The organism is Methylomonas sp. BG-2 (genome assembly GCF_057766305.1).
In genome coordinates, this window is record NZ_JBYMAP010000005.1 from 1 (window position 1) to 42,752 (window position 42,752).

Consider the following 42,752-nt stretch of genomic DNA (forward strand, 5'->3'; position numbering starts at 1 on the left):
ACTCTTTGTGTTGCTCTGGTGTGAACTTCATATCAGCATCGCGGCAATGTGACTCGACAACTTCCAGCAAACCACTAAACATTCAGTGAACTCCTATGTCGTGCCCAACTATCCGTTAACCGAGTCGGCCCGGCGCCCGATGGCGTTTTTCAAGACGGACCGTTCAGGAAGGTACGCTGTATCTCGACGCCCAGCGCGTTATTGCGGGCGATGAAATCTTGCAGAAACACGTGCAGACCGGTGCTAACGATATCGTTCATCCGGCCGTAATGCAGGCGGGCGTGGTTTTCGCCGGCCAGACGCAGGCATTCGCGGCCGCGCCGGCCGCACAACTGCTCCAGTATCGGGGCCAATTCGTCGTAACAGGCGTGCAACGAACGCGGCATGTCGTCGCGCAGCACCAACAATTTGGCGACTTTCCAAGGTTCCAACGTGTCGCGGAACACTTTCTGATAGGCCTCGAACGCCGAAACCGAACGCAGCAAGGAACTCCACTCGTAGTAATCGACCTCGGCGGTTTGGTCGGCGTCGGGTAGCAACAGTTGAAATTTGGCATCCAACAAGCGCGCGGTGTTGTCGGCCCGCTCGACGAAACTGCCGATCCGAACAAATTTATAGCCGTCGTCGCGCAACATCGTACCGAAGGTGACGCCGCGGAATAAATGCGAGCGGGATTTGACCCAGTCGCAAAACTCGCTGATCTCGGCTTCGGGCAGCCCGCCGGCAATGCGTTGGCGCAGCTCTATCCACAAGGCGTTGACGGTCTCCCACATTTCCGAAGACATGGCCACCCGCACCGCGCGGGCGTTTTCGCGCGCCGCGCCCAAGGCGCTGACGATGCTGGACGGGTTGCGTTCGTCCAGCGCCATGTAGCGAATCACGTTGGCGGCGGTGTAGGCGCCGTAATCGCGTTCGAATACCTCGATGTCGTCGGCGATCAGCACCGGCGGCTTCCAGCGCGCCGCTTCGTCGTAAGGGCTGTTGGCGACCAGCGACATCCGGTAGGTAACATCCAGGACCCTGGCCATGTTTTCGGCGCGCTCGATGTAGCGCGCCATCCAGTACAAATGGTCGGCGGTACGGCTCAGCATGGTTTGTCCTCGTTCAACACCCAGGTATCCTTGGTCCCGCCGCCTTGCGACGAGTTGACCACCAACGAACCTTCGCGCATCGCCACCCGGCACAGACCGCCGGGCACCAACGTTACGGTCTTGCCGGACAGCACGAAGGGCCGCAAATCGACGTGGCGCGGCGCCACGCCGGCTTCGACCAGGGTCGGACAGGTCGATAGCGCCAAAGTGGGCTGGGCGATGTAATTATCCGGATCGGCCAGGATGCGGTCGCGGAATTCCAGGATTTGTTGCTTGGACGCGGTGGGGCCGACCAACATGCCGTAACCGCCGGAACCCTGTACTTCCTTGACCACCAATTCGTCCAGATGCTCCAATACGTATTTGCGGTCGTCGGCTTCGGCCAATTTGTAGGTCGGCACGTTGGACAGAATCGGTTCCTCGCCCAGATAAAACCGAACCATGTCGGGGACATAGGTATAAGTGGCCTTGTCGTCGGCCACGCCGGTACCGATCGCGTTGGCCAGCGTCACGCCGCCATTGCGGTAGGCTTCGACGATGCCCGGCACGCCGAGCAGCGAATCGGGGCGGAAGGCTTTCGGATCGATGAAATCGTCGTCGATGCGCCGGTAAATCACGTCGACCTGCTTGGGACCGTCGGTGGTGCGCATAAAGACTTGGTCGTCCTCGACGAACAAATCCTGGCCCTCGACCAGTTCGATACCCATCTGCTGCGCCAGGAACGCGTGTTCGAAATAGGCGCTGTTATAGGCTCCCGGCGTCAGCAACACCACGGTCGGGTCCTGCACGCCGGGCTGGGCCACCGCGCGCAGATTGTTCAACAACACTTGCGGATAGTGCTCGACCGGCGCCACCGCGTAGCGGCGGAACAGTTCGGGGAACAAGCGCATCATCATTTTGCGGTTTTCCAACATATAGGACACGCCGGACGGCGTCCGCAAATTGTCCTCCAGCACGTAGAACTGATTCTCACCGGTACGGACAATATCGATACCGGCGATGTGTGCGTAGATACCACCCGGCGCCGCGACGCCCTGCATCTCCGGACGGTACATTTCGTTTTCCAGAATGCCGGCGGGCACGATGCCGGCCTTGACGATTTCCCGGTCGTGGTAGAGGTCGTTCAGAAAGGCGTTCAAGGCCCGGACCCGCTGAATCGCGCCGTCGGCCAATTGCCGCCATTCGCCGGCCGCCAGAATTCTCGGCACGACATCGAACGGAATCAGCCGTTCGGCGCCGGCTTCGTCGCCATAGACGTTGAAGGTGATGCCGACCCGACGAAACAACATCTCCGCCTCTCGGGACTTTTGCATCAGTTGCGCCTGATCGATGCCGTCCAACCAGTCCGCAAAGGGTTGATAGAGCGCCCGCACACTGCCGTCGGGTGTCCGCATTTCGTCGAAATAATTCAGTGGCTTCATAAGCTCCTTACAGCAATCCACATGCCAACCCAATCAAACGATCGCGGCCCGGCCCCGGCGGCCCATTGCCGCCGCCTAACGCACCAAGTTGGCGCAAACTCCGCGCGCCATCGCCCCAAAACGACCATAAGGCGCAAATACGTTGGCAATTTCGCCGGCTTTGACTATCGTAAGTAACTTGTACCACCATCCACGATTCAACCGATGAACAAAGCCCACATTACGTTATTCGGCGAAGTGTTGTTCGACTGTTTCCCCGACGGCAGCCGGGTTCTGGGCGGCGCGCCGTTCAACGTCGCTTGGCATCTGCAAGCCTTCGGCGATCAGCCCCGCTTTATCAGCAGGATCGGCGGCGACGCGGCGGGCAACGACATCCTGGCCGCGATGGCGCGCTGGGACATAGACCCGTCAAATCTGCAAATCGACCCGACCAGACCAACCGGCACCGTTGCGGTCAGCATAACCGACGGCCAACCCGATTACCAGATTCTCGACCGCCAGGCTTACGACTTTATCCAGCCGGTCCAACCAGCGAATAGCGATGGCCTGATCTATCACGGCAGTCTGGCGTTGCGCGGCGAGGTGTCCGGCCAGACTTGGGCCGATCTGGCGAACACCTGGCGCGGGCCGGTGTTTTTAGACGTGAATTTGCGGGCGCCTTGGTGGCAACCGGGCCGCATATTCGATTTGATCGCCGGTGCCGACTGGCTGAAATTGAACGACGCCGAGCTGACCCAACTCTTCCCCGGCAGCCAGGACATCGCCGACAAAATGCGTCTGATCGTCCGGGAGTTCGACTTGCAAGGCATTTTTGTCACCTGCGGCGAAGAGGGCGCTCTGGCGCTGACACCCGACGGCGAGCTGCTCGGCGTTACCCCGAACGCCCGGTTGGAAGTCGCGGACACGGTCGGCGCCGGCGACGCCTTTGCCGCCGTACTGTTGCACGGCATCGCCTCCGCCTGGCCATTACCACTCACTTTGCGCCGTGCCCAGGATTTCGCGTCCGCGTTGGTGGGCCGGCACGGCGCCACCGTTGAAGACCCCGCTTTCTATCAGCGCACGCTGGCCGGTTGGCAGTAAGCCCGCCGGCCGCGCCGGCCGCCGCCGCGCGGCACAAAATATCGGCCCGAACCCGTATTACATTTCACGCAATCTTCCGCAAACCGTCACGCATCCGTAACCCAGCGCAGGCGTTTTAACGCCAGAATGAGCGCCGGCTCACCCACCCGCGCGGCCCGACTCGGCCGGGCTTCCGGCCGGATTGAGCCGGGCCGGGCCTCGCGCCTGTTCGTGTCTTTACTTTCCCGAGATCCTCCGACCATGTTCAGGATTCAGACCACTTTCAAGCCGGCGTTGACAACACTGGCCGCGCTGAGCTTGCTCGGCGGCGCCCAAGCCGCCACGCCGGTATTCATCAACGAAATTCACTACGACAACACCGGCACCGACAGCGGCGAAGCCGTTGAAATCGCCGGCCCGGCCGGCACGGACCTGAGCGGCTGGTCGCTGGTGCTATACAACGGCAACGGCGGCGCCAGTTACCGCACCGCGACGCTTAGCGGCGTCATCGCCGACCAATCCGGCACCGGCCATGGAACCTTGAGCTTCGGGTTTCCGAGCGACGGCATCCAAAACGGCGCGCCGGACGGCATTGCGCTGGTGGATGCCCATCAAGTCGCCGTGCAATTTTTAAGCTACGAAGGCACGTTCACGGCAAACGGCGGACCGGCCGCCGGCCTCGCCGGCACCGACATCGGCGTATCCGAATCCAGCGCCACCCCGGCGGGTTTTTCGTTACAACTGCGGGGCAGCGGTCAGGTTTACGAAGACTTCGCCTGGGCCGGCGCGTCGGACGATAACTTCGGCACCACCAACACCGGCCAGAGTTTCGCCGCCGCGCCGCCGGAACCCACCGGCGAATGCGGCGATCCCGCCACCGCGATTAGCGCGATTCAAGGCAACGGCGCCGGCAGCCCCTTGACCGGCACGATCCAGACCATCGAGGCCATCGTCACCGCAGATTTCAGCGGCGGCGCAAAACTGAACGGCTTCTTCGTCCAGCAAGCCGACCCGGAAGCCGACGCCGATCCCGCCAGCTCCGAAGGCCTGTTCATCGCCGCCTCTGCGCAAATCGCGGTCGGCGACCGGGTCCGCATCACCGGCGGCGTCGCCGAAACCTACGGCATGACCCGTCTGGAAAACGTCTCGTCGCTGCAGGTTTGCGCCGGCGGGCAAACCTTGCCGGCCGCCGTGGCTATCGAACTTCCATTCAGCGTCGAAAATTCGCAGGAAAGCCGCGAAGGCATGTTGGTAACGCTACCACAAACTTTAACCGTCACGGAAAACTACAATCTGGCCCGCTACGGCGAATTCCTGGTGTCGTCGGGCGGCCGCCTGCTGACGCCGACCCAAGTGGCCGAGCCCGGCGCGCCGGCCCAGGCCGTCGCCGCGCAAAACCTGGCCAACCAGCTACTGATCGACGATGGCGCCAACCTGCAAAATCCCGATCCGCTCATTTACCCGCAACCGGCCGGCCTAAGCGCCGCCAATACCTTACGGGTCGGAGACAGCCTGAACGGCGCTACCGGCGTGTTGGCCTATGACTTTGGCGCCTACCGTTTGCAACCTACCCAAGCGCTGGCGCTGGTCGCAGCCAATCCCCGCGAAGCGGCGCCAACGGCGGACCCGCGCGCATCGCTGAAGGTTGCCAGCTTCAACGTCTTGAACTATTTCAACGGCGATGGCAACGGCGGCGGCTTCCCGACCGCGCGCGGCGCCGATACCCCGGCCGAATTCACCAAACAACGCGCCAAAATCGTCGCGGCTTTGACTCGCCTGAACGCCGACGTGATCGGCCTGATGGAAATCGAGAACGACGGCTACGCCGCCAACAGCGCGATCGCCGATCTTGTGGCCGGCCTAAACCAGGCCGCAGGCGCCGGGACCTATGCCTTTATCGACCCCGGCGTCGCGCCGGTGGGCAGTGACGAAATCGCCGTGGGTCTGATTTACAAACCGGCCAGAGCCACGCCGGTCGGCGGCGCGGCCATTCTGACCGCGGCCTTCGATCCGGCGTTCGTCGATACCAAGAACCGGCCGACCATCGCCCAGACCTTCCGCGACAAACGCGCCAACAAATTGCTGACCGTCGCGGTCAATCATTTGAAATCCAAGGGTTCGGCTTGCGACGACATTAACGACCCGGATAGCGGCGACGGCCAAGGCAATTGCAACCTGACCCGAACCGCCGCCGCCCGAGTGCTGACTGACTGGCTGGCCAGCGACCCCACCCACGCCGGTGCCGGCAACGCGCTGATCGTCGGCGACTTGAACAGCTATGCGCGGGAAGACCCGATCAGTACCTTAAAAACCGCCGGCTATCACAATCTGCTGGAAAATCTGGTCGGCGAACACGCCGCTTACAGCTACGTGTTCGACGGGGCTTCCGGCTATCTCGACCACGCCTTGGCCAACGCCAGCCTGACGCCGCAAGTCAAGGCCGTGTCCGAATGGCACATCAACGCCGACGAGCCGAGAGCGCTGGATTACAACGAGGAGTTCAAATCGGCTGGACAGATCGCCGACTTTTACGCCGCCGACGCTTATCGCTCGTCCGACCACGACCCGTTGTTAGTGCAATTATTCGTGGCCGGCGATTTGGACAACGACGGCGATGTGGACAGCACCGACGCCGCCGCGGCCAAAGCGCAAATCGGCCAATGCGCGAACCGGCCCGGTTTCAACCGCGAAGCGGACTACGACCAAAACGGTTGTGTGTCCTACGCCGATTACCGCACCTGGTATGGCCACTACCAGCGGTATCAAACCGCCGCGACCGGCCTCTAAGCCGGCGCCGCCGGCCGGCGGCTTTTCACTTTCACTTACCGAGACTTGCCATGAAAACATTGAGCTGTATTTTAATTTTGACCGCCATCGGCTGGTGGCCGGCGGCGGAGGCCGCCACGTTGAGCCTTAGCCTGATTCCGCGGAGCGCGACCGTCACGGTCGGCGAAACCTTCGCGGCCGACGTGGTCGTTCGCGACCTGTTCGGCGATGCGGACCCGGACGAATTGCTGCTGGCCTTCGGTCTAAACTTCGGCGACCTGGACGGCGAACGCCTGGAATGGACCGGCGCCAGCGTGAATCCGGTGTTCAACGACGATTCGGCGGCCGTGGGCCTAACCGCCGCCGGTTCGGCCTTCCCCGGATTGAGCGTAAACGATACGCCGGCAACGATGACACTCGCGACGCTGTATTTTCGTGCGCTGGCGGCCGGTACTGCCGTCGTCGGCATACATGGCGATTTGGCCGATCCGAATCAAGGCCTGATTTTTTTGAACCGGGGACCGGTCGCGATTGCCGCCGATTTCAACCTGAGTGTCGTCGCGGTACCGTTACCAAGCGGTGCGCTGCTGTTCGCATCCGGAATGGCGGCGATGCTCGGCAGACGCGGACGCCGCGCCTAAAAGTTAGGCGGCGGGGAAAAAGCCGGGCCGGGGCCCGGCCAGATTCAGGATTGCTGCTTGGCGAAGCGCCCCGACCAATCGTCCGGCCGCGCCGCGAACAGTTTTTTGAATTGAGGCATGAAGCTGGCGGTGATCGGAATCGAATAAAAGCAATACATCGCCGCAGCCTCGCCGGTACTGACACCGAACAGCCATTGCGGCATGAACAGCGTCATCATCGCCATCCCGAAATGATACGAGGCGATCCGCCAGTTGTGCTTCCAGACGAAACCGCTCAGCGCCAACGCGAACAATGAGCCATGGGTCACCAAGGTGCCGAAGGCGCTGGAGATGGCATAACCGATATGATAAATGCCCATGAACAGGCAGGAGTTCATCCGGCCAATGAAATTGGGCTCCAGACCGAACAATTGCCAGTCATTCGGCAGCCGGCCGAACACCAGAAACAAGCCGCTCAAACTCGCGCCGGCGATGAAGGCTTTCTTCAACGCTGTCGGGTCGCTCGAATACGTCGCCAGGGCCGGCATGATGGCGAAGGCCTGCAGGCTGATGTGTACCGAGGACAATTCACTGAGCAGCAGATTGGTACCGTAGCCGCATTGGTCGGCGACCGGATAGGCGAAAAACTGAATGAATTCCATCAGCGAGAAATGAAAAATCGCGTAAGCGCGGGCCAACCTGACCCAAAACGCTTCGTCCTTATCGAGCACAGTCACGGTTGCCGCGGCCAAACCCGCGACGCCCAAGCCCAACGACATATCGGCGCTAAAACACATAGTGAATCCGTATCAAAAAATCAGACAAAACGGCCACGCCGGTGGCCTCCTCTCGCCGCGCGGCCCGGTAATTCCGAACTCCGGCCTGGAAACGATACACGGCCCCGGCATTTATTGCAGCTTTTTTATGGTTTTAACCGGACTATTTCCTAACGGGCTAAATCTTTCGTCAATCGGTTTTCCGCAACTCCGAGCTGTGGTATTCTTGATCAAAAATTGCGAAGCCCGTCACATTCGAGGTTCCCGGCGGATGAAAATAAAACCGAACTTATACTATTCCCTGCTGGCTATCTGGCTTGGTGCTACCAGCGCTCAGGCCGACGGCGCACGCGCGCTTCTCGCGGAACCGCCGCATCCGATTTATCACGTGGTTCGCGATCAAACCCTGGCCCAGGCCGCGGCATTGATCGCCAATCGCGGTGGCTTCGGCTTTCAGATCGCCGCCGGCCTGGAGTCCGACCGTTTGAATCGCAAGCTGGCCGCCGCCGATTGGCCGGCGGCACTGGCGCAACTGTTGGCGGATTACAACTACACGCTGGTCGGCGCGCCCGGCGCGATTCGCTCGGTGCTGGTCAGCGGCCGCCGTCAAAACGGCCTTGTGGACCCGTCATCCGCCGTCACCGCTATCGAACCGCGTAAGACCGACGATCTGCCCGAGCGTTACCGCCGTTTGAAACCCGGCTCGGCCATGCCGCTGGAGTTGCCGTTAAACCAATTGCGCCGACTGACAGCCGGCGACCGCGCGCTTCTCGATCTGCCGATCGGTCAATACCAAATCGAACACGACCGCCGCATCGACCATGCCGACGGCTCATCGACCTGGATCGGTCATCTCGCCGACGAAGGTTTGGGCTACCGGCTGAATCTGTCGCTCGGCGGGGCCGGCCTGATGGGCAATCTCTACACGCCGGACGGTGAATATTTGATCGAAAGCGCGGGCGCCGCCACCGTATTGGTGGACTTGCGCAACTCCGGCCTCCGGGCCGGCGGTTTCGACGGCGACCATATCGAACCGGCCGGCCTCGCGGCGCCGACGGAGATGGCCAAGGCCAGCGTATCGACCGAAACCCTCAGGACCAAGGCCGAATCGCTACGGGCCAGCGCCAACACGCTGAATCAAGAGGCCACCAATCTTTACGGCAACTACACCGATAACCAGCAACTGGTCGCCAATGCGCAAGCCGCGTTAACCGAGGCCAAGGCAAACACCGCCTCGGCCAAAGCCGAACTGGCCAGCCGAAAACAAACGCTGAAATCGGCGCCCAAGGACGCAACGTTGCAAGCGGAGGTCGCCGACGCCAAGGCCGCGCTGAATGCCGCCAAAGCCGCCGAAAAACAGGCCAACACCAACTTGAAGGCGGTCAAGAAATCCGAAAAATCGGCGCTGTCCGCCTACAACAAAAAGATTGCCGCCTATAAAAAAGCCAATACCAAGGCCGAAAAAGCCGAGGCGGATTACACCGCCCGGCTCAACGAGACCGGCGGGGGCAATACCGAAAATAACGGTAACAACGGCAATGGCAACAACGGCGGAGGTAACGCCGATAACAGCGTCATCGACGTGATGGTGCTCTACACCACGGTCGGCCAAAGCGCGACCTACGCCAAGCAGCGCATTCAGTATTTGGTCGATATTAGCAATCAAGCCTACCGGGACTCTGGCATCCATGCCACTCTGCGCTTGGTGCATACCGAGGCAAGCACCTACACCGAAACCAACCGCAACGACACGGCCCTGGACGATCTGGGCGCCGGTAACGGCGCGTTTGCCAACGTCGAGGCGCTACGCAACCGCTACGGCGCCGATTTAGTGGTTTTTTTCCGCCCTTTTTACCATCTGGCTTCCGGCCAGATGTGCGGCATCGCCTACCAGGGATTCTACAACGGCGGCGATGCCTTCCCGTTTTGGGCCTACGCGGTGGTCGGCGACGGCTACTCCTTGGAATCGGATAACTACTACTGCCAGACCGGCAGTTTCGCCCACGAAATCGGCCACAATCTCGGCAATGTCCACGACCGGGAATTTAGCAACTTGCAAGGCAAGTTCGACTATTCCTACGCCTGGGGCATAGACAACCTGTTCGGCACCATCATGAGTTATTACAGCCCGCAAATCCTGCTGTTCTCGTCGCCGTCCCTCAGCACGCAATGCGCGGGCGGCCCCTGCGGCTATCCGGCCGGATCGATACACTCGTCCGACCAGACCGCCACGACCAACTATACCGCGCCCTTCGTCGGCAATTACCGCCAGACTCAGGTCAGCGTACCGACGATAGAATGACATTGACGCCGCCGCACATAAACTTCATAAGTTTTTCAACAATTTATGATATAAACCGTCCCGATTGGCCGGCCCGCCGCCGACCGATCGCCGCGACCCGAAAGCGCTACCACCTCGCTAGCGCCGGCACCAGGACGAACGGAACGCGGTAACGCAGCGATGCTTCCAACCGGAACCGCGCCGCCGGGCCTGTTTCAGCCGGAAACCACGGTAGGCCCGACATCCATTCCGGATCGATAACAACAATAACCAGGGGAAAGCTCATGATCCAAATTATCGTCGTCGCAACTATCTTTTCGCTATTGCTGCTGGGTCTGTTGATTTGGGCGATCAAACGCAAGATCGCCAAACGTCGGCAGCTGGAAACCAAGCACATGGCAACGCTGGGTTCGGCAATACCACCCGGCGCGAACGCCCAAGACCCAAGCACGCCGCCCGCGGCGGAACCGACGCGGGCCGAGCCCGCGAAACCGAGCGCCGCGCCCGTCAACCTCGGCACGGTCTCCGCGGTATCCGCGCCGCGCGCCGCGAACAACCCGGCGATCCCGGAAGATTCGGTACTGCGCCGCCATTATCTGGCGATGCGTCTAGCCGAGCGCGAGCAACGGGAGAGACCTTATCCGACCGATTCGGTGCTGCGCCGACACTACGATGCCCTGCAAAAAGCGGCGCTCGGAACGCCGTCCGCGGCGGACCCGGCACCGACAGCTATCGGCAACGAGCCGGCCCGCCCCTTGCCCAAATCAGCGCAACTGCCCGAGGACTCGGTGTTGAAGCGCCATTACGCGGCACTGCTGCAAACCGAACTGGACAAACGCCTGGACGGCGGCTTTCCGGCCTGAACACCAAAGCCCCGAACCGGCTTCGGCCGGTCCGGGCCCGCCATATTCATCGACCAACGCAACATGGATACTATTTATCGGTTTTCCGCCAACACCTTGAGAGGCGCGCCATTGTCGCTCGACGCCTTCCGCGGCCAAGTGCTGTTGATCGTCAATACCGCCAGCCGTTGCGGCTTCACCCCGCAATACCAAGGCTTGCAAGCGCTTTACCGCGAATATCGCGACCGGGGCTTCGCGGTGTTGGGCTTTCCCTGCAACCAATTCGGCGCCCAAGAGCCCGGTGACAGCCGCGCGATCGGCGAATTTTGCGACACGAACTATCAAATCGACTTTCCGATGTTCGAAAAGATCGAGGTCAACGGCGAGGGTGCTCACCCCTTATACGTTTTTATCAAAGCAGGGGCGCCGGGCGTGCTCGGTTCGGAAGCGATCAAATGGAATTTCACCAAATTTCTAATCGGTCGGGATGGTTGCGTCAAACAACGCTATGCGCCACTGGCCGCTCCGGAGACGTTGCGCGGCGACATCGAAGCCTTGCTGGCGGAGCCGGTTTAACGCGACTGAAAACTCTTGACCCAATCGCCGGGCCGGACCATCGCGGCGCCGGCGTCCATTTGACCGGCGGCGGTCGCGGCACTGACATCGACAACGGTCAAAATGCCGCTGGGATCGCCCAAGCCGGTGTCGGCCCGATTCTGGGCCAGCGGATACACCATCAATTTGTCGCCGACCTTGACCTTATCCTGCGCCCCGGCGGCGATGACGACGCGACCGGCTTCGACCCGCGCCACTCGCGTCGCGAACGGATAGCAGCCGAACATTTTATGTATGTCTTCCGCTGCCTCGGTAATGATCTCGTCGATCTTATGGCCGGCCGGCGTCGCGTTGAAGCGGTCGCTACCGACCGTGTAGCCGGTCGGCAGGCTGACATCGCCGACAATGGAGTCGGTATAGCGCTGCTGAAACAATAGCGCCCCGGTAAAACCGTCGTGGATGAACACGTCGATGCCGATACTGCGCCGACCGACAAAATCGCGGACCAGCGATTTCAAATCGGCCAACACGCCGGTACCGCGCACGAACTCGGTGGATTCGAGCCGAAAGTCGCGTATCACGCCGGACAGTACAAACTGAGCGTTATTCTGACGGGCGACGTTCAAAACCATGGATTCGCCGCTGCCTTCGGCGGGCGCCAACTCCGGCGCGATGTCCGGGCGGGCGTACAGCGCGGCATTGGTCAGGTTGCGGCCGATAAAATCGCCGGTTTCCATCAAGCGATTGTTGATTTCCCGAGGAATGCCGCTGTACAAGTCCTGGCTCTCGGTACCGCTGAGCTGATCGGCGTTCATAATCGGAAATCCGGTCGCGACAATCTTTTTGCGATAGGGCGACGCGCAACGTTCGTTGTCGGACAGCATCGCCAGCACTTGCACGTGGTAGGCGCCGCCGTCCTGCCATTCGTCGACCACCTTGATGTCGCTGATGAGCATGTCGCCGCGATTGCCGCGCCGCAACCGCGCCGAAGCCGCATCGACCGCATTGTCGATCGCGGCCCGCCGAGCCGCCTCGCGATTGCCGCCGGCGATCGCGGCGCTACCCTCGGCGCTGACCTGGCGCGCGGCGTCCAAGCCCCCAGCGTGATCGCCGCGCGTCCCGGCGCCGCCGCAGCCGGCCAACAGTAATATCGACAAAACGAGGCTAAAGCCGTTACAGCGCATTCAGAAATCCGGTCGTCAGGAAATAATTCAACAGCGTACGCGCGCCGGTGTTGATTGTCCATTCACTGTCGTACATGCCGGCATCGAGCAAGACATCGTCAACGACATTGGGTTGCTTGGCAAAACCGCCGACATGATATTGGTCGCTACAGTCCCGGTTACCGCAAGCCAGATTCGCGGAAACCACGGTTGCCTCCCGGTAGCCCAGCCGGGTGAACGCCAGCTTTTGGTCCTGTTGCTGGCATAGCCCGACCTGCTCCGCGCCGCCGGCCATGCAGCGATAAAAGCGCGGCGTCAAGGTCAGGTCCAACGAGGCTTTCAGATGATCGCGGACGGTACGGTAGTCTGCCGGACGGGCTTCGCGCAAATAGCTATCGACGTAAATCCGATAGGCTTCGTCGCGCATCACTTGGGCGCCGACCGTCGAGCCGTTGGGCAACGGCTCCCGATAAAGTTGAGCCGCCAAATCACGGTAGGCGTCGAGTTTGGCATTCTGCTGGGCTTGCTGCCAGCGTTGCTTGACGTTCAGCGCGCCGCTGTCGTCGAAGCGGCTGATACCGCTGGCGCTTAGCGTTTTGGACTCGGACAGAGTGGCGGATTTGCCGGCCGGCCCGGCGCAGCCCGCCAGCCATAGCAACGGGATGATTTGCAGCAGTTTTAGGGTGTTCATAATTCCTCCTCGGGCTAGCCTAGTCATCGACTGACCGGCCGAATTCTTGAGGAGGCGGCCAATTTAAATCGGCCGCGCCGGCTCCGGGCTTAGGCGGATTTGGCCGGTACCGACCAGAGTTTTTCCAATTGATAGAACTCGCGGGCCTGGCCGGTCATCACATGCACGATCACGTCGCCAAGATCCAGCAAGACCCAATCCGAGCCTTGCTCGCCCTCGGTGCCGATCGGTTGAAGGCCGTTTTCCTTGACTTTTACGACGACGTAATCGCATAGCGACTTGGCGTGGCGCGCCGAGGTTGCCGTCGCGACGATCATGAAATCGGTGATGCTGGTCTTGTCGCGCACGTCCAACGTCGCGATATGCAGGGCCTTGCGCAGGTCCAGTTCGGTTTCGACCAATTGGGCTAATTCGGTGCTTTGCATTCAGGTTTCCGTAGGTGTCGAGCTTGCTCGATAAAGTTGATGTTGTTGAATATAGGCCAGAACGGCGTCCGGCAATAAAAATCGCGGACTCATCCCGTCGGCGACGATCCGGCGGATTTGGGTCGCGGCAATGTCCAGCAAGGTCACCGTTTGAAAAAACAGCTTGCCGGCCCCGGCTTCGCGCAACGCGTCCCGCCGCGCCGCGACACGGGCTCGCAAAAAATCGCCGCGTAGCGCGGGTTGAAAGCCCGGCCGGGTCATCACCACAATGTGAGCGTAATCGAACAGGTCCCGCCAACGGTGCCAGCCTTCCAAGCCGGCGAAGGCGTCGGCACCGACGAACAGTACCAAGCAGGACGCCGGCATCTCCGCCGCCAGCGATTGCAGGGTATCCACCATATACGACGGGCCGGACCGATCCAGTTCGCGTCTATCCACGCTCAAGCCCGGCGTGCCGGCCACCGCCAGTTCCAGCATCCGCGAGCGATGTTCCGCCGAAACCTCCGGCTCGCCGCGATGCGCCGGCACCCGGCACGGAATCATTTTCAGGTCGTCCAATTCGAACAACTCGCTCACTTCCAACGCGGTTCGCAAATGCCCGTAGTGAACCGGATTGAAGGTACCGCCGTAAACGCCGATCATTATTGGCGGATATGCCCGTCGCCCAATACGATGTATTTCAGCGAAGTCAGGCCGTGTAAGCCGACCGGTCCGCGCGCGTGCAATTTATCGGTGCTGATGCCGATTTCGGCGCCAAGGCCGTATTCGAAGCCGTCGGCGAAACGGGTCGAGGCGTTAACCATGACCGAGCTGGAATCGACTTCGCGCAAGAAACGCCGGGCCAGCGTGAAATCCTCGGTGACGATGGCTTCGGTGTGCGCCGAGCTGTAGGTGTTGATGTGGTCTATCGCCTCGTCGATGCCGGCGACGATTTTGATAGCCAGAATCGGCGCCAGGTATTCGGTGCGCCAGTCGGCTTCGCCGGCCCGAAGCGCGCCCGGAATCAATGAGCAGGTTTTCAGGCAGCCGCGCAATTCCACGCCCTTTTCGGCGTACTTTTCGGCCAGAATCGGCAATACCGCGGCGGCAACGGATTCGGCGACCAGCAGCGTTTCCATCGCATTGCAGACGCCGTAACGATGGGTTTTGGCGTTCAACGCGATCGCCACCGCCTTTTCGAGGTCGGCCTTGGCGTCGATGTAAACGTGGCAAATTCCGTCCAGATGCTTGATGACCGGAATGGTCGCCTCGGCGCTGATGCGCTCGATCAGGCTCTTACCGCCGCGCGGCACGATCACGTCGACAAATTCCTGCATCGTCACCAGCGCGCCGACCGCCGCGCGGTCGGTGGTTTCAACGACTTGCACCGCCAGCTGCGGCAAGCCGGCCTCGGCCAAGCCCTGCGCAATGCAGGCGGCGATGGCGCGATTGGAATGAATGGCTTCGGAACCGCCGCGCAAAATGCAGGCATTACCGGCTTTCAGGCACAGCGCGGCGGCATCGACGGTGACATTCGGTCTGGACTCGTAAATGATGCCGATCACGCCCAGCGGCACCCGCATTTGTCCGACCTGGATACCGGTCGGACGGTAACTGAGATTCGTGATTTCGCCGACCGGGTCGGGCAGCGCGGCGATTTGGGTCAAGCCCTCAACCATGTTTTCGATGCGCGCCGGCGTCAGATCCAACCTGTCCAACGAAGCGGCGTCCAGACCGTTGGCCCGGGCGGCTTGCAAGTCCTTGGCGTTTTCGTCGATCAGGCGCGAAGCGTTGGCTTGCAACGCTTCGGCGATTTTCAACAAGGCCAGATTCTTGCGGCCGGTATCGGCCTTGCTGATTTCGCGACCGGCCTGTCTGGCCTGCTTGCCCAATTGCTGCATGTAACGGCTTACGTCCACGATGTTACGACTCGCTGATTTTAAAAAAGCTGGCATTATAACCCAGACCCGTGCCGGGGCCGAAGCGCGGCTTGGCCCGCGCCAAACCGGACAAATTCCAACGCGACCGCCGGCCCACGTGTTACCCTTGACCCGGCGAGCCCTGTTGACACAGCCGCTCCGCCGCCGCAAGCGCCTTTTCGGCCTGCATCGCTCTTCTCGCGAAGCGTTGTGCCCGTTCGATCAGAACCTTTCCGAAGCACAACCTTACCGCATAGTGAGCTAGCCATGTCCAACCGAGTCCCACACATTCCAACGGCCATCAAAACCCGTGACACGTTATCGTCCGCCGCCAGTGGCCGCGACAATCCGCTGTGGCTGCAATTTTGGCGCGACCAACGCGACGATTTTCACCAAGTCGCGGTGAATCCATTGTTGCGCCGCTTTTGGAACGGCCAGGACTTGGCCGAGGGTAGTCGCGTATTCGTACCGTTGTGCGGCAAGAGTCTGGATTTGATCTGGTTATTGGAACAGGGCCACGAAGTGGTCGGCATCGAACTCAGCCCGGTCGCGGTCGCGGCGTTTTTCCGCGAGAACCGTCTGAAACCCAGCCGGCGAAAAATCGGCAAATTCGTGGCTTGGCGGCATGGTCGCCTGACGATACTGTGCGGCGATTTTTTTTCGCTGACCGCAACCGACCTCGGCGCCGTCGCCGCGGTTTACGACCGCGCCGCATTGACCGCGTTGCCGGAAGATGTGCGTAAACTCTATGTCGCGCATCTGGAACGCATTCTGCCCGATACCGACAAGATTTTTCTGTTGACCGCCGAGGAAGCCGAAACCGAGGAAGCGGTCGCCCCGCCACCCGAGATCGCCGCCGAAGTACGGCACCTTTTCGCCGAACATTTCGACATCGAACTGACTCACGCCGAAACCCTGACCGAAGCCGGCGAATTCGTCGATTACAAGCTGTATCGCCTCAACGCCCACCCGCATTGAACCGGTCGGCGCGCGGGCGCCACCCTGGCGTTTTGCGTCCGGGCGCGATCAGGGTATGATCCCCCCAGCAATAACCAGGGAATAGTCATCGCCAAGAATGACGGGCCGCGAGTCGGCGCTTATTGCTCAATTCCTAAAAAAATATTAAACAGGAAGGATGGGTATGACTCGATTAAGCGAAGAAGAACGTAAAAAAATCCTGGAAAGCTCGCCGGTCGGCACCTGGGCGCTGATGCTGATCGTCAGCGGCGGCATGCTGGTCGCCTGGCTACTGATGTATTACGGCGTGTTCCTGCCGCGCGGCCATATCGGTTGAGGGGGCGCCATGCATATCGATAAATTGGAACGAAATTGGGCCGGCGTGGCGCTGGGCATTGCCGGTGTATTTGTCTCGGCGATTCTCGGTTCGGCGCTGATGCACGGCATACACGCGCCGAGCAATGTCGAAACCATAGACTCAGCCAAACTGCACCTATCCAAGGAATTCGCCGAGGACCAACTCGGCGCCAGCCGCAATCCGGACGGCAGCGTTACCGTGCGCATGGTCGCCGGCCGCTACGGCTTTTTCCCGAAAACCCTCACCGTGCCGGCCGAAACGCCGATCACCTTCCGCTGGGTCAGCCTGGACGTGATCCACGGCGTCCACATGCCGATGACCAATATGAGCACGATGATCGTGCCGGGCTATGTGGCCCAGGTCAAGACCGAACTGCACCACACCGGCGACTATCCCTTGCTGTGCAACGAGTATTGCGGCATGGGCCACGCCCATATGTGGAGCAACATCAAAGTGGTAGGCAAGGCCGAGTGGGACGCGCTGGCCAAGCAAAGGGGAGCACAACGTGGATAACCTAAACGAGAAAAAACTGGCGTTGACCCATCTGTGGGTCGCGTTCGCCGCCTTCGGCTTGGCGGCGTTGATGGGGCTGTACCAAGTCGTTGAACGCAGCGGCTTCTTCGGCTTTTTGGAGTCGCGGGAAGTGTATTACGCCTCGGTCAGTACCCACGGCGTGCTGATGGGCTTTGTACTGACGACGTTTTTCATCATGGGCTTTGGTTACTACGTGGCCACCAGCACGCTGAAATTGCCAGTCTGGAACCTGAGCTTTGCTTGGAGCGGGTTCGGCGTGGCTCTGACCGGCGTGGTGCTGGCCGCGTTGCCGCTGCTGCTGGGCAAGGCCTCGGTGTTGTTTACCTTTTATCCGCCATTGATGGCCCACCCGTTGTTTTACATTGGCGCGACCTTGCTGGTGGTCGGCTCGTGGTTTTGGTGCGTGTCGATGATCGTCATGTATTCGCAATGGAAAAGAGCCAATCCCGGCCAAGCGGTACCGCTGGCGATGTTCGCCACAACAGCCAACGCGATTCTGTGGCTGTGGACCAGCGTCGGCGTCGCGGTGGAAGTGCTGTTTCAGTTGATTCCGTGGGCCCTGGGCTGGATCGACACGATAGACGCCGGGCTGGCCCGGACGCTGTTCGCCTGGACTTTGCATCCCATCGTGTATTTCTGGCTGATTCCCACCTATACCGCGTTTTACACGCTGGTTCCCAAACAGGCCGGCGGCTATTTGTTCAGCGACGAAATGGCCCGAGCCGCGTTCATTTTATTGGTGGTCTTCAGCCTGCCGATCGGCTTTCACCATTTGTACATGGACCCGGAGCAGGGCCACGGTTGGAAAATCCTGCACGCGATCGGCACCTTCGTCGTCACGTTGCCGACCTTCATCACCGGTTTCACCGTCATCGCCTCATTGGAAATCGCCGGGCGACTGAACGGCGGCAAGGGCTTGTTCGGCTGGATCGCCGCGCTGCCCTGGACCAATCCATTGGTGCTGGCGCTGATCTTGGGCTTGTTGATGCTGATCTTCGGCGGCTTCGGCGGCCTGGTCAACGCCAGCTATGCGATGAACGCGATGGTGCATAACACGGCCTGGGTCTCCGGCCATTTTCATCTGATTTTCGGCGGCACGACCATCATCATGTATTTCGGCATCGCCTATTACTTCTGGCCGGTGTTGACCGGCAAACCGCTGCATTCCCCGTCACTGGCGGTCACCCAATTGTGGACTTGGTTCGTCGGCATGATCATCATGACCACGCCGTGGCACATCCTGGGTCTGCTGGGCCAGCCGCGCCGGATCGACAGCGTCAATTACAACAACTTGCTGACGCTGTCCTGGGAGCCCTACGAAGTCACGATGATCTTCGGCGGCACCATCCTGTTGGTATCGTCCGGCATGCTGCTGTATAACCTGTATAAAACCCAGTGCGGCACCAACGCCTACCGCGGCGAAGTCGAATACGCCGAACCGATTCATCCGGTCCGGGATTTACCGGCCTATTTGAACAGTTTCGGATTATGGAACGCGGTAATCGCGGTATTCATGTTGATTGCGTTCGGTTACCCGATTTTGCAATTTTTCCTGATGGAAACCTTCGGTTCCGGCAGATGGGGGGTCTGATCATGAAAAACTTAATCCGCTTAATCGCGATATTGACACCGGCGCTGGTTTGCGCCGATCCCTCGTCGAAAGTGGCGTGGACCGCCGAGCAATTAAACTTCGTAAAATCCGGTAATTCGCAAAAAGGCCGCGAACTGGCAAAGACTTGCGCGGCCTGCCATGGCGAACAAGGTATCAGCGCGGTGCCCACCTATCCGTCGCTGGCCGGCCAGTTGCCGACTTATTTGTTCAAGCAACTGCAAGACTACCGCGACGGCAGTCGGCAAAATCCGCTGATGAACGGCATCGCCCAAGGTTTGACACCGCAAGACGCGGCCGATCTGGCAGCCTGGTTTTCAAGTCAACCGGCGGCGATTTTGTCGGCGAACGCGAAAGGCGCCTATCCGACCGCCGAAAACCTGGTCAAGCGCGGCGACAAGCAGCGCTTATTGCCGCCTTGCGAGGTTTGCCACGGCACCGACGGCAAGGGGCAAGCCCAGGATGTGCCGGCGCTGTCCGGCCAAAGCGGCGATTATCTGGCCGCCAGCTTGCGCGCCTTCAAATCCGGTGAACGCCACAACGACATCTACGCCAGAATGCGGGTGCTGGCCGAAACCTTGAGCGATCCGGAGATCGAGGCACTTGGCTTGTACTACCAGAATAGTCAACAATAGCGAGCGCAAAAACGCCCTCGCCCGCCCGACGCCCAGCGCGTCGGGCGGCATTTTCGTCTAGCTTCGGAATTCCGCCATGAACTGCGATCCCCCCACACTCGACCGCTCCGGCAAGGGCATCAATCTAGTCAGCTTCGGCACTTCGATCAAACTGTTGTTCAGTGGTTATCTGACCACGGTTGGCGCCGGTTATCTGATGGCGCTAATCCAAATCCTGTTCACCCACGGCATGGCCGACGGCAAATTCGGCCTATCGTTGGACGACATCGTCTACAGCTATTACGGCGACCGGTCCGGTTCGGTGTTGGAATCGAAGCTGAACGGGTCGATGAAGTACAACGCTCCCGACCAGGAGCGCTTCAAAATCATCCAATGGGTGCGGGACGGCGCCGAGGACGCGGAGTACAACAGCCACATCAAATCCATCGTCGAAACGCGTTGCCTGATGTGCCACAACGCCGGCAACAGCTCGCTGCCCGACTTCGCCAAGCTCGAAAATCTGAAAAAACTCGCCGCCTCTAATGAAGGCGCCACGTTTCAATCGTTGATTCGCATCTCCCACATCCATTTGTTTGGGATCAGTTTTATTTTTATGTTTGTCGGCATTATTTTCAGCTTTAGCACCGGAGTGCCTTGTAAGTACAAATATCCGGCTGTTGTGATGCCCTATTTGTTTCTGCTGATCGACATCGCGTCCTGGTGGTTGACCAAGCTGAACCCGCATTTCGCGCTGCTGGTGATTCTCGCAGGTGCCGGCCTCGGCGTGGCGTTCGCGTTCATGTGGACGGTATCGATGTACCAGATGTGGATATTGGGCGGCGTGTTAAAACGCAAGGACCGCCGCAATGCGGTCATGCGCGACTAACCCGGCGCGAGTTTATTCGGTGAGTTGTTCGGCGGTGGCAACGACTTTGGCCAGATCGTCATTCAGATTGTCCAGTACTTCCCGGCACACGGCGGGCGTCAAGCCCAATTGCTCGACCGCCTGCTCGGAACAGCTCTGATTGGCGGCATCGCCTATCCCGAGTTCGCCGAGCAAGCTGTCGTTTGCGAAAGTCAGCAAATTCAACAGGTAATTGTCGCCCCGGTAACAAGGGTTGTGGTGATGGTAGACGATGTCGGTCACCAATCGCGGCATCGACCAATCGTTCATCAGCCAGGCTCCGATTTCGGCATGATTAACGCCGAACGCGAAGTTTTCCAGGTGAAACACCACCAAGCTCGGGTTGGCGGCGATCAGACCGCTCAAATAGCCGAATTCGTCCGGGAAGCGATGTCCCAGCAAAGGGAAGCCGATGTTGTGCATCAGCGCCGCCAAAAACAAGGCTTGCGTCGACGGCCGACTCGGCTCCGGCATCGCCGCCGCCAATTTGGCCATCAACTGAGTGCTGGCCAGCGCATGCGTCCAAAACATCCGGGTGCCGATCGGCCCGTCCTTGGGCGCTTTTAACGGCGCCAATACCGCCAAACCCAAAGCCAAATCCATAACGAAATCGAAACCCAATACTCGGGTGATCGCATCGTGCACCGAGGTGATCTTGCCCCGGTAACCATACAGCGCCGAACTGGCCCAACGAATGATCTGGGCGGTCAACAAGGGATCGAGCTCGATGATTTCCGCCAACTTGGCGGCATCGGCATGCGGGTCCGAAGTCAGCTTTAAGATACGCATAGCGCTGCCGGGCAACGGCGGCAAAGCCTTGATTTGCGCCACGGTCTCCCGCATGTCGCGCGGCGGCGTGAATCCGTTGCGTTGCGGGCTGATGCTGGTTAAGGTCCAGTTGATAAGATTGGCTTCCATAACGATGTGCTCCGCGGCCTAATTCAAATTCAGACGGTTTAGTTTGCGATAAAGCGTGCGCTCGCTAATATTCATTTCGGCGGCGATCAACTTGCGGTTACCCTGATACTTGACGATCAGGCTGTTGATGAAATCGGCCTCCAATTCAGCCAAACTGCTCAAACTGGGCCGACGCTCCGGCGTGGGCGCGACGAGTTCGTCGGCCGGCGCGGCTTGGCTTAGCGGCTGCATGAAATGCACGCAAGCCTCCGAAACGACGCCGTTTTGCGACAAGCCGGCGGCGAGTTGCAGGCAATTGCGCAATTCGCGGATATTGCCCGGCCAGCCGTATTGCAGCAATTTGATTAAAGCCGGCTGGTTCAGCCGATAGGCACGGCCGTCGCGACCGCTAAGCTGCTCCAGAAAAAAATCGATCAACACCGGCAGATCCTGTTTGCGGTCGCGCAAGCGCGGCACGTCAACCGGAAACACCGATAAGCGATAGAACAAGTCCTCGCGAAATCGGCCGGCCTTAACCATTTCGGCCAGATTCCGGTGCGTGGCGCAGACGATGCGCACGTCCGACTTTAACATGGTCGTGCCGCCCACCCGGCGAAACTGCCCGCTTTCCAGGGCTCGGAGCAGCTTAGGTTGCTGCGACAGCGGTAGGTCGCCGATTTCATCGAGAAACAACGTACCGCCGTTGGCCAATTCGAACAGACCTTTTTTCGCGACGGCGGCGCCGGTAAACGCACCTTTCTCGTGGCCGAATAATTCGCTTTCGAACAAATCCTCGCCGAGTATCGTGCAGTCGACAATGACGAAATCGGCGTCGGCGCGCGGCGATTGGCGATGCACGAATTCGGCGGCCAATTCCTTGCCGGTACCGGTTTCGCCCAACAGCATCACCGGCGCCTGACTGACGGCGGCTTGCAGCAACGTGGATTTGAACCGGGTAAATGCCGCCGACTGGCCTATCATCGTCGGCCCGTTATATGCCCCGGTCGGTTTGCTGATTGGGGCCAGGGTTTCACCTAAATACAGCGTGCCGTCGGCATCCAGCAGCGGAAATCCCCGCACGTTGAACGACAGATCGGCGGGCACCGTGCCGACACCGCCGTGAACACCCGCGTAACCTTCCAAGGATTGGAACAATTGCCGATGCCGACAGCGACCGCTATCGGCGCAACAGGGCCGGCCGATCTGCTGTTGCCTATCGACGCCAAAACTCAATTCCCAAGCGCGATTCACCGCGACGATCCTTAAATCGGCATTGATGATCACGAACGGCAGATCGTGAGTCTCCAACAATGATTCGAGCGTAAAGGCGTTTTGCAGCATAAATCCCTTCAGTAGACACCGAACTGGCGGTCGTTGGCCTTGGTCGTCGGACAGTCGATGCGCTGTCGCTAGTTCGTCCGGCCGTTAGAGAATCAAGCTGTCATTTTAGCGAGAAACCGGCGATTCTGCTGGACGTGGGGAAAAATCGAATTGGCGCGGCCCACGGTCCGCAATGAATTCGAAAAAAACAGGCCGAGACACCGGCACCGCGGGCAACCGGTTCAGCGCGAACGGGGATCAAGAGAAAAATAGCTGAAAAGAATGAAGCGCCGTCTCGGCCTGCCGCGTGAAAGCGGCTGGCCGAGAGGACGCGGGGATTACATCTGCGATTGCAGGTAATTTTGAATGCCAAGTTTTTCGATCAGATCCAGCTGAGTTTCCAGCCAATCGATGTGTTCTTCCTCGCTTTCCAGAATATGCTCGAGCAATTCGCGCGAAATATAGTCGGCGACCGACTCGCAGTAGGCGATGGCTTCCTTCAACAACGGCAGTGCCAGTTGTTCCAGCTTCAGATCGCATTCCAGCATTTCCTTGGGGTTCTCGCCGATCATCAACCGCCCCAAACTTTGCAGATTGGGCAAACCTTCCAGAAACAACACTCGTTCGATCAAGCGGTCGGCGTGTTTCATTTCGTCGATCGATTCGTGATATTCCTTTTCGTTGAGTTTATGCAAACCCCAATTCTTGAACATCCGCGCGTGTAAAAAATATTGGTTGATCGCGGTCAGTTCGTTTTCCAACACTTTATTCAAATATTCGATGACTTTTTTGTCGCCTTGCATGTCGATTCTCCCGGTGATTCGTTTTAATGATTGGTCGCGGCATGAATGCCGGATGAACAGCCAGACGATGCTTTACCGAGCAATCGTTGCGAAAGTTCGCGGTTGCATTTACCGCATTCGCCGCCGACCCCGAAACAATTGGTTAATTGTTTACGCGAGGATACTCCACTGGCGATTGCCGCATCAAGCTGTCGTTCGGTAAATGCCTTGCAAACGCAGACGTACATGGCTAAGCCACCCGGCGCCGCTGTACTTGGTTGGGATCGGCGGTAATCTTGCGATAGATTTCCACCCGGTCGCCTTCCTTGACCACGGTATCGAGCTTGGCCAGTTTGCCGAAGATCCCCACCTTTTGGGTTTCCAGATCAATTTCCGGATACTGGCTCAACACGCCGGACAATTCTATCGCCTCGGCAATGGTACTGCCTTCCGGCACTTCCAGCCGCATCCAGATTTGCCGATCCGCTTGCGCGTAACAAACCCCTACGTTCATCGTTGACCTCGCTTATTCGACGACGGCGGCTTCGAGCGGCGCGGCCGGCTGGACCGGTTTTTCAACCGCCTTGCGATCAAACAACCGCTTTAAGGCGACCATGAACCCCAGCATGATAAATCCGCCCGGCGGCAATGCCATCAATAGAAAACCTTTGTATTCCGGAATCAACACGGTTTCCAGAAATTGAAAACTTTCGCCCAGCAGCACCGACGCATTCGCGAACAAGGTACCCGCCGAACTGATCTCCCGCATCGCGCCGAGCACCACCATCGCGGCGGTGAAGCCGACGCCCATCATCAGGCCGTCCCACATCGACGGCAATACCGCCTGCTTGGACGCAAAGGCCTCGGCCCTACCCAGAATGACGCAGTTGGTGACGATCAACGGAATAAACAAGCCCAGCACCTTATGCAGTTCGTGCATCCAGGCATTCAGAAACAAATCGACCAAGGTCACCAGCGCCGCGATCAACAACACGAAGATCGGAATACGAATTTCAGCCGGAATCAGATGCCGGCTGGCCGACACGGCGGCGTTGGAGGCCAGCATCACCACCATCGTCGCCAAGCCCATGCCCAGCCCGTTGGTCGCGGTACCGGTCACCGCCAGCAGCGGGCACAGCGCCAAATTCTGGGTCAATACCACGTTGTTGTCCCACAAACCGTCCTTGGCGATTTTGCGATAGGGTTCAGAAAACAATATCGAAAGATTCATGGGCACACTCCGAAACGAAAACGTTGTTTACCAGGACAAGGCTATTCAGCGGCCAGCAGTTCCGCTTGATGGGCGCGATAGAATTCCAGACCGCGCCGAATGGCTTGCACCACTTTGCGCGGCGTGATGGTCGCACCGCTAAATTGATCGAACACCCCGCCGTCCTTCTTGACCGCCCATTGTTCGACGGTCAGGTTGTCCAGCGACTTACCGTCGAACGACAAGGCCCACTTGGATTTGGTAATTTCGATTTTATCGCCGAGACCCGGCGTTTCAACGTGGGCGATGACCCGTACCCCGAGAATTTCGCCATTACGATCCACGCCCATCACCAAACTGATAGGCCCGGCGTAACCGTCCGGCGCGATCAGCTTGAAGCACACCGCGTTGACCGCGCCGGCTTTCTTGGCCAAATAAACCTGGGTTTGCGCGGCGCCTAAATTCGCATCGGCGGAGTCCAGCAACACGCTATCTTCCAACAAATTATTGTCGTGCAAATCGGCCGGCACCACCTGGGCCAAATTGGCCTGCAAGTCTTCCTGCAGGCGCAGCGCGATCACGCCTCGGGTGGCCAGATCGGCCAAGCCCAACAGTAGCGCGGCCAATAGTGCAAAACCCGCCAAGACACCGGCCTGAAACTGCAATTGCGGCCGCAAGCCTTCCAAATGCTCGGGTTCCAGCCAAACCGCCAACTTGCGTTTCAGCGTTTTGCCGGCGGAAATGGCCGCCGCCAGCGCTTCGCCGCCAGCCGCTGGTTTTTGCACGGGATTGGAACTCATCGGGAATCTCAGGAGTTGGAAATATCAAGCGGTTTGCCACTCCGGTATCGCCCGTAAATTCGGGGCCGGATATAGTGGTCGATCAACGGCGTCACGGCGTTCATTAACAAAATAGCGAAGCCGGTACCCTCGGGGTAACCGCCCCAGGAGCGAATCACAAAGATCAACAAGCCACAACCCGCGCCGAAGATGACCTGTCCTTGCGGCGTGTTCGGCGAGGTCACGTAGTCGGTGGCGATAAAGAAAGCCACCAGCATGACCGCGCCGGAATTCAAATGCACCCACGGGCTCAGGTAATGCTTGGCGTCCCACAAATGAAAGCCGGAGGACAGCAGGAAAATCGTCGCCAACAACGAAACCGGGATGTGCCACTGAATCACGCCTTGCCGCATCAGCCACAAGCCACCACCAAGTACCAACAAGGTCGAGGTTTCGCCAAGACTGCCGCGCTCCCAACCCAGCATCGCCAAAAAACCGGAGTATTCGTTCAAGATACCGGGCAATACGTGGCCTTGAGAGAATTCGGTCTTGACCATACCCAGCGTGGTCGCCCCGGTCACCGCGTCGGCATTGTTCAAGCCCGAAAAGGTGATCGCAAAACTGTCGAACACACCGGGTCCGGTGAACAATGGCGAGACGTTGGCCCAGGTTGTCATTTCAATCGGGAATGAAATCAGTAGTGCAACCCTGGCCAGCATTGCCGGATTAAACAGGTTTTGCCCCAATCCGCCGTACACGTGCTTACCCAGAACGATAGCGATACCGGCGCCGACCACGCCTATCCACCAGGGCGCCCACGGCGGCAAGGTCATCGCCACCAGCATGCCGGAAACGATCGCCGAGCCGTCCCGCAAGAAAGGTCCGGCCGCGACGCCTTTCAGCTTCAGGCAGAATGCCTCGAAGGCCAGCGCGGACAGCACCGTGACGACAAACAAATACAACGCCGGCCAACCGAATAACAACACGCCGAAACCGGCGGCCGGCGCCATCGCCAGTATCACCAGACGCATGATCTGATCGGAACGGCGGGTAGCGAGTACGTGGGGACCACTGACCGGTTTTACGCTCATACGGTTTCCTCGGCTTTCGCCTGGGCTTGTTGCGCCTGTTGGGCTTGTTGGGCGGCCAAACGGGCGGCGCGAGCTTCCTGGGCGCGTTGCGCCTCGGCTTCGGCTTCCAGCCGAATGCGCTCCATCCGCTGATTGCGTTCGTCGATCAGGCGTTTGGTTTGCTCGGATTTATGATCGGCCTGTTGGCGCTTGACCAACTCGCCGGACGCGAACTTGAAGTAATGCACCAACGGAATATTCGAAGGGCAAACATAGGAGCAACTACCGCAACTGATGCAATCCTTCAAACCCAGATCGACCGCGGCGTCGAGCTGGTTGACCTTGATGCGGCTGGCCATTTCCAGCGGCAGTAAACCCACCGGACAAGCGGTCACGCAACTCGAACAGCGTATGCAGGGTTGCACCTCGGGTTCTTCGATTTCGGCGGCCGTCAGAGCCAGAACACCGTTACAAGCCTTGACCACCGGCACTTCGGCGATCGGCAGCGCATCGCCCATCATCGGTCCGCCCATCACCAAGCGGGCCATTTTGGTTTTATCCCATCCGCAGAATGCCAACACTTCAGACATCAGGGTGCCGATCGGCACTTCGACGTTGCGCGGTTGAGCGACGGCGGCGCCAGACACGGTAACGACCCTGGAAATTAAAGGCTGCCCCAGACACACCGCCTTATATACCGCGTGAGCAGTGGCGACGTTATGAACCAAAACACCAATGTCGGCGGCACGGCCATCGGCCGGAATTTCTTGACCGGTCAGATAACGCAACATCTGCCGATCCCAGCCCATCGGGTAGCGGGTCGGGACTTGGGAGACCACGATATTCGGGTGGTCGCGACAAGCGTCGCGCATGGCTTGATACGCGGCCGGCTTGTTGTCCTCGATTCCGACCATGGCCTTGGGTGCGTCCAGGCCGCGCAACATCAAGCGAATGCCGGCGACGATTTCTTCCGCCTTCTCCTGCATCAAGCGATCGTCGCAGGTCAGGTAGGGCTCGCATTCGCCGGCGTTAATCAACAATGTGTGAATTTTGCTTTTTCGACCCAAGCTCAGTTTCACGGCCGATGGAAACACCGCGCCACCCAAGCCGACCACGCCGGCGGCGCCGACGATCGAGCAAATCGTTTCCGAATCGAGTCCGAACGGATCGTCGGGCACTTCCAGCGCCGCCCATTCATCCTTACCATCGCTTTCGATCACAACCGTTCGAATCGGCAACGCGGACGGATGCGGTGCGGGAAAATCCTTCACGTCGGCGACAATGCCCGATGTTGGTGCATGAACCGGCGCCGAAATGGTGCCTTGACTATAGGCCAGCAACTGACCCTTAAGAATTTTTTCACCGACCTTGACCACCGGTTCGGCCGGTTTGCCAACGTGCTGCTGCACCGGAATGTATAGCTTTTTCGGAATTGGAAAGCCGCTGGCGATACTCAGTCCCGACGTTTCGCTTTTATGCTCTTCGGCATGAACGCCGCCGCGTAATCTAGGATTTTCAAACCATCCAAACATAAACTTATTCCTTACGCCGCCAAAGGCTTGGGCCAGCGCCAGTTCCGCAAGGTCACTTCGACTGGATGCATTTGCAGGCATTCGGTCGGGCAAACTTCGACACATTTTTTACAGCCTATGCAAGCATCGGCAACGACGGCGTGGATTTGTTTTGGTGCGCCGACGATGGCATCGGTGGGGCAAACCTTGAAGCAGCGGGTGCAACCGGTGCAGGTCTCTTCGCTGACCCGGGCGACCATCGGCTCTTGATCTTGCGTCTGGCTCAAATCGACATCCACGCCCAACAGCTTGGCCAGTTGCTCGACCAGCGCGGTTCCGCCCGGCGGACACAAGGTCACCGGCGCGGCACCTGATACCACCGCCTCGGCGGCTGGCCGGCATCCCGGAAAACCGCATTGGCCGCACTGCGAACCCGGCATCAGCTCTTCCACCCGCTCGACCAGCGGATCCGATTCCACTTTCAAATACTTAGCGGCAATGCCCAGACTAATGCCCAAAAACAGGCCTAGAGCGGTCAAAATCACTATCGCGGATAAAACGTACATGGCTGCGCCTCTTATTTGCTGTATAGACCCGCAAATCCCATGAATGCCAGCGACATAATGCCGGCGGTGATAAACGCAATGGGGGTGCCTGAAAAAAGTGCCGGTACAGCCATCAACGCCAGGCGTTCACGGAGACCGGCAAAGAGCACCATCACCAGGGTAAAACCCAATGCCGAACCAAAGCCGAACAATAGGCTTTGGACGAAATTATATTGTTCTTGGATATTCAGCAAAGCCACGCCCAAGACCGCGCAATTGGTGGTGATCAGCGGCAGGAAAATACCCAGCACCTGATACATCACCGGACTAGTCTTATGAATAACCATCTCGGTGAACTGCACGACGGCGGCGATCACTAAAATAAAACCCAACACTCTCAAAAAACCGATGTCGAACGGTAGCAGCAAGCGGTGCTCCAACACCCAGCTCGCCGCCGAGGCCAGCGTCAGTACGAAGGTGGTCGCCAAACCCATGCCCAGTGCGGTATCCAATTTGTTGGAGACGCCCATGAACGGGCATAATCCGAGGAACTTTACCAGCACTACGTTGTTGACCAGCGCCGTGCCCAATATCAGCAATAAGTATTCGCTCATCGTTTTAAAAACCTTGTTTAGTGCTAACTGTTCAGCATCATCCGTGCCAAGCAGCCAACTCTGCGAACAGCCGCCGAATCCCGCGAAATTCATGGTGGGAGCTTCTGTAAGCTCTGTGCCAAAAAACACAGTTTCAAAACAAGCGGGCAAATAAATGTCGTAAACCTTACAATTCGCCGGGAATAAGCAACAGCAACCTAGCCTCGCCAACTTTGGCGCCCAAATTGCATGTGCTTTTAAGGAAATACCGGCCCGGAGCCGGTCGCCTTCGCCGCGCGTAGCACTGTTATTTGCTCGGCGGACAACAATCATTCATCCGGAACATACCTTGAGAGCAGTTTGCCATGACCAAATCCACCCCTGACTTCATGCTGGGCGAAATCGAGATCGACACGGCCAATCTGTTGGCACCAGGGCAAGCCGACGCCGCCCCAGCCAAGCGCGGCGGCAAGCAAACCCAAACCTTACCGTTCTCGCTATTCGTCAAAGCCGTCGAACAAGCGCCGGTTGCCATATCGATCACCGATAAAAAAGCCAATATTCTGTATATCAACGATGCCTTCACCCAAGTGACCGGCTACCACGCCGCCGAAATTCTGGGCCAGAACGAATCCAAGCTGTCCGACAAGTCCACTCCGCGGCAAATTTATTACGACCTGTGGCACACCATTTCCCGCAAGCAAGTCTGGCACGGCCAGCTGGTCAATCGGCGTAAATTGGGAGAACGCTATCTGGCTGACCTGACGATAGCACCGATGCTTGATGAGCGAGGCGCCATCAGCCACTATATAGGCATGCACAAGGACGTCACCCAGGCTCACCATGTCGAACAACAGGTTAGCAACCAAAAACAATTGATCGAATCAGTGTTGAACGCTTCTCCGGTGGCGATGGCGGTGTTGGACAGCGACAAGCGAGTGGTGTTGGACAACCAAATGTACAAAATGCTGATTAGCGAACTGGATAAGCCGGAACCGGCATTGTTTTTCCTGGACGCGTTGGAGCAAGACATGGGTGATTTGTGGAATGCCGCCACGACTCGCCAGGGTTTCACCAACCGGGAAATCCGTTACGACGGCACCGGCATTCGGGGAACCCGCTGGTTTTCCTGCTCCGGCAACTGGTTTACCGAAAACGACGTCTGCGCCGACAGCTTCTTCGCCAAGCAGTTTAAAGACTATCTATTGTTGAGCGTCAACGACATAACGCTACAACGTCGCCAACAGGAAAAACTGCAAATTCAGACTTTGCGCAATCTGTTGACCGAGGAAGAACACATTCGCAGTATCCGCGAAACCCTGTTGGGCGCGATGCACCAAATCCGCCAGCCGCTCAATCAAATACACGCGGCGATTCAGATCATGAGTCAGCGCAACGAATCGCATAACCAGCCGCTACGCGACCTGCTCAGCCAGGTTCAGGCGATGGGCGAGGAGACCTTGGCGACATTGCAACGCTGTGTGCCGGAAATCCCGGAATCGGCGGTGGTACCCGTCAATCTGAACCAGCTGCTGCACGAGGTGATGCTGCTCTACAGCACCAAATTTCTGGCCAACGGCATCGTCGTCGATTGGTTGCCCAATCCGGTTTTGCCTTCTATCCTGGGGTCGGAGAACAAACTGCGCATGTTGTTCAAACAACTGATCGACAACGCGGTCAACGCCATGAACCGCGCCAGCAGCCGCGAACGGCTGATCAAGATCAGCACCGCCAGCGACCGTGCCTGGGTGCATGTGGCGATCGACGATACCGGCCCCGGCATTCCGGCCAATCAGCGCAGCAAGGTGTTCGAACCGTTTTTCACGACTTCGCCGACGATGGGTAGCGTGCAGGCCGGCATGGGACTGGTGATGGCGAAGGAAATCGTCAACCAACACAACGGCATGATCGAAATCGATCCGGACTATCAAAACGGCTGCAGTTTCAAACTCAGTTTTCCCTGTCAAAAAAACTCAGCCATGGTGAGCATCCATGAGTGAACGATTACTACTGGTCGAATCGGAACTGGACACCCTGTATTTGGTCAGCCAACTTCTCAATAGCACCCACGATCTTAGAACCAAACTCAAGGGGATATTGGAGATACTGCACAAACGCACCGGCCTGCATTTCGGGATGATCACGCTACGCGACATCGAGGACGACAGCATGAGCATCTGCGAGATTTACGGCGAAGACATCGATCGTTCGGTCCGCTACCAACCCGGCGAAGGCTTGGTCGGCGCGATTCTGGACGAAGGCAGTACCATCGTCGTCGAGCGCATCGCCGACGAACCGCGCTTTTTAAGCCGTCTTGGCGTTTACAACCCCGACCTGCCCTTCATCGGCTCGCCGCTGGCCGTCGAACAAGGCGAAGTCGTCGGCATCCTGGCCGCCCAGCCTTGCGACGCCGGTTTTCTGGGGGAGCGTGCCCGCTTCATGGAAATGGTCGCCAATCTGATCGCCCACAGCGTCAACATGCTGCGAGTCATGGAGCGCAAGCAAAACGAACTGGCCAGCGAACGCGATTACCTCAAGCAAACGCTGGTCAAAAACTATCGCTTCGAAAACATCATCGGCCATTCCGAACCGATGCTGAAAGTGTTCGACATCATCCGCCAAGTCGCCAAGTGGCATACCACAGTGTTGATACGCGGCGAATCCGGCACCGGTAAGGAAGTGGTCGCCAGCTCGATTCATTTCAATTCGGCCTGCGCCAACGGCCCGTTTCTGAAACTGAACTGTGCGGCGCTGCCCGACACCTTGCTCGAATCCGAATTATTCGGCCATGAGAAAGGCGCGTTCAGCGGCGCGATCGGCCAACGCAAGGGCCGCTTCGAACTGGCCGACGGCGGCACCTTGTTTCTCGACGAAATCGGCGAAATCTCGGCGTCGTTCCAAGCCAAACTCTTGCGGGTATTGCAAGAGGGTGAATTCGAACGGGTTGGCGGCGTCCGCACCCTGAAAGTCAACGTCCGCATCATCGCCGCCACCAACCGCAACCTGGAACAGGAAGTGGCCGACGGCAACTTCCGTGAGGACTTGTACTACCGGCTGAACGTGATGCCGATCAATATGCCGCCGCTGCGCGAGCGCATCGAGGACATTCCGGAACTGTCGAGCTTTTTACTGAACCGGATTTCCAAGCAGCAAGGCGGCCGGCCGCTGGAAGTCAAGGAAAGCGCGATCCGCATATTGATGAAGCACGACTGGCCGGGCAATGTCCGCGAACTGGAAAACCGGCTGGAGCGCGCCGCGATTATGAGCCAGGACGGCGTCATCGATCGCGACGTGATTGCCGCGACCGGACTGGAAAGCGAAATCGGCATCGGCCGGACGCCGCAACAGATTAAGCAAATCGATCTGCACGACGAAAACATGGATGAGCGGGAAAGAGTGATTGCCGCGCTGGAGCAAAGCGGCTGGGTGCAAGCCAAGGCGGCTCGATTGTTGGATATGACGCCGAGGCAGATCGCCTATCGAATTCAAACCTTGAATATTAACGTCAAACAGCTGTGACTAACTCAGTCCCGGGGCGGATCGCCTCGGGACAAATCAAAGCAGCCCCTGCCGGAAAAGCAAACTCGCTAATCGAGCCATGGGGCGCTAAAGCTTGTCTTGCACGATCCGGTATATGGCCTCGGCCTCCTGCTCGCCTGTCGCCAACAAGGCTTGCAGTTCCGCCAGCCGGTTGTCGGCAAACGCCTTGTCCTTCAAGGCTCCGGCGTTGATTCGAACGTTCAATGCCGCGCTCTTCAAGCCGGCGTAGGCCGCCATCACCGCGACGCCGGCATCGCTAATCACCGCCAGCGCCCCCTTCTCGGCCGCGACGCGACTTAGCGCGATCGCTTGCGCGCAAGCCTTGGCGCAAGCCAACGGCACGTCGGTCGCGTCTTTCAGCACCACTTGGATTTGCTCGGCCCGATAGGCTTTTTCCGCGTCACTGGCCTTGGGCAAACCGTAACAAGCCATCAAGCGATCGAATACCTCGACATCAGCCTGAATCATCCGGGTCAATGTTTCCCGTAACGCTTCCGCCTCCGCCAACAACGCCCGCAGATCGCCATCGACTTCAACGTATTTGGGTTTGCCTATCGTCAGATTGCAAACCATAGCAACCAACGCGGCGCCTTGAGCGCCCAGCAGTGCCGCCGCGCTGCCGCCGCCCGGCGTCGCTTGCTTGCCGGCCAGTTCGTCGAGGAACAGATAGACGGGTTTATCTTTAATTTCAGTCATCGCTGTCTCTCAATTTTCGCGGCGCCATGTGGTATGGCCGCCGGCCACGTCTTCCAGAATGACACCCAAACTTTTCAAGCGATCCCGGATCGCGTCCGCTTGCGCCCAGTCTCTGTTGACCTTGGCGGCCTTGCGAGCGGCAATCAAGCTTTCTATGTCGGCTTCGGATAAACCGTCCTCGCCACTATCGCCTTTCAGAAAGCTGTCGGGGTCATCCTGCAACAATCCCAAAACGCTGGCCAAACGCTTTAACGTTGAAGCCAGTTTGGCTTTATGGTCGGTTTTGTTCAGTTCGCGCGCCAGATCGAACAGCACCGCCAAGGCCACCGGCGTATTGAAGTCGTCATCCATCGCTTGCTCAAAACGCAACCGGTAGTCGGCATCGACGTCGTCATCGCCGATTTCGACGCCGCGCAGCGCGGTATACAATCGCGTCAACGCGGCGCCTGCTTCGTCGAGCTGTTCGTCGGCATAATTCAGCGGACTGCGGTAATGGCTGGACAGGATAAAAAACCTGACAATCTCCGGCCGATACCGCTTCAAGACCTCTCGCACGGTAAAAAAATTGCCCAGGGATTTGGACATTTTCTCTTCGTTGATCCGGACGAAACCGTTATGCATCCAGTAATTGACGAAGGGCTGACCGGTGGCGCCCTCGGATTGGGCAATCTCGTTTTCGTGATGCGGAAACTGCAAATCCATGCCACCGCCGTGAATGTCAAAGTGATCGCCCAAGCAGCAGGTGGACATCGCCGAGCATTCGATATGCCAGCCGGGACGCCCCAGGCCCCACGGCGATTCCCAGGCCGGCTCGCCGGGCTTGGCCATTTTCCACAATACGAAATCCAGAGGATCGCGCTTGGCCGCATCGACATCGACCCGCTCGCCGGCATTCAAATCTTCGATATTCTTGCCGGACAATTTGCCGTAACCGTCGAATCGACTCACCGCGTAAAACACGTCGCCATTGCCGCCAACGTAGGCATACTCCTTGGCTATCAGCGTTTCTATCATCCGGATGATGTCGGCAATCGATTGGGTGGCGCGCGGTTCGATGTCCGGCGGCAATACCGCCAGGGCGCGCTCGTCCTCGTGCATCGCCGCGATAAAACGTTCGGTCAAAGCCGTAAAGGCTTCGCCGTTTTCGTTTGCGCGCTGAATGATTTTATCGTCGATATCGGTGACGTTCCGGACATACGTCAGTTGGTAACCTGCATGGCGCAAATAGCGGGCCACGGTATCGAAAACCACCATGACTCGGGCATGGCCGACGTGGCAGTAGTCGTATACCGTCATGCCGCAGACGTACATGCCGACCTTGCCGGGCTGCCTGGGAATGAATTCTTGCTTGCTGCGAGTCAGGGTGTTGTAAATTTTCAACATCGGCGGTGTTCGGTTACGGCGCAAAGACCGGGCAATCTACCAAGATTCCGGCTTCTCTTTCAAGATAAAAACACATAGAATTCGCCGCTTGCAGCGCTAACGAGGATATTCCATGCGTAACCGGTTCGCTTACCTGATGCTGTTTTTATTTTCAACCCTTTCATTTGCAACGGAAAACAAAATGTCGGACTCCCAATCCAAAGTCAAACTGACCACCACATTAGGCACCATCGTCATCCAGCTCGACACCACCAAAGCACCCGCGTCGTCGGCTAATTTCATGGCCTATGTCAACGACGGCTTTTATAACGGTACGATCTTCCATCGCGTGATACCGGGGTTCATGGCGCAAGGCGGCGGCTTCGACACTTCATTCAATCAAAAAGCCACCAAAGCCACCATCCAAAACGAAGCGAACAACGGCCTGAAAAACAAACGCGGCACGATCGCGATGGCCCGCACCAACGACCCCCATTCGGCCACGGCGCAATTCTTTATCAATTACAAAGACAACGCCTTTTTAGACCATACCAACCAAACCCCTAGCGGCTGGGGCTATGCGGTTTTCGGTGAAGTCGTCGAAGGCATGGATGTCGTCGACGCGATGGCCAAGCAACCGACCGCCAACCGCGGCATGCATCAAGACGTTCCCAAAACCGACATCGTCATCGAAAAAGCCGAAGTCGTCGAATAGCAACCGTCAGCGATGTCGCAACCCTCGCCGGAGACGCCGGAGCAGGCGTCTCTACCCCAAGATATATTGTTCATCTCCGATCTGCATTTGGCTTGGGAAAAGCCGACATTATCTAGGCACTTTCTGGAATTCTTGCAACGTCGAGCAGCGCGCGCCCAAGCCGTCTACATACTCGGCGATCTCTTCGACGCCTGGATAGGCGACGACGACAACAGCCCGCCGAATCGAACTATCAAAAAAGCATTACGAACGTTGACCGAAGCCGGAGTCCGGATTTTTTTGTTGCAAGGCAATCGGGATTTTTTGCTGGGCGAACAGTTTTGTCGGGAAACCGGCATCGCGTTGTTGGACGATTACAGCGTCATCGAATTAAACGGCACTCGCGTGTTGTTGACGCATGGCGATTTGCTCTGCACCGACGACGAGGCGTACCAAGCGTTTCGGAAAAAATCCCGTAGCCCGCGGTGGCAAAGCGACGTGCTGGGCAAACCGCTACTGCTTCGACTGTTGGCCGCGCGCTGGTACCGCCTGCGCAGTCATTTCCATAAGCGGGGCAAATCCGATGAGATTATGGATGTCAATCCGCAAACCGTCGCGGAAACCATGCGCCGCCATGGCTGCGACATTTTGATACACGGCCACACCCATCGGCCTAACCTGCACGAATTTCTGCTGGACGGCCGTGGCGCCAAACGTTACGTACTGGCGGATTGGACCGTGGACGGTGCCAGCGCACTACACTGGGACGGTTCTTCGTTTCAGTGGGAAAGGCTGTATCCATAAAAAAACCGGTAACACTGAACCGGGCTGTCACTGTTTCCCGATCACGGCGCTACCGGCTCCACTATCTCCACCCAAGTAGACCGGCTCATGCCCGCCGAGTTCCGCTGTTTCGGCAAAAAAACCACGGCGACTCCGCGCGTCTTAAGTCCCAAGACCATGCGCCTGAGCGCGCGGTATCCCGACCTCAACATCCTGGAATCGAACCGCCAACGAATTTGCGCCGCTCCCCCCGGCAGGGTGTTAGTATTGACCGCAAGATAGGCTAGACTTTAGGTATGGCTTCGTATCAACCGCCCTCAACAATTCTTCATGATTAACTTAGCGGCCTATTTGCTGGGAAGTGTGTTAACGATTGCCGCCAACGGCAACGCGTTTGCCAACGACAACAAGCTCCCGGACACCATTGCTCTGATCAAGCCAGGCGTGGTTGCGGTAGGCACTTACATGCCCACCCGCAATCCCAGGGCCCTGTTTCTAGCGACCGGCTTTGCGATCGGCAACGGCGACCGGATCGTTACCAATGCCCATGTACTCGAAAAAAAACTGGACGGCGCCCGCTTGGAACGCTTCGCGGTGTTCTATCTGCAAGACCAAAAAGAACACATGTTGATCGCGGATATTGGCGGCGTGGACGGAGAACATGATTTGGCGATGCTGACCCTCGAAGGCGGCAAGTTACCGCCACTGGAAATCGGCGATTCGCAAAAGGTTCGAGAAGGCGAGCAATTTGCTTTTACCGGCTATCCGATCGGCATGGTCTTGGGCTTATACCCGGTAACCCACCACACCATCGTGTCCGCGATCTCGCCAAACGCCATACCGGCTATTGCCACCAATCAATTGAATGTCAACATGCTGAGAAAGCTGCAAACGCCCTACAACGTGTTCCAGCTTGACGCAACCGCCTATCCGGGCAACAGCGGCAGTCCGCTGTACGACCCCGACTCGGGCAAGGTCATCGGCATCATCAACAAGGTATTCGTGCAAGGTAGCAAGGAAAACGCCATTACCAACCCCAGCGGCATTACTTACGCCATTCCAGCCGAATACATCCGAGCGCTGGCCGGCCAAACAACCTCTGTCCAATAACTCTTTCAGGATCGTCATTCGCAACCAATATGATTCGAATCTTTCGACACTATATTTCAACGGCGTATTTGTGGCTGTTAGTCCTGGAATGGCTGGTCTTTTTTCTGGCGATGTATTGTGGCGCGACAGTCCGTTTTCTCTATACAGCCTCCTGGTATACCGCCAACGAATTAGCCGCCGCCGCGTTGATGTACTCCATGGTATTCACCGCCGCGTGCTCGGCACTGGGGCTATACCGAAAAACCCTCGATAAGGAGGAATACAACATCCTGCAGCGCATTAGTTTTGCGTTCGCTATCGCGGTTTTCATGCTGGCGTTTATCTATTACGTGATTCCAGACCTGATGCTGGCACGTAGCGTATTGATTTCCGCGCTAATTTTTTCCTACGCCGGGCTACTAATGACCCGCCACCTGTTTTATCGTTTCGTGAACTTGGAAAAGCTCAAGCGCCGGGTACTGGTCATCGGTTGCGGCCAGCGGGCCGGGGAATTGAGCGTCGTCAATTCCAGCTACATTTATCGGGGCTTCGAAATTGTCGGTTATGTCACTCTCGAAGACGAACCCATCAATGTGCCGCACGCCATCGCACTTAACGAAAAATTGCGCTTGAACGACATTGTCGAAGCCGCCGATGTCGATGAAATTGTCATCGCGGTGGACGATAGGCGTAAAAAACTTCCCGTTGACGAACTGCTGGATGTCAAGATGTCGGGCGTTCAAATCATGGACTTACAAACCTTTTACGAGCGCGAACAACGTTTGGTGTATCTGGAAACGTTAAGCCCGAGTTGGCTGGTATTCTCCGACGGTTTCGTCAACGATGGCACCCGCCCCATCGTCAAACGTACCTTCGACGTGATTGCCAGCTTGCTATTACTATCCGTCAGTTGGTGGATCATGGTGCTGACCATGATGGCGATCTACATCGAAAGCGGCTTTGGCGCGCCGGTATTTTATAAGCAGCGGCGGGTAGGGTATCGTAGCGAGGTATTTAACGTCATTAAATTCCGCAGCATGCGAGTGGATGCCGAAAAAAACGGCGCTCAATGGGCCGCGCAAACCGACGACCGGGTCACCAAGGTCGGTAAATTCATCCGCAAATATCGGATAGACGAGCTTCCACAATTGCTGAACGTGTTGAAAGGCGACATGAGTTTTGTCGGCCCAAGACCCGAACGCCCCGAATTTGTCCAAGGTTTTGAAGAACGCATCCCGTATTATAAGGAAAGACACCGAGTAAAACCCGGTATCACCGGCTGGGCGCAATTGTGTTATCCCTACGGCGCCAGCGAGTACGATACCCTGCAGAAATTGCAATATGACTTATATTACGTAAAAAATTACAGTCTGTTTTTAGATTTGACCATCATGATGAGCACCGTCGAGGTCATTTTGTGGGGCAAGGGAGCCAGATAGTTTTTCCGAGCACAATGCCCCTGGCCAGTTAGCGCGAAATTAAGAACCCATTCCTGGAATTATTATGGCAAGCTGCGTGAAATGTTTAATCTCCGATGCGGTACCCGGAGTCGTACTCGGCAAAAATGGGGTTTGCAACCTGTGCGAAAACTATAAGCCCGAAGACAGCCAAATCTTGGATAGGCAACGCGCCGAACGTGAAGCCGATCTGGAAAAAGCCCTGCGCGACTGCAGGAATCAAGCGGAATACGATTGCCTCGTGCCGCTCAGCGGCGGTAAGGACAGTATTTATCTGCTGTATAAATTAAAAGTTGAATATGGCCTTAAGGTTCTGGCCTTCACTACCGACATCAATATTCCGCCGTTAGCCTGGGACAATATTCGTCGTGCGTTGAATAAGCTGGACATCGACCATGTCGTTTACCGGCCGTCCGAGCAGTTTTACCAAAAGCTCTTCAAGTATTTGCTGAAAAATCAGGAACCGCGCGGCGCGGTATACACCGTATCTTACGTCTACGCCCCGCTATTTGAAGGCGATGCCATTAAGTTGGCCCTAGAAAAAAATATTCCACTGATTCTAGCCGGATATTCACCCGGCCAACCCGAACCAGAAAGAATGCTTTACGAGTTTTCCAGGGATTTGATTGCCAAAGTCGATTGGACTCCGCCCGCACTCAAATCCAGCACGGAATTCGACGAACAAGAGCTTTCCCGATTTTTCAATCCCCAGAACTATCCCGCTGGCACCGTATTTCCCAGATACTTAGCACCCTACCACGCCTGGCCTTACAACCAAGAACAGATCATGCAAAAAGTCGTGCAACTGGGCTTGGTAAAATCAGGAAGACACGCCAGTCCGATATTCAGTAATTACCCTATCAACTGGTTATTGATGTATTCCGACTTAAAGCATTTCGGTTACAACCCCTATTTGCCGGAGTTTTCCGCGCTGATTCGCGAAGGAAAAGCCAATCTAAACCAATGGCGCATACTCGTGCCGATAGTCGATTTTATGCTTAAAAACAAAGTGCTATTAGGCAAAGAGGTGACAAGAAGCCTACAATGGCTTGCCTTATCAGAAAGTGAGTTGGCCGTGAACCAACGCCCAGGCGCTTATGACCCACCAATGATTGCAACAAGGAGTTTGCAAAATGCAACGAGCAACTCTCCCTGAACTGTTAGCCGCCAGAGTCCGCCAGACTCCGAACGCTAACGCTCATTGGTCGCTCGACATTCACGGCCAATGGATACCGACCAACGTCAGCCAATTCTATTTACAGACTGTCGATTTAGCTTGGCAACTTAAGGCTCTCGGCATTGAAAAAGGGCACACCGTCATTGTTTTGGCGACAAGCTCAAGCCAATGGGAAATAACGCATCACGCTGTTCTGATGCTTGGCGGCGTTATTGTCGGAATCGATCCGGAAGAAACCGCGGAACACCTCGAAACCATATCCAATCTGGTCGGAATCGATGCAATGATTGTCGATCGAGTTGGACGCTTGGAGAAATTCGGCGACCATCTCATCAATCGAGTAACCACCCTGATTTCGCTCGAAGATGCCGGCGAATTCGGAAAGAGTAAGCTTCATTCGGTGGGCATTCGCGACCAGATAGACGAAAAACTTACCCCCTCTGCCTTACCAACGACGGTATTCCCTAACGATGTTGCCACGATCATTTTCACCTCTGGCACCACTGGCACCCCGAAAGGCATAGCATACAGACACGAACAGATCGTCACCGCTATTCAAGCCATATTGGACACCTTTCCTGAAATTGGGCAAGCCCCCTGCCATTTGGTCTGTTGGTTGCCGTTATCGAATCTGTTTCAACGCATTGTAAACTTATGCGCGCTCGCGGGAGGCTCGGAAATATTTTTCGTAACTCAGCCACAAAAAATCATTGAATACCTACCCCAAATCAACCCGCATGTCTTTATTGCTGTCCCGCGCTTTTACGAAAAACTCTACCAAGAAGTGGAGAACAAATTAAATAGGCAACCAAAACCTATCTATCACCTCCTCAGTTTTTGTCTGTCGGCGGGGGAAAACGATTCGCGGATCGGACACCTGTTTCGTTTTATCAATCGCCGCCTATTCAAATCGTTTACATCCTTGTTCGGATGCAATATCCGATATTTGATTAGTGGTTCCGCTCCGATACCAATCTGGCTGTTAAAACGCTTCTACTCGACAGGCCTGTTGATTCTGGAATCCTACGGTCTCAGCGAAAACGTTGTTCCTATTGCCGCGAACCGCGGCAAAGACTACCGATTCGGGACAGTCGGAAAACCGCTAAGTCCAAATCGGGTCAGACTTGCTGAAGACGGCGAACTGCTCGTCAAAGGCAGCGGCGTTTTTGGTGGCTACATCGCGGAACAGCAAGAAGACCGCCGACTAACCACAGACGGCTATTTGGCGAGCGGGGATTATGCCGAAATCGACGAATACGGTTACATTCGCCTGACTGGGCGAAAATCCGACGTGTTTAAGACCTCAACCGGCCGCAAAATCGCTCCCGTCGAAATTGAAGACTTGTTAAAAAGCCATAGTAAAATTGAGCACGCGGTGGTATTCGGCGCAAACCGCAAGTTTTTAACAACCTTGGTAACCTTGGGGGCCAAGCGACCGGAAGGCGACACCGACATAATCGACTACACCAGAAAATTAGCGAAGACGCTCGCCGAAACCGCAGCGGAATTACCCAATTACAAACGCCCGGTCGGTGCTGTGTTAAGCTTTTCCTCACTATCCGTCGAAAGAAATGAACTGACACGCAATTTCAAGTTGCTGCGGCGGAATATTCAACAAGATTACGGAGCTTGGATCGACCAACTTTACGATGCATTAGACAATGCGGATTCAATTATTCACCAGCAACCCCTGTTGATTGAACCCAATATCGTATTGCTGAAGTTACCGGCCTGACCAATCCTGTTGCGGATCATCCAATTGCACTTGAGGAATAACGATGAAATCCAATTATTTCGTCACCGGCGCGACCGGCGCTATCGGCAGCATGCTGGTACCGCTGTTGCTGGACGAACCAGAAACCCGAATTTGGTTGTTAATCCGCGCGAAATCACCCGAGCACCTGCGGCAACGCCTAGAGGAACTGATTGAATTCTGGGAACTGGATGCCACTAAAGCCGACGACTCACGCCAACGTATTACCTTACTACAAGGCGACACCGATCAGCCGCGCTTTGGTCTATCCGAGCAAGCCTATGGCGAAATCGTTAAATCATGCACGCATATTATCCATAGTGCTGGCGTCGTACGGATGAATCTACCACTGGATACAGCTCGCAAACACGCATTGGGCGCCGTAAAAAACATTGTCGAACTGGCTCGCGCCTGCCAAGCGGTGGGGGTGCTGCGGAAAGTGGAATACGTCAGTACAGTCGGCGTTGCCGGAAAAATGTCAGGCTTGGTGCCGGAAGCTTGGATATTAGAACCTCGGCAATTCCACAACACTTACGAGCAATCCAAAGCCGAAGCAGAAGATTATTTGCGCGAGCAAATCGAACTGTACCAGCTACCGGTGACCGTTCATCGCCCAAGCATGGTTGTTGGTCATTCTAAAACTGGAAAGATCATTCATTTTCAAGTTTTTTATTACATTTGTGACTTCCTGTCAGGAAAGCTAACATTTGGTCTATTACCCCGGCTAGGCCAGGTGAAACTAGACATAATTCCCGTAAATTACGTTACAAAATGGATAAAAGCCAGTTCACAGCGACAAGACAATATAGGAAGAATCCACAACATTTGCTCTGGGAGCAGAGATTCAATTAAGTTAACTCACCTACAGAGAACTATTCGTAAGCTATTAATTGAAAGAAACTTAACATCTCCACTACTCATTCATCTACC

The 42,752-nt window shown here is 57.3% G+C and carries 42 protein-coding genes; 21 read left to right on the forward strand and 21 right to left on the reverse strand.

Translation table 11 applies throughout. The features are described 5' to 3' along the window. Window positions 1-149 precede the first annotated feature (149 nt). Together AC3B8H_RS01025 and AC3B8H_RS01030 are read right to left on the reverse strand one after the other, a co-directional pair. Entirely contained in the window at window positions 150-1,091 is a 942-nt protein-coding gene (locus AC3B8H_RS01025) for an alpha-E domain-containing protein (protein ID WP_488439766.1), read from the reverse strand. After that, window positions 1,085-2,512 (reverse strand): circularly permuted type 2 ATP-grasp protein, encoded by a 1,428-nt coding sequence (locus AC3B8H_RS01030; protein WP_488439767.1) that lies wholly within the window; start codon window positions 2,510-2,512, stop codon window positions 1,085-1,087. Before AC3B8H_RS01030 ends, AC3B8H_RS01025 begins: the two co-directional genes overlap by 7 nt. Window positions 2,513-2,716: 204 nt before the next feature. On the opposite strand from AC3B8H_RS01030, the gene AC3B8H_RS01035 reads away from it, so the two are divergent. The 3 genes from AC3B8H_RS01035 (at window position 2,717) to AC3B8H_RS01045 (ending at window position 6,978) form a co-directional block, all read left to right on the forward strand. Beyond that, entirely contained in the window at window positions 2,717-3,592 is an 876-nt protein-coding gene (locus AC3B8H_RS01035; protein WP_488439768.1) for a carbohydrate kinase family protein, read from the forward strand. Between the two features lie 240 nt (window positions 3,593-3,832). Further along, complete coding sequence (locus AC3B8H_RS01040; protein ID WP_488439769.1) at window positions 3,833-6,358, forward strand: ExeM/NucH family extracellular endonuclease; 2,526 nt, start codon at window positions 3,833-3,835, stop codon at window positions 6,356-6,358. Window positions 6,359-6,408: 50 nt separating this feature from the next. Next, on the forward strand, window positions 6,409-6,978 hold the full coding sequence (locus tag AC3B8H_RS01045; protein WP_488439770.1) for a hypothetical protein: 570 nt from the start codon (window positions 6,409-6,411) through the stop codon (window positions 6,976-6,978). 44 nt (window positions 6,979-7,022) lie between these two features. On the opposite strand, the gene AC3B8H_RS01050 is transcribed toward AC3B8H_RS01045, so the two are convergent. Then, complete coding sequence (locus AC3B8H_RS01050) at window positions 7,023-7,754, reverse strand: DUF5765 domain-containing protein (RefSeq protein ID WP_488439771.1); 732 nt, start codon at window positions 7,752-7,754, stop codon at window positions 7,023-7,025. 250 nt (window positions 7,755-8,004) lie between these two features. Between AC3B8H_RS01050 and AC3B8H_RS01055 the strand changes: the two genes are divergently transcribed. From AC3B8H_RS01055 to AC3B8H_RS01065, 3 genes are all read left to right on the forward strand, one after another. Then, a complete protein-coding gene (locus tag AC3B8H_RS01055; protein ID WP_488439772.1) occupies window positions 8,005-10,035 on the forward strand; it encodes a reprolysin-like metallopeptidase in 2,031 nt (676 codons plus the stop codon). A 263-nt stretch (window positions 10,036-10,298) separates the two neighbouring features. Then, window positions 10,299-10,877, forward strand: a complete 579-nt coding sequence (locus AC3B8H_RS01060) for a hypothetical protein (RefSeq protein ID WP_488439773.1) — start codon at window positions 10,299-10,301, stop codon at window positions 10,875-10,877. Window positions 10,878-10,940: 63 nt separating this feature from the next. Beyond that, window positions 10,941-11,432, forward strand: coding sequence for a glutathione peroxidase (locus AC3B8H_RS01065; protein WP_488439774.1), 492 nt, complete (start codon window positions 10,941-10,943; stop codon window positions 11,430-11,432). Here AC3B8H_RS01065 and AC3B8H_RS01070 read toward each other — a convergent pair. The 5 genes from AC3B8H_RS01070 to AC3B8H_RS01090 form a co-directional block, all read right to left on the reverse strand. Next, on the reverse strand, window positions 11,429-12,595 hold the full coding sequence (locus tag AC3B8H_RS01070) for a flagella assembly protein FlgT middle domain-containing protein (protein WP_488439775.1): 1,167 nt from the start codon (window positions 12,593-12,595) through the stop codon (window positions 11,429-11,431). The genes AC3B8H_RS01065 and AC3B8H_RS01070 overlap by 4 nt on opposite strands. Then, window positions 12,585-13,265 (reverse strand): hypothetical protein, encoded by a 681-nt coding sequence (locus AC3B8H_RS01075; RefSeq protein WP_488439776.1) that lies wholly within the window; start codon window positions 13,263-13,265, stop codon window positions 12,585-12,587. Before AC3B8H_RS01075 ends, AC3B8H_RS01070 begins: the two co-directional genes overlap by 11 nt. Before the next feature lie 89 nt (window positions 13,266-13,354). Next, complete coding sequence (rsfS, locus tag AC3B8H_RS01080; RefSeq protein WP_488439777.1) at window positions 13,355-13,690, reverse strand: ribosome silencing factor; 336 nt, start codon at window positions 13,688-13,690, stop codon at window positions 13,355-13,357. Then, a complete protein-coding gene (gene nadD, locus AC3B8H_RS01085) occupies window positions 13,691-14,332 on the reverse strand; it encodes a nicotinate-nucleotide adenylyltransferase (protein ID WP_488439778.1) in 642 nt (213 codons plus the stop codon). Then, entirely contained in the window at window positions 14,332-15,570 is a 1,239-nt protein-coding gene (locus AC3B8H_RS01090; protein WP_488439804.1) for a glutamate-5-semialdehyde dehydrogenase, read from the reverse strand. Before AC3B8H_RS01090 ends, nadD begins: the two co-directional genes overlap by 1 nt. A gap of 285 nt (window positions 15,571-15,855) precedes the next feature. Here AC3B8H_RS01090 and AC3B8H_RS01095 point away from each other — a divergent pair, with 285 nt between their 5' ends. The 6 genes from AC3B8H_RS01095 to AC3B8H_RS01120 all read left to right on the forward strand — a co-directional run bounded on the left by AC3B8H_RS01095 (window position 15,856) and on the right by AC3B8H_RS01120 (window position 20,546). Beyond that, window positions 15,856-16,566: a thiopurine S-methyltransferase gene (locus tag AC3B8H_RS01095; RefSeq protein WP_488439779.1), complete on the forward strand. Its 711-nt coding sequence runs from the start codon at window positions 15,856-15,858 to the stop codon at window positions 16,564-16,566. Between the two features lie 163 nt (window positions 16,567-16,729). Then, the gene (locus AC3B8H_RS01100) at window positions 16,730-16,882 is read left to right on the forward strand and encodes a hypothetical protein (protein ID WP_488439780.1); all 153 of its coding nucleotides are present in this window, start codon (window positions 16,730-16,732) and stop codon (window positions 16,880-16,882) included. A 9-nt stretch (window positions 16,883-16,891) separates the two neighbouring features. Next, entirely contained in the window at window positions 16,892-17,416 is a 525-nt protein-coding gene (locus AC3B8H_RS01105) for a cupredoxin domain-containing protein (protein ID WP_488439781.1), read from the forward strand. Next, window positions 17,409-19,028 carry a cbb3-type cytochrome c oxidase subunit I gene (locus tag AC3B8H_RS01110; protein ID WP_488439782.1) on the forward strand — a complete coding sequence of 540 codons (1,620 nt, stop codon included), beginning with the start codon at window positions 17,409-17,411 and terminating at the stop codon, window positions 19,026-19,028. Before AC3B8H_RS01105 ends, AC3B8H_RS01110 begins: the two co-directional genes overlap by 8 nt. Window positions 19,029-19,030: 2 nt before the next feature. Further along, window positions 19,031-19,681: a c-type cytochrome gene (locus AC3B8H_RS01115; protein ID WP_488439783.1), complete on the forward strand. Its 651-nt coding sequence runs from the start codon at window positions 19,031-19,033 to the stop codon at window positions 19,679-19,681. Between the two features lie 76 nt (window positions 19,682-19,757). Then, entirely contained in the window at window positions 19,758-20,546 is a 789-nt protein-coding gene (locus AC3B8H_RS01120; RefSeq protein ID WP_488439784.1) for an elongation factor-1 alpha, read from the forward strand. 12 nt (window positions 20,547-20,558) lie between these two features. Here the strand turns inward: AC3B8H_RS01120 and AC3B8H_RS01125 are convergent, their stop codons facing one another. The 11 genes from AC3B8H_RS01125 to rsxA form a co-directional block, all read right to left on the reverse strand. Beyond that, window positions 20,559-21,482: an HDOD domain-containing protein gene (locus tag AC3B8H_RS01125; protein ID WP_488439785.1), complete on the reverse strand. Its 924-nt coding sequence runs from the start codon at window positions 21,480-21,482 to the stop codon at window positions 20,559-20,561. An 18-nt stretch (window positions 21,483-21,500) separates the two neighbouring features. Continuing rightward, window positions 21,501-22,802, reverse strand: a complete 1,302-nt coding sequence (locus AC3B8H_RS01130; RefSeq protein WP_488439786.1) for a sigma-54 interaction domain-containing protein — start codon at window positions 22,800-22,802, stop codon at window positions 21,501-21,503. A gap of 317 nt (window positions 22,803-23,119) precedes the next feature. Next, window positions 23,120-23,584, reverse strand: a complete 465-nt coding sequence (gene bfr / locus AC3B8H_RS01135) for a bacterioferritin (protein ID WP_488439787.1) — start codon at window positions 23,582-23,584, stop codon at window positions 23,120-23,122. Between the two features lie 23 nt (window positions 23,585-23,607). After that, the gene (locus AC3B8H_RS01140; RefSeq protein WP_488439788.1) at window positions 23,608-23,811 is read right to left on the reverse strand and encodes a (2Fe-2S)-binding protein; all 204 of its coding nucleotides are present in this window, start codon (window positions 23,809-23,811) and stop codon (window positions 23,608-23,610) included. Between the two features lie 2 nt (window positions 23,812-23,813). Next, complete coding sequence (locus AC3B8H_RS01145) at window positions 23,814-24,077, reverse strand: RnfH family protein (RefSeq protein ID WP_064024187.1); 264 nt, start codon at window positions 24,075-24,077, stop codon at window positions 23,814-23,816. A gap of 12 nt (window positions 24,078-24,089) precedes the next feature. Next, entirely contained in the window at window positions 24,090-24,794 is a 705-nt protein-coding gene (locus tag AC3B8H_RS01150) for an electron transport complex subunit E (RefSeq protein WP_488439789.1), read from the reverse strand. 41 nt (window positions 24,795-24,835) lie between these two features. Next, on the reverse strand, window positions 24,836-25,573 hold the full coding sequence (gene rsxG / locus AC3B8H_RS01155) for an electron transport complex subunit RsxG (protein ID WP_488439790.1): 738 nt from the start codon (window positions 25,571-25,573) through the stop codon (window positions 24,836-24,838). An 8-nt stretch (window positions 25,574-25,581) separates the two neighbouring features. Continuing rightward, a complete protein-coding gene (locus tag AC3B8H_RS01160; RefSeq protein WP_488439791.1) occupies window positions 25,582-26,643 on the reverse strand; it encodes an RnfABCDGE type electron transport complex subunit D in 1,062 nt (353 codons plus the stop codon). Then, complete coding sequence (gene rsxC / locus AC3B8H_RS01165) at window positions 26,640-28,154, reverse strand: electron transport complex subunit RsxC (protein WP_488439792.1); 1,515 nt, start codon at window positions 28,152-28,154, stop codon at window positions 26,640-26,642. The genes AC3B8H_RS01160 and rsxC overlap by 4 nt, the downstream gene beginning before the upstream one ends. Window positions 28,155-28,165: 11 nt before the next feature. Beyond that, complete coding sequence (rsxB, locus tag AC3B8H_RS01170) at window positions 28,166-28,699, reverse strand: electron transport complex subunit RsxB (protein WP_064024196.1); 534 nt, start codon at window positions 28,697-28,699, stop codon at window positions 28,166-28,168. An 11-nt stretch (window positions 28,700-28,710) separates the two neighbouring features. Continuing rightward, on the reverse strand, window positions 28,711-29,292 hold the full coding sequence (gene rsxA, locus AC3B8H_RS01175) for an electron transport complex subunit RsxA (RefSeq protein WP_064024198.1): 582 nt from the start codon (window positions 29,290-29,292) through the stop codon (window positions 28,711-28,713). Between the two features lie 344 nt (window positions 29,293-29,636). Between rsxA and nifL the strand changes: the two genes are divergently transcribed. After that, the gene (gene nifL / locus AC3B8H_RS01180) at window positions 29,637-31,271 is read left to right on the forward strand and encodes a nitrogen fixation negative regulator NifL (protein ID WP_488439793.1); all 1,635 of its coding nucleotides are present in this window, start codon (window positions 29,637-29,639) and stop codon (window positions 31,269-31,271) included. Further along, the gene (gene nifA, locus AC3B8H_RS01185; protein ID WP_488439794.1) at window positions 31,264-32,790 is read left to right on the forward strand and encodes a nif-specific transcriptional activator NifA; all 1,527 of its coding nucleotides are present in this window, start codon (window positions 31,264-31,266) and stop codon (window positions 32,788-32,790) included. Before nifL ends, nifA begins: the two co-directional genes overlap by 8 nt. An 87-nt stretch (window positions 32,791-32,877) precedes the next feature. Here nifA and fchA read toward each other — a convergent pair whose 3' ends face one another. Both fchA and cysS read right to left on the reverse strand, forming a co-directional pair. Next, window positions 32,878-33,507, reverse strand: a complete 630-nt coding sequence (gene fchA, locus AC3B8H_RS01190; protein WP_488439795.1) for a methenyltetrahydrofolate cyclohydrolase — start codon at window positions 33,505-33,507, stop codon at window positions 32,878-32,880. A gap of 9 nt (window positions 33,508-33,516) precedes the next feature. Then, window positions 33,517-34,890, reverse strand: a complete 1,374-nt coding sequence (gene cysS / locus AC3B8H_RS01195; protein WP_488439796.1) for a cysteine--tRNA ligase — start codon at window positions 34,888-34,890, stop codon at window positions 33,517-33,519. Window positions 34,891-35,071: 181 nt separating this feature from the next. Between cysS and AC3B8H_RS01200 the strand changes: the two genes are divergently transcribed. The 7 genes from AC3B8H_RS01200 to AC3B8H_RS01230 all read left to right on the forward strand — a co-directional run. Continuing rightward, entirely contained in the window at window positions 35,072-35,584 is a 513-nt protein-coding gene (locus tag AC3B8H_RS01200; RefSeq protein ID WP_488439797.1) for a peptidylprolyl isomerase, read from the forward strand. Window positions 35,585-35,596: 12 nt separating this feature from the next. Further along, window positions 35,597-36,367 (forward strand): UDP-2,3-diacylglucosamine diphosphatase, encoded by a 771-nt coding sequence (locus AC3B8H_RS01205; RefSeq protein WP_488439798.1) that lies wholly within the window; start codon window positions 35,597-35,599, stop codon window positions 36,365-36,367. A 309-nt stretch (window positions 36,368-36,676) separates the two neighbouring features. Then, complete coding sequence (locus tag AC3B8H_RS01210; RefSeq protein ID WP_488439799.1) at window positions 36,677-37,456, forward strand: S1C family serine protease; 780 nt, start codon at window positions 36,677-36,679, stop codon at window positions 37,454-37,456. Between the two features lie 29 nt (window positions 37,457-37,485). Further along, the gene (locus AC3B8H_RS01215; RefSeq protein WP_488439800.1) at window positions 37,486-38,874 is read left to right on the forward strand and encodes a TIGR03013 family XrtA/PEP-CTERM system glycosyltransferase; all 1,389 of its coding nucleotides are present in this window, start codon (window positions 37,486-37,488) and stop codon (window positions 38,872-38,874) included. A 64-nt stretch (window positions 38,875-38,938) separates the two neighbouring features. Beyond that, window positions 38,939-40,048 (forward strand): adenine nucleotide alpha hydrolase family protein, encoded by a 1,110-nt coding sequence (locus AC3B8H_RS01220; RefSeq protein WP_488439801.1) that lies wholly within the window; start codon window positions 38,939-38,941, stop codon window positions 40,046-40,048. Beyond that, window positions 40,026-41,804 (forward strand): AMP-dependent synthetase/ligase, encoded by a 1,779-nt coding sequence (locus AC3B8H_RS01225; RefSeq protein WP_488439802.1) that lies wholly within the window; start codon window positions 40,026-40,028, stop codon window positions 41,802-41,804. The genes AC3B8H_RS01220 and AC3B8H_RS01225 overlap by 23 nt, the downstream gene beginning before the upstream one ends. 43 nt (window positions 41,805-41,847) lie before the next feature. Continuing rightward, window positions 41,848-42,752 (forward strand): SDR family oxidoreductase (locus AC3B8H_RS01230; protein ID WP_488439803.1); only part of this gene is annotated, 905 nt, incomplete at its 3' end.

Excerpts from the sequence above, each read along its gene's own strand:
- rsxB (WP_064024196.1), bottom strand. The coding sequence starts at position 28,699 with ATGTACGTTTTATCCGCGATAGTGATTTTGACCGCTCTAGGCCTGTTT.
- AC3B8H_RS01160 (WP_488439791.1), bottom strand. The coding sequence starts at position 26,643 with ATGAGCGTAAAACCGGTCAGTGGTCCCCACGTACTCGCTACCCGCCGT.
- AC3B8H_RS01045 (WP_488439770.1), top strand. The coding sequence starts at position 6,409 with ATGAAAACATTGAGCTGTATTTTAATTTTGACCGCCATCGGCTGGTGG.
- AC3B8H_RS01065 (WP_488439774.1), top strand. The coding sequence starts at position 10,941 with ATGGATACTATTTATCGGTTTTCCGCCAACACCTTGAGAGGCGCGCCA.
- AC3B8H_RS01060 (WP_488439773.1), top strand. The coding sequence starts at position 10,299 with ATGATCCAAATTATCGTCGTCGCAACTATCTTTTCGCTATTGCTGCTG.
- AC3B8H_RS01205 (WP_488439798.1), top strand. The coding sequence starts at position 35,597 with ATGTCGCAACCCTCGCCGGAGACGCCGGAGCAGGCGTCTCTACCCCAA.
- AC3B8H_RS01025 (WP_488439766.1), bottom strand. The coding sequence starts at position 1,091 with ATGCTGAGCCGTACCGCCGACCATTTGTACTGGATGGCGCGCTACATC.
- fchA (WP_488439795.1), bottom strand. The coding sequence starts at position 33,507 with ATGACTGAAATTAAAGATAAACCCGTCTATCTGTTCCTCGACGAACTG.
- AC3B8H_RS01220 (WP_488439801.1), top strand. The coding sequence starts at position 38,939 with ATGGCAAGCTGCGTGAAATGTTTAATCTCCGATGCGGTACCCGGAGTC.
- nifL (WP_488439793.1), top strand. The coding sequence starts at position 29,637 with ATGACCAAATCCACCCCTGACTTCATGCTGGGCGAAATCGAGATCGAC.
- AC3B8H_RS01120 (WP_488439784.1), top strand. The coding sequence starts at position 19,758 with ATGAACTGCGATCCCCCCACACTCGACCGCTCCGGCAAGGGCATCAAT.
- AC3B8H_RS01105 (WP_488439781.1), top strand. The coding sequence starts at position 16,892 with ATGCATATCGATAAATTGGAACGAAATTGGGCCGGCGTGGCGCTGGGC.
- AC3B8H_RS01035 (WP_488439768.1), top strand. The coding sequence starts at position 2,717 with ATGAACAAAGCCCACATTACGTTATTCGGCGAAGTGTTGTTCGACTGT.
- rsfS (WP_488439777.1), bottom strand. The coding sequence starts at position 13,690 with ATGCAAAGCACCGAATTAGCCCAATTGGTCGAAACCGAACTGGACCTG.
- rsxG (WP_488439790.1), bottom strand. The coding sequence starts at position 25,573 with ATGAGTTCCAATCCCGTGCAAAAACCAGCGGCTGGCGGCGAAGCGCTG.
- AC3B8H_RS01100 (WP_488439780.1), top strand. The coding sequence starts at position 16,730 with ATGACTCGATTAAGCGAAGAAGAACGTAAAAAAATCCTGGAAAGCTCG.
- rsxA (WP_064024198.1), bottom strand. The coding sequence starts at position 29,292 with ATGAGCGAATACTTATTGCTGATATTGGGCACGGCGCTGGTCAACAAC.
- AC3B8H_RS01090 (WP_488439804.1), bottom strand. The coding sequence starts at position 15,570 with ATGCAGCAATTGGGCAAGCAGGCCAGACAGGCCGGTCGCGAAATCAGC.
- AC3B8H_RS01150 (WP_488439789.1), bottom strand. The coding sequence starts at position 24,794 with ATGAATCTTTCGATATTGTTTTCTGAACCCTATCGCAAAATCGCCAAG.
- AC3B8H_RS01210 (WP_488439799.1), top strand. The coding sequence starts at position 36,677 with ATGATTAACTTAGCGGCCTATTTGCTGGGAAGTGTGTTAACGATTGCC.
- bfr (WP_488439787.1), bottom strand. The coding sequence starts at position 23,584 with ATGCAAGGCGACAAAAAAGTCATCGAATATTTGAATAAAGTGTTGGAA.
- AC3B8H_RS01115 (WP_488439783.1), top strand. The coding sequence starts at position 19,031 with ATGAAAAACTTAATCCGCTTAATCGCGATATTGACACCGGCGCTGGTT.
- AC3B8H_RS01095 (WP_488439779.1), top strand. The coding sequence starts at position 15,856 with ATGTCCAACCGAGTCCCACACATTCCAACGGCCATCAAAACCCGTGAC.
- AC3B8H_RS01125 (WP_488439785.1), bottom strand. The coding sequence starts at position 21,482 with ATGGAAGCCAATCTTATCAACTGGACCTTAACCAGCATCAGCCCGCAA.
- AC3B8H_RS01225 (WP_488439802.1), top strand. The coding sequence starts at position 40,026 with ATGCAACGAGCAACTCTCCCTGAACTGTTAGCCGCCAGAGTCCGCCAG.
- AC3B8H_RS01140 (WP_488439788.1), bottom strand. The coding sequence starts at position 23,811 with ATGTACGTCTGCGTTTGCAAGGCATTTACCGAACGACAGCTTGATGCG.
- AC3B8H_RS01050 (WP_488439771.1), bottom strand. The coding sequence starts at position 7,754 with ATGTGTTTTAGCGCCGATATGTCGTTGGGCTTGGGCGTCGCGGGTTTG.
- AC3B8H_RS01055 (WP_488439772.1), top strand. The coding sequence starts at position 8,005 with ATGAAAATAAAACCGAACTTATACTATTCCCTGCTGGCTATCTGGCTT.
- AC3B8H_RS01040 (WP_488439769.1), top strand. The coding sequence starts at position 3,833 with ATGTTCAGGATTCAGACCACTTTCAAGCCGGCGTTGACAACACTGGCC.
- nadD (WP_488439778.1), bottom strand. The coding sequence starts at position 14,332 with ATGATCGGCGTTTACGGCGGTACCTTCAATCCGGTTCACTACGGGCAT.
- AC3B8H_RS01070 (WP_488439775.1), bottom strand. The coding sequence starts at position 12,595 with ATGCGCTGTAACGGCTTTAGCCTCGTTTTGTCGATATTACTGTTGGCC.
- AC3B8H_RS01215 (WP_488439800.1), top strand. The coding sequence starts at position 37,486 with ATGATTCGAATCTTTCGACACTATATTTCAACGGCGTATTTGTGGCTG.
- AC3B8H_RS01030 (WP_488439767.1), bottom strand. The coding sequence starts at position 2,512 with ATGAAGCCACTGAATTATTTCGACGAAATGCGGACACCCGACGGCAGT.
- nifA (WP_488439794.1), top strand. The coding sequence starts at position 31,264 with ATGAGTGAACGATTACTACTGGTCGAATCGGAACTGGACACCCTGTAT.
- AC3B8H_RS01200 (WP_488439797.1), top strand. The coding sequence starts at position 35,072 with ATGTCGGACTCCCAATCCAAAGTCAAACTGACCACCACATTAGGCACC.
- rsxC (WP_488439792.1), bottom strand. The coding sequence starts at position 28,154 with ATGTTTGGATGGTTTGAAAATCCTAGATTACGCGGCGGCGTTCATGCC.
- AC3B8H_RS01130 (WP_488439786.1), bottom strand. The coding sequence starts at position 22,802 with ATGCTGCAAAACGCCTTTACGCTCGAATCATTGTTGGAGACTCACGAT.
- AC3B8H_RS01145 (WP_064024187.1), bottom strand. The coding sequence starts at position 24,077 with ATGAACGTAGGGGTTTGTTACGCGCAAGCGGATCGGCAAATCTGGATG.
- cysS (WP_488439796.1), bottom strand. The coding sequence starts at position 34,890 with ATGTTGAAAATTTACAACACCCTGACTCGCAGCAAGCAAGAATTCATT.
- AC3B8H_RS01075 (WP_488439776.1), bottom strand. The coding sequence starts at position 13,265 with ATGAACACCCTAAAACTGCTGCAAATCATCCCGTTGCTATGGCTGGCG.